Annotated in this window: 57 protein-coding genes and 2 pseudogenes (2 of these 59 cut by a window edge); 35 read left to right on the forward strand and 24 right to left on the reverse strand. The window is 61.2% G+C overall.

Annotated features, from left to right (window positions below; translation table 11 throughout):
- From B723_RS02920 to B723_RS02940, 5 genes are all read left to right on the forward strand, one after another.
- Positions 1-115, forward strand: partial view of a YqgE/AlgH family protein gene (locus tag B723_RS02920; protein ID WP_017341268.1) — the 3' end only. 458 nt of this gene lie to the left of the window's left edge; 115 of the gene's 573 nt are visible here — the last part of the coding sequence; its start codon lies off the left edge, out of view; the stop codon is at positions 113-115.
- Positions 115-552: a Holliday junction resolvase RuvX gene (gene ruvX, locus B723_RS02925; RefSeq protein ID WP_003195067.1), complete on the forward strand. Its 438-nt coding sequence runs from the start codon at positions 115-117 to the stop codon at positions 550-552. Before B723_RS02920 ends, ruvX begins: the two co-directional genes overlap by 1 nt.
- 83 nt (positions 553-635) lie before the next feature.
- Positions 636-1,139, forward strand: coding sequence for a bifunctional pyr operon transcriptional regulator/uracil phosphoribosyltransferase PyrR (gene pyrR / locus B723_RS02930; protein WP_008026190.1), 504 nt, complete (start codon positions 636-638; stop codon positions 1,137-1,139).
- Positions 1,140-1,166: 27 nt separating this feature from the next.
- Positions 1,167-2,171: an aspartate carbamoyltransferase catalytic subunit gene (locus B723_RS02935; RefSeq protein ID WP_017341269.1), complete on the forward strand. Its 1,005-nt coding sequence runs from the start codon at positions 1,167-1,169 to the stop codon at positions 2,169-2,171.
- A complete protein-coding gene (locus tag B723_RS02940; protein WP_017341270.1) occupies positions 2,168-3,439 on the forward strand; it encodes a dihydroorotase in 1,272 nt (423 codons plus the stop codon). Before B723_RS02935 ends, B723_RS02940 begins: the two co-directional genes overlap by 4 nt.
- A gap of 94 nt (positions 3,440-3,533) precedes the next feature.
- Here B723_RS02940 and B723_RS02945 read toward each other — a convergent pair whose 3' ends face one another.
- A complete protein-coding gene (locus B723_RS02945; RefSeq protein WP_017341271.1) occupies positions 3,534-3,965 on the reverse strand; it encodes an NINE protein in 432 nt (143 codons plus the stop codon).
- Between the two features lie 249 nt (positions 3,966-4,214).
- Here B723_RS02945 and B723_RS02950 point away from each other — a divergent pair, with 249 nt between their 5' ends.
- The gene (locus B723_RS02950; protein WP_017341272.1) at positions 4,215-4,832 is read left to right on the forward strand and encodes a C40 family peptidase; all 618 of its coding nucleotides are present in this window, start codon (positions 4,215-4,217) and stop codon (positions 4,830-4,832) included.
- Between the two features lie 50 nt (positions 4,833-4,882).
- Here the strand turns inward: B723_RS02950 and B723_RS02955 are convergent, their stop codons facing one another.
- Positions 4,883-5,917, reverse strand: coding sequence for a type IV pilus twitching motility protein PilT (locus B723_RS02955; protein WP_017341273.1), 1,035 nt, complete (start codon positions 5,915-5,917; stop codon positions 4,883-4,885).
- 56 nt (positions 5,918-5,973) lie between these two features.
- On the opposite strand from B723_RS02955, the gene B723_RS02960 reads away from it, so the two are divergent.
- The 10 genes from B723_RS02960 to B723_RS03005 all read left to right on the forward strand — a co-directional run bounded on the left by B723_RS02960 (position 5,974) and on the right by B723_RS03005 (position 12,913).
- Complete coding sequence (locus B723_RS02960) at positions 5,974-6,660, forward strand: YggS family pyridoxal phosphate-dependent enzyme (protein WP_017341274.1); 687 nt, start codon at positions 5,974-5,976, stop codon at positions 6,658-6,660.
- A 35-nt stretch (positions 6,661-6,695) separates the two neighbouring features.
- Positions 6,696-7,514 (forward strand): pyrroline-5-carboxylate reductase, encoded by an 819-nt coding sequence (gene proC / locus B723_RS02965; protein ID WP_017341275.1) that lies wholly within the window; start codon positions 6,696-6,698, stop codon positions 7,512-7,514.
- Positions 7,515-7,524: 10 nt separating this feature from the next.
- On the forward strand, positions 7,525-8,115 hold the full coding sequence (locus B723_RS02970) for a YggT family protein (RefSeq protein ID WP_017341276.1): 591 nt from the start codon (positions 7,525-7,527) through the stop codon (positions 8,113-8,115).
- A 4-nt stretch (positions 8,116-8,119) separates the two neighbouring features.
- Positions 8,120-8,416, forward strand: a complete 297-nt coding sequence (locus B723_RS02975; RefSeq protein WP_017341277.1) for a DUF167 domain-containing protein — start codon at positions 8,120-8,122, stop codon at positions 8,414-8,416.
- A 127-nt stretch (positions 8,417-8,543) separates the two neighbouring features.
- Positions 8,544-9,683, forward strand: coding sequence for a homoserine O-succinyltransferase MetX (gene metX, locus B723_RS02980; protein WP_017341278.1), 1,140 nt, complete (start codon positions 8,544-8,546; stop codon positions 9,681-9,683).
- Between the two features lie 7 nt (positions 9,684-9,690).
- Positions 9,691-10,311 (forward strand): methionine biosynthesis protein MetW, encoded by a 621-nt coding sequence (gene metW, locus B723_RS02985; protein WP_017341279.1) that lies wholly within the window; start codon positions 9,691-9,693, stop codon positions 10,309-10,311.
- A gap of 26 nt (positions 10,312-10,337) precedes the next feature.
- Positions 10,338-10,772, forward strand: coding sequence for a DUF4426 domain-containing protein (locus tag B723_RS02990; RefSeq protein WP_017341280.1), 435 nt, complete (start codon positions 10,338-10,340; stop codon positions 10,770-10,772).
- Positions 10,769-11,365 (forward strand): RdgB/HAM1 family non-canonical purine NTP pyrophosphatase, encoded by a 597-nt coding sequence (gene rdgB / locus B723_RS02995; protein WP_017341281.1) that lies wholly within the window; start codon positions 10,769-10,771, stop codon positions 11,363-11,365. Before B723_RS02990 ends, rdgB begins: the two co-directional genes overlap by 4 nt.
- A complete protein-coding gene (gene hemW / locus B723_RS03000) occupies positions 11,362-12,567 on the forward strand; it encodes a radical SAM family heme chaperone HemW (RefSeq protein WP_017341282.1) in 1,206 nt (401 codons plus the stop codon). Before rdgB ends, hemW begins: the two co-directional genes overlap by 4 nt.
- 22 nt (positions 12,568-12,589) lie before the next feature.
- Entirely contained in the window at positions 12,590-12,913 is a 324-nt protein-coding gene (locus tag B723_RS03005) for a DUF3392 domain-containing protein (RefSeq protein ID WP_017341283.1), read from the forward strand.
- Positions 12,914-12,992: 79 nt separating this feature from the next.
- Here B723_RS03005 and trmB read toward each other — a convergent pair whose 3' ends face one another.
- The 4 genes from trmB to B723_RS03025 form a co-directional block, all read right to left on the reverse strand.
- Positions 12,993-13,718 (reverse strand): tRNA (guanosine(46)-N7)-methyltransferase TrmB, encoded by a 726-nt coding sequence (trmB, locus tag B723_RS03010; RefSeq protein ID WP_017341284.1) that lies wholly within the window; start codon positions 13,716-13,718, stop codon positions 12,993-12,995.
- A gap of 9 nt (positions 13,719-13,727) precedes the next feature.
- Positions 13,728-14,522: a thiazole synthase gene (locus tag B723_RS03015; protein ID WP_017341285.1), complete on the reverse strand. Its 795-nt coding sequence runs from the start codon at positions 14,520-14,522 to the stop codon at positions 13,728-13,730.
- A 60-nt stretch (positions 14,523-14,582) separates the two neighbouring features.
- On the reverse strand, positions 14,583-14,783 hold the full coding sequence (gene thiS, locus B723_RS03020) for a sulfur carrier protein ThiS (RefSeq protein ID WP_162491065.1): 201 nt from the start codon (positions 14,781-14,783) through the stop codon (positions 14,583-14,585).
- Between the two features lie 90 nt (positions 14,784-14,873).
- A complete protein-coding gene (locus B723_RS03025) occupies positions 14,874-15,245 on the reverse strand; it encodes a DUF423 domain-containing protein (protein ID WP_017341287.1) in 372 nt (123 codons plus the stop codon).
- 74 nt (positions 15,246-15,319) lie between these two features.
- Between B723_RS03025 and mtgA the strand changes: the two genes are divergently transcribed.
- Positions 15,320-16,042, forward strand: coding sequence for a monofunctional biosynthetic peptidoglycan transglycosylase (gene mtgA, locus B723_RS03030; RefSeq protein ID WP_017341288.1), 723 nt, complete (start codon positions 15,320-15,322; stop codon positions 16,040-16,042).
- 186 nt (positions 16,043-16,228) lie between these two features.
- Here mtgA and rpoH read toward each other — a convergent pair whose 3' ends face one another.
- The 4 genes from rpoH to ftsY all read right to left on the reverse strand — a co-directional run bounded on the left by rpoH (position 16,229) and on the right by ftsY (position 20,434).
- Positions 16,229-17,083 (reverse strand): RNA polymerase sigma factor RpoH, encoded by an 855-nt coding sequence (gene rpoH / locus B723_RS03035; protein ID WP_007897890.1) that lies wholly within the window; start codon positions 17,081-17,083, stop codon positions 16,229-16,231.
- Positions 17,084-17,202: 119 nt separating this feature from the next.
- Entirely contained in the window at positions 17,203-18,225 is a 1,023-nt protein-coding gene (gene ftsX, locus B723_RS03040) for a permease-like cell division protein FtsX (RefSeq protein ID WP_017341289.1), read from the reverse strand.
- Positions 18,222-18,893 (reverse strand): cell division ATP-binding protein FtsE, encoded by a 672-nt coding sequence (ftsE, locus tag B723_RS03045; protein WP_017341290.1) that lies wholly within the window; start codon positions 18,891-18,893, stop codon positions 18,222-18,224. Before ftsE ends, ftsX begins: the two co-directional genes overlap by 4 nt.
- A complete protein-coding gene (gene ftsY, locus B723_RS03050) occupies positions 18,890-20,434 on the reverse strand; it encodes a signal recognition particle-docking protein FtsY (protein WP_017341291.1) in 1,545 nt (514 codons plus the stop codon). The genes ftsE and ftsY overlap by 4 nt, the downstream gene beginning before the upstream one ends.
- A gap of 344 nt (positions 20,435-20,778) precedes the next feature.
- Here ftsY and B723_RS03055 point away from each other — a divergent pair, with 344 nt between their 5' ends.
- The 5 genes and pseudogenes from B723_RS03055 to B723_RS33570 form a co-directional block, all read left to right on the forward strand.
- Positions 20,779-22,134 carry a M16 family metallopeptidase gene (locus tag B723_RS03055; RefSeq protein WP_017341292.1) on the forward strand — a complete coding sequence of 452 codons (1,356 nt, stop codon included), beginning with the start codon at positions 20,779-20,781 and terminating at the stop codon, positions 22,132-22,134.
- Positions 22,127-23,617: a M16 family metallopeptidase gene (locus B723_RS03060; protein ID WP_017341293.1), complete on the forward strand. Its 1,491-nt coding sequence runs from the start codon at positions 22,127-22,129 to the stop codon at positions 23,615-23,617. The genes B723_RS03055 and B723_RS03060 overlap by 8 nt, the downstream gene beginning before the upstream one ends.
- Positions 23,617-24,228 (forward strand): 16S rRNA (guanine(966)-N(2))-methyltransferase RsmD, encoded by a 612-nt coding sequence (rsmD, locus tag B723_RS03065; protein WP_017341294.1) that lies wholly within the window; start codon positions 23,617-23,619, stop codon positions 24,226-24,228. The genes B723_RS03060 and rsmD overlap by 1 nt, the downstream gene beginning before the upstream one ends.
- A 182-nt stretch (positions 24,229-24,410) precedes the next feature.
- Positions 24,411-25,676 (forward strand): annotated as a pseudogene (locus B723_RS33565) (M16 family metallopeptidase); the annotation flags it as partial.
- Positions 25,677-25,700: 24 nt separating this feature from the next.
- Positions 25,701-27,056 (forward strand): annotated as a pseudogene (locus B723_RS33570) (M16 family metallopeptidase); the annotation flags it as partial.
- Between the two features lie 12 nt (positions 27,057-27,068).
- On the opposite strand, the gene B723_RS33330 reads toward B723_RS33570, so the two are convergent.
- A complete protein-coding gene (locus B723_RS33330; RefSeq protein ID WP_158488425.1) occupies positions 27,069-27,209 on the reverse strand; it encodes a hypothetical protein in 141 nt (46 codons plus the stop codon).
- A 1-nt stretch (position 27,210) separates the two neighbouring features.
- Here B723_RS33330 and B723_RS03080 point away from each other — a divergent pair, with 1 nt between their 5' ends.
- Both B723_RS03080 and B723_RS03085 read left to right on the forward strand, forming a co-directional pair.
- The gene (locus B723_RS03080) at positions 27,211-28,209 is read left to right on the forward strand and encodes a hydrolase (RefSeq protein ID WP_017341295.1); all 999 of its coding nucleotides are present in this window, start codon (positions 27,211-27,213) and stop codon (positions 28,207-28,209) included.
- A 4-nt stretch (positions 28,210-28,213) separates the two neighbouring features.
- Positions 28,214-29,041 (forward strand): AraC family transcriptional regulator, encoded by an 828-nt coding sequence (locus B723_RS03085; protein WP_017341296.1) that lies wholly within the window; start codon positions 28,214-28,216, stop codon positions 29,039-29,041.
- Positions 29,042-29,120: 79 nt separating this feature from the next.
- Here B723_RS03085 and B723_RS03090 read toward each other — a convergent pair whose 3' ends face one another.
- Both B723_RS03090 and B723_RS03095 read right to left on the reverse strand, forming a co-directional pair.
- Entirely contained in the window at positions 29,121-29,975 is an 855-nt protein-coding gene (locus B723_RS03090) for a sulfurtransferase (RefSeq protein WP_017341297.1), read from the reverse strand.
- Positions 29,976-30,007: 32 nt separating this feature from the next.
- Positions 30,008-30,679 (reverse strand): TetR/AcrR family transcriptional regulator, encoded by a 672-nt coding sequence (locus tag B723_RS03095; RefSeq protein ID WP_017341298.1) that lies wholly within the window; start codon positions 30,677-30,679, stop codon positions 30,008-30,010.
- Positions 30,680-30,807: 128 nt separating this feature from the next.
- On the opposite strand from B723_RS03095, the gene B723_RS03100 reads away from it, so the two are divergent.
- The 5 genes from B723_RS03100 (at position 30,808) to B723_RS03120 (ending at position 35,466) form a co-directional block, all read left to right on the forward strand.
- Positions 30,808-32,256 carry a coniferyl aldehyde dehydrogenase gene (locus tag B723_RS03100; RefSeq protein WP_425311816.1) on the forward strand — a complete coding sequence of 483 codons (1,449 nt, stop codon included), beginning with the start codon at positions 30,808-30,810 and terminating at the stop codon, positions 32,254-32,256.
- Between the two features lie 28 nt (positions 32,257-32,284).
- Complete coding sequence (locus tag B723_RS03105) at positions 32,285-32,830, forward strand: hypothetical protein (RefSeq protein WP_017341300.1); 546 nt, start codon at positions 32,285-32,287, stop codon at positions 32,828-32,830.
- Positions 32,831-32,900: 70 nt separating this feature from the next.
- Positions 32,901-34,496 (forward strand): GMC family oxidoreductase, encoded by a 1,596-nt coding sequence (locus tag B723_RS03110; protein WP_017341301.1) that lies wholly within the window; start codon positions 32,901-32,903, stop codon positions 34,494-34,496.
- A 115-nt stretch (positions 34,497-34,611) separates the two neighbouring features.
- Entirely contained in the window at positions 34,612-35,091 is a 480-nt protein-coding gene (coaD, locus tag B723_RS03115; protein ID WP_007945531.1) for a pantetheine-phosphate adenylyltransferase, read from the forward strand.
- A 123-nt stretch (positions 35,092-35,214) separates the two neighbouring features.
- A complete protein-coding gene (locus B723_RS03120; protein ID WP_003195146.1) occupies positions 35,215-35,466 on the forward strand; it encodes a YfhL family 4Fe-4S dicluster ferredoxin in 252 nt (83 codons plus the stop codon).
- A gap of 97 nt (positions 35,467-35,563) precedes the next feature.
- Here the strand turns inward: B723_RS03120 and B723_RS03125 are convergent, their stop codons facing one another.
- From B723_RS03125 to B723_RS03135, 3 genes are read right to left on the reverse strand one after another with little or no spacing between them, the layout of a single operon-like run.
- Positions 35,564-35,887: a hypothetical protein gene (locus B723_RS03125; protein ID WP_017341302.1), complete on the reverse strand. Its 324-nt coding sequence runs from the start codon at positions 35,885-35,887 to the stop codon at positions 35,564-35,566.
- A 49-nt stretch (positions 35,888-35,936) separates the two neighbouring features.
- Positions 35,937-36,749, reverse strand: a complete 813-nt coding sequence (gene mutM / locus B723_RS03130) for a bifunctional DNA-formamidopyrimidine glycosylase/DNA-(apurinic or apyrimidinic site) lyase (RefSeq protein WP_017341303.1) — start codon at positions 36,747-36,749, stop codon at positions 35,937-35,939.
- A 29-nt stretch (positions 36,750-36,778) separates the two neighbouring features.
- Positions 36,779-37,594 (reverse strand): HDOD domain-containing protein, encoded by an 816-nt coding sequence (locus tag B723_RS03135; RefSeq protein ID WP_162491074.1) that lies wholly within the window; start codon positions 37,592-37,594, stop codon positions 36,779-36,781.
- Between the two features lie 378 nt (positions 37,595-37,972).
- Here B723_RS03135 and B723_RS03145 point away from each other — a divergent pair, with 378 nt between their 5' ends.
- The 3 genes from B723_RS03145 to ilvD all read left to right on the forward strand — a co-directional run bounded on the left by B723_RS03145 (position 37,973) and on the right by ilvD (position 42,602).
- Positions 37,973-39,169: a class I SAM-dependent rRNA methyltransferase gene (locus B723_RS03145; RefSeq protein WP_017341306.1), complete on the forward strand. Its 1,197-nt coding sequence runs from the start codon at positions 37,973-37,975 to the stop codon at positions 39,167-39,169.
- A gap of 133 nt (positions 39,170-39,302) precedes the next feature.
- Positions 39,303-40,502 carry an MFS transporter gene (locus B723_RS03150; RefSeq protein ID WP_017341307.1) on the forward strand — a complete coding sequence of 400 codons (1,200 nt, stop codon included), beginning with the start codon at positions 39,303-39,305 and terminating at the stop codon, positions 40,500-40,502.
- A 258-nt stretch (positions 40,503-40,760) separates the two neighbouring features.
- Positions 40,761-42,602, forward strand: a complete 1,842-nt coding sequence (gene ilvD, locus B723_RS03155; protein ID WP_017341308.1) for a dihydroxy-acid dehydratase — start codon at positions 40,761-40,763, stop codon at positions 42,600-42,602.
- A 135-nt stretch (positions 42,603-42,737) separates the two neighbouring features.
- Here the strand turns inward: ilvD and B723_RS03160 are convergent, their stop codons facing one another.
- Positions 42,738-43,793, reverse strand: a complete 1,056-nt coding sequence (locus tag B723_RS03160) for a phosphorylcholine phosphatase (protein ID WP_017341309.1) — start codon at positions 43,791-43,793, stop codon at positions 42,738-42,740.
- A 240-nt stretch (positions 43,794-44,033) separates the two neighbouring features.
- Here B723_RS03160 and B723_RS03165 point away from each other — a divergent pair, with 240 nt between their 5' ends.
- Entirely contained in the window at positions 44,034-45,425 is a 1,392-nt protein-coding gene (locus tag B723_RS03165; RefSeq protein WP_017341310.1) for an L-cystine transporter, read from the forward strand.
- Between the two features lie 122 nt (positions 45,426-45,547).
- Here the strand turns inward: B723_RS03165 and B723_RS03170 are convergent, their stop codons facing one another.
- Positions 45,548-46,060 carry a dihydrofolate reductase gene (locus tag B723_RS03170; RefSeq protein WP_017341311.1) on the reverse strand — a complete coding sequence of 171 codons (513 nt, stop codon included), beginning with the start codon at positions 46,058-46,060 and terminating at the stop codon, positions 45,548-45,550.
- 85 nt (positions 46,061-46,145) lie between these two features.
- On the opposite strand from B723_RS03170, the gene B723_RS03175 reads away from it, so the two are divergent.
- Positions 46,146-47,516, forward strand: a complete 1,371-nt coding sequence (locus B723_RS03175) for a DUF2868 domain-containing protein (RefSeq protein WP_017341312.1) — start codon at positions 46,146-46,148, stop codon at positions 47,514-47,516.
- A complete protein-coding gene (locus B723_RS03180; protein WP_017341313.1) occupies positions 47,509-48,885 on the forward strand; it encodes a GTPase/DUF3482 domain-containing protein in 1,377 nt (458 codons plus the stop codon). The genes B723_RS03175 and B723_RS03180 overlap by 8 nt, the downstream gene beginning before the upstream one ends.
- Before the next feature lie 67 nt (positions 48,886-48,952).
- Here B723_RS03180 and B723_RS03185 read toward each other — a convergent pair whose 3' ends face one another.
- The 6 genes from B723_RS03185 to B723_RS03210 all read right to left on the reverse strand — a co-directional run.
- A complete protein-coding gene (locus B723_RS03185) occupies positions 48,953-49,510 on the reverse strand; it encodes a phosphonate degradation HD-domain oxygenase (protein ID WP_017341314.1) in 558 nt (185 codons plus the stop codon).
- Positions 49,510-50,643, reverse strand: coding sequence for a TIGR03364 family FAD-dependent oxidoreductase (locus B723_RS03190; protein ID WP_017341315.1), 1,134 nt, complete (start codon positions 50,641-50,643; stop codon positions 49,510-49,512). Before B723_RS03190 ends, B723_RS03185 begins: the two co-directional genes overlap by 1 nt.
- Positions 50,644-50,765: 122 nt before the next feature.
- Positions 50,766-51,791 carry a putative 2-aminoethylphosphonate ABC transporter substrate-binding protein gene (locus B723_RS03195; RefSeq protein WP_017341316.1) on the reverse strand — a complete coding sequence of 342 codons (1,026 nt, stop codon included), beginning with the start codon at positions 51,789-51,791 and terminating at the stop codon, positions 50,766-50,768.
- A 40-nt stretch (positions 51,792-51,831) separates the two neighbouring features.
- Positions 51,832-53,556: a putative 2-aminoethylphosphonate ABC transporter permease subunit gene (locus tag B723_RS03200; RefSeq protein WP_017341317.1), complete on the reverse strand. Its 1,725-nt coding sequence runs from the start codon at positions 53,554-53,556 to the stop codon at positions 51,832-51,834.
- Positions 53,556-54,632, reverse strand: a complete 1,077-nt coding sequence (locus B723_RS03205; RefSeq protein ID WP_017341318.1) for a putative 2-aminoethylphosphonate ABC transporter ATP-binding protein — start codon at positions 54,630-54,632, stop codon at positions 53,556-53,558. The genes B723_RS03200 and B723_RS03205 overlap by 1 nt, the downstream gene beginning before the upstream one ends.
- Before the next feature lie 238 nt (positions 54,633-54,870).
- Positions 54,871-55,306, reverse strand: the 3' portion of a protein-coding gene (locus B723_RS03210; RefSeq protein ID WP_017341319.1) for a LysR family transcriptional regulator. The gene runs 428 nt beyond the window's last position; the window shows 436 of its 864 coding nt (coding positions 429-864); its start codon lies off the right edge, out of view — the gene reads right to left on this strand; its stop codon occupies positions 54,871-54,873.

Raw genomic sequence — 55,306 nt, forward strand, 5'->3', positions numbered from 1 at the left:
CCCGTTCGACGCCGACATCCTGTTCAACACCAGCAGCGAACTGCGCCTCGAAGCGGCGGCCAAACACCTCGGCGTCAACCTTAGCCTGCTCACCAGCCAGGCGGGGCACGCCTGATGGCCCTGCGCCTGATCCTGGGGTTCGACTACGGCACCAAACAGATCGGCGTGGCGGTCGGCCAGGTGATTACCGGCCAGGCCCGCGAACTGTGCACCTTGAAGGCGCAAAACGGTGTTCCCGACTGGAACCAGGTCGAAGCCCTCATTAAAGAGTGGAAGCCCGATGCAGTCGTCGTCGGCCTGCCACTGAACATGGACGGCACGCCGAGCGACATGTGCCTGCGCGCCGAGAAGTTCGCCCGCCGCCTCAACGGCCGCTACAACCTGCCCTTCTATACCCACGATGAACGCCTGACCACGTTTGAAGCCAAGGGCGAACGACGTGATCGTGGCGGGCAAAAAGGCAGTTACCGCGACAACCCGGTCGACGCCATCGCCGCCGCCCTGCTGCTGCAAGGCTGGCTCGACGAAAACACTGCACTGTTCGAATCCTGAAGAGCCGTAACAAGCGACTCTCTATAGCGACAACCCGGAGCCACCTCCAGCACCGCCCGGCCCGGGCCCAAGAAGGAGCAACCATGAGCCTGCCCAATCCCGCCGAACTGATCAGCCAGATGGCGATCCGTCTCAAGGCCCATCTGGAACACCGTGGCATCAGCGAACCGCGCTACATCGGTATTCGTACCGGTGGCGTCTGGGTCGCCCAGGCGTTGCTCGAGGAACTGGGCAGCGATGCGCCGCTCGGCACGCTGGACGTGTCCTTCTACCGCGACGATTTCAGCCAGAACGGCCTGCACCCGCAGGTGCGCCCCTCGGCCCTGCCGTTCGAGATCGAAGGCCAGGACCTGGTGCTGATCGACGACGTGCTGATGAGCGGCCGCACCATCCGCGCCGCAATGAACGAACTCTTCGACTATGGCCGCCCGGCCAGCGTGACGCTGGTGTGTCTGCTGGACCTGGACGCTGGCGAGCTGCCGATCCGCCCGAACGTCGTGGGCGCGACCCTGTCGCTGGCGGCCCACGAGCGCGTGAAGCTGTCCGGCCCGGAACTCAAGCTTGAACTGCAAGACCTCGCCCTTTAATTCGCCCTATTGAGAGTCCCCCTCGCGATGACGCCTCTAGAAACCAAGCGCCCGCTGCAGCTCAATGATCAGGGCCAGCTGCGCCACTTCCTCTCGCTCGACGGTTTGCGCCGCGAACTGCTGACGGAGATCCTCGACACCGCGGACTCGTTCCTCGAAGTCGGCGCCCGGGCCGTGAAGAAGGTCCCGCTGCTGCGCGGCAAGACCGTGTGCAACGTGTTCTTCGAGAACTCCACACGCACCCGCACGACCTTCGAACTGGCGGCCCAACGGTTGTCGGCAGACGTGATCACGTTGAACGTGTCGACATCGTCGGCGAGCAAGGGCGAAACCCTGCTCGACACCCTGCGCAACCTGGAAGCCATGGCCGCCGACATGTTCGTCGTGCGTCACGGTGATTCCGGTGCCGCGCACTTCATCGCCGAACACGTGTGCCCGCAAGTGGCGATCATCAACGGCGGCGACGGCCGTCACGCCCACCCGACCCAGGGCATGCTCGACATGCTGACGATCCGTCGCCACAAGGGCGGTTTCGAAAACCTTTCGGTGGCCATCGTCGGCGACATCCTGCACTCCCGGGTCGCGCGCTCGAACATGCTGGCGCTGAAAACCCTCGGTTGCCCGGACATTCGCGTGATCGCGCCGAAAACCCTGCTGCCGATCGGCATCGAGCAGTACGGCGTGAAGGTCTACACCGACATGGCCGAAGGCCTGAAAGACGTCGATGTGGTGATCATGTTGCGCCTGCAACGCGAGCGCATGGCCGGCGGCCTGCTGCCGAGCGAAGGCGAGTTCTACCGCCTGTTCGGCCTGACCACTGCGCGCCTGGCCGGCGCCAAGCCGGACTGCATCGTCATGCACCCGGGGCCGATCAACCGCGGCGTGGAAATCGAATCGGCGGTGGCCGACGGCCCGCATTCGGTGATTCTCAACCAGGTGACCTACGGCATCGCCATACGTATGGCTGTGTTGTCCATGGCCATGAGCGGGCAGACTGCCCAGCGCCAATTCGAGCAGGAGAACGCCCAGTGAAGCTCAGCATTCTCGGCGCCCGCGTGATCGATCCAGTCAGCGGGCTGGATCAAGTGACTGATATCCACATCGAAGCCTGCAAGATCGTCGCCATTGGCGCCGCACCGGCCGGTTTCGTCGCCGTCGACACCCTTGATGCCCAAGGCCTGGTGGCCGCTCCTGGCCTGGTTGACCTCAACGTCGCCCTGCGCGAGCCGGGTTACAGCCGCAAAGGTTCGATCGTCAGTGAAACCCGCGCGGCCGCGGCCGGTGGTGTGACCAGCCTGTGCTGCCCGCCGAAAACCAAACCGGTACTGGACACCTCGGCCGTGGCCGAACTGATCCTCGACCGCGCCCGCGAGGCCGGCAACACCAAAGTCTTCCCGATCGGCGCGCTGAGCAAGGGTCTGGACGGTGAGCAACTGGCAGAGCTGGTTGCGTTGCGCGATGCCGGATGCGTGGCGTTCGGCAACGGCCTGGAAAGCTTCCGCAACACCCGCACGCTGTGCCGTGCGCTGGAGTACGCGGCGACCTTCGACCTGACGGTGATATTCAACTCCCAGGACCATGATCTGGCCGAAGGCGGCTTGGCGCATGAAGGCCCGACCGCCAGTTTCCTCGGTTTGCCGGGCATTCCGGAAACCGCCGAAACCGTGGCATTGGCCCGGGATCTGCTGCTGGTCGAGCAAAGCGGCGTGCGTGCGCACTTCAGCCAGCTGACCAGTGCTCGCGGCGTGGCCCTGATCGCTCAGGCTCAGGCCCGAGGGTTGCCGGTGACGGCCGATGTCGCGCTGTATCAGCTGATACTGACCGATGAAGCGCTGATCGATTTCAGCAGTCTCTATCACGTCCAGCCGCCGCTGCGCACCCGCGCCGACCGCGACGGCCTGCGTGAAGCGGTGAAGTCAGGGGTGGTCTCGGCCATTTCCAGCCATCACCAGCCACATGAGCGGGACGCCAAACTGGCGCCGTTCGGTGCGACCGAACCGGGGATCAGCAGTGTTGAACTGTTGCTGCCGCTGGCGATGACGCTGGTGGAGGATGGTTTGCTGGATCTGCCGACATTACTGGCACGTCTGAGCGCCGGTCCTGCAGAAGCCTTGCGCCTGCCGGCAGGCAAGCTGGCAGTGGGTGGCGCGGCGGATATCGTGCTGTTTGACCCGACGGCTTCGACCGTGGCCGGTGAAACCTGGTTGTCCAAGGGTGAGAATTGCCCGTTCATTGGGCATAGCCTGCCTGGCGTGGTGCGTTACACCCTGGTGGACGGGCGGATCAGCCACCAGGCTTGATACCCGGTTGTCCCAATCGCTAGCAGGACTAGCTCCCACACAGGATCTGTGAACAACACAAATCCGCCGTGGGAGCCAGCCTGCTGGCGATGACTTACTGGAAAGTGCCGCGATTCTGAGCGTTGCGAACCGACACCTGATCATTCAGCGTCCAGAAGTCATACAAGACCCCCAGAAAGAACAACCCGCCCGTCACCAGGTACAGCAACCCGCTGATCCACTTCCCCTGATACATCCGGTGCACGCCGAACACCCCGAGAAACGTCAGCAGAATCCACGCTACGTTGTATTCGATCGGCCCGGCGGTAAAACGCAGGTCGGCTTCACGGTCCATCGCCGGGATCAGGAAGATGTCGATCAGCCAGCCAATGCCCAGCAAACCGAAGGTGAAAAACCAGATCGTCCCGGTCACCGGCTTGCCGTAATAGAAGCGGTGCGCCCCGGTAAAACCGAAAATCCACAGCAGGTATCCGATCACTTTGCTGTGGGTGTCCTGATGCGGAACGGGGTGTTGATAGGTGTTCATGGATGACCTCAATTCACACGATAGATAAATATTCTTTAAATCTTTGTGACTTTTTTACGAGTAGCCGACGTATGGCAGGTGCTACCTTGTCTGCCGTCAAACCCCTGTAGCAACTGAGTTCTGTCCGACAATTGCGTCCATTTAACGCTTATTTGGTTCCGTTGCACGCCGTTTGAATCGACCAACGGCCTCGGAAGGCCCAAAAAAGCTGTTATAAAGTTGCGCGCTAACCAATATGAGCCTTGCCTAATGCGTCCATTTTTCAAGACATGGCTAACCATTTGCCTTTTGATGCCACTGGCCGCCCACGCCACCAATCGTGAGCAACGTCTTCCTAACGTTAATGGTTACACCCCCAAATCCCATGCTTCTGCTCCTTCGAGCAAAAACAAACAAGCCGTAAAACGCGCCCCGCAGCTGGCCAGCAAAAGCAGCCTTGTCCCGCCAATGGCGACCAAGGAAAGCAGCAATGTGCTGAGCCGCGCCGTGAACGTCCTCGGTACACCTTACCGTTGGGGCGGCAGCAGCCCAAGCAAAGGGTTCGATTGCAGCGGCCTGGTGAAATACGCGTTCAACGACGCCACGTTCGACCTGCCGCGCACTTCGAACGCCATGGCCAGCGGTCATGGCGAGAAAGTCGATCGCAAGGATCTGAAGCCGGGCGACCTGATTTTCTTCAACATCAAGAGCCGTCGGGTCAACCATGTTGCCATCTACCTGGGCAACGACCGCTTCATCCATGCGCCACGCCGCGGCAAGTCGGTGACCATCGACACCTTGAAGAAACCGTACTGGGAAAGCCACTACGTGGTTGCCAAGCGGGTTCTGCCGAAAGAGAAGAACACTCTGCAGGTTGTTCAGCGCTGATTTGAAACAAGAGCAAAAGATCGCAGCCTGCGATCTTTTGCTTTTGAGCCTCAGAAATTATCCGGCGACCGCGCCTTCTCCCGAGCGTGCTCGCGACTGATAAAGCCTTTGGTCACCAGATCCTTCAAGCACATATCCAGCGTCTGCATCCCCAGATTCCCGCCGGTCTGAATCGACGAGTACATCTGCGCCACTTTGTCCTCGCGGATCAGGTTACGGATCGCCGATGTCCCCAGCATGATCTCGTGCGCCGCGATGCGGCCCCCGCCGATCTTCTTCACCAGCGTTTGCGACACCACCGCCAGCAATGATTCGGACAGCATCGAACGCACCATCGACTTCTCGTCCCCCGGAAACACATCCACTACCCGGTCGATGGTTTTCGCCGCCGACGTGGTGTGCAGCGTGCCGAACACCAGGTGACCGGTCTCGGCAGCGGTCAGCGCCAGACGAATGGTCTCCAGATCCCGCATCTCCCCCACCAGAATCACATCCGGGTCTTCCCGCAGCGCCGAACGCAACGCCGTGGCGAAACTGCGGGTATCGCGATGGACTTCACGCTGATTGATCAGGCATTTGCGCGACTCGTGGACAAATTCGATCGGGTCTTCGATGGTCAGAATGTGGTGATGGCGATGGTTGTTCAGGTGATCGATCATCGCCGCCAAAGTGGTGGACTTGCCGGAACCGGTCGGTCCGGTCACCAGCACCAGGCCTCGGGGCGCTTCGGTAATCTTGCGAAACACTTCCCCCATGCCCAGGTCCTCCATGCTCAGGACCTTGGACGGAATGGTCCGGAATACGGCGCCTGCACCACGGTTCTGGTTGAAGGCATTGACCCGAAAACGCGCCACGCCGGGGACTTCGAATGAGAAGTCGGTTTCCAGATGCTTCTCGAAGTCCACCCGCTGCAGGTCGTTCATGATGTCGTAGATCAGCTCGTGCACCTCCTTGTGGTCCAGAGCCGGCAGGTTGATGCGCCGCACATCGCCGTCGACGCGAATCATCGGGGGCAAGCCTGCCGACAGGTGCAAGTCGGACGCGCCTTGTTTGGCGCTGAACGCCAGCAGTTCAGTGATATCCATAGCACTCCTCAATTCCAGTAGAATGCCGCCAACCTCAGACCGCTGGCGCCTCTTGAATGTCCACGATAGCAGACAACATTGCACTGGTTAGTTCACGCATCCGGGCTGCCGCCCTTGCCGCCCACCGTGACGAGCACAGCGTCCAGCTATTGGCCGTGAGCAAGACCAAGCCCGCTGACGCCGTGCGTGAAGCCCACGCCGCCGGCCTGCGCGACTTTGGCGAGAACTACTTGCAGGAAGCCTTGGGCAAACAGCTCGAATTGACCGACCTGCCCTTGATCTGGCACTTCATCGGCCCCATTCAATCGAACAAGACTCGCGCTATCGCCGAGCATTTCGACTGGGTGCATTCCGTGGATCGTTTGAAAATTGCACAACGCCTGTCCGAACAACGTCCTGCCGATCTGCCACCATTGAACATCTGCATCCAGGTCAACGTCAGCGGTGAAGCCAGCAAATCCGGCTGCACCCCGGTCGACCTGCCCGCCCTGGCCCACGCCATCAGTGAACTGCCGCGCCTCAAGTTGCGCGGCTTGATGGCGATTCCCGAGCCGACCGAAGATCGCGCCGCCCAGGACGCTGCTTTTGCTGCCGTGCAAAGCCTGCAAGCCAGCCTGAACCTGCCGCTCGACACACTTTCCATGGGCATGAGCCACGACCTCGAGTCGGCCATCGCCCAAGGCGCCACCTGGGTCCGCATCGGAACGGCCCTGTTTGGTGCCCGCGACTACAGCCAGCCTTGAACAATGGCTGACACCACTCTTTATAGGGACCTGACATGAGCAAGACTCGTATTGCCTTTATCGGTGCCGGCAACATGGCCGCCAGCCTGATTGGCGGCCTGCGCGCCAAAGGTCTGGACGCCGCGCAGATCCGCGCCAGCGATCCGGGCGCTGAAACCCGCGCCAAAGTGAACGCCGAACAAGGCATTGAAGTATTCGCTGACAACGCCGAGGCCATTCAAGGCGCGGACGTGGTCGTGCTGGCGGTCAAACCCCAGGCGATGAAAGCCGTGTGCGAAGCGATTCGCCCAAGCTTGAAACCGAATCAACTGGTGGTGTCCATCGCCGCCGGCATCACCTGCGCCAGCATGAACAACTGGCTCGGCGCCCAACCGATCGTGCGCTGTATGCCCAACACTCCGGCGCTGCTGCGCCAGGGCGTGAGCGGTTTGTTCGCCACTGCCGAAGTGACCGCAGAGCAACGTCAGCAGGCGCAAGAGCTGCTGTCGGCCGTCGGTATCGCCTTGTGGTTGAACGAAGAACAGCAACTGGACGCCGTCACTGCCGTGTCCGGCTCGGGCCCCGCGTACTTCTTCCTGCTGATCGAAGCCATGACCGCTGCCGGCGTGAAGCTGGGTCTGCCGGCGGACATCGCCGCGCAACTGACCCTGCAAACCGCGCTGGGCGCCGCGCACATGGCGGTTGCCAGCGATGTCGACGCTGCGGAACTGCGCCGTCGCGTGACTTCGCCCGCCGGCACCACAGAAGCTGCAATCAAATCGTTCCAGGCTGGTGGCTTCGAAGCCCTGGTAGAAAAAGCACTCGGCGCCGCTGCGCACCGCTCGGCCGAGATGGCCGAACAATTGGGTCAATAAGGAGCCTTACATGATTGGATTGAACACTGCAGCGGTCTACGTGCTGCAAACCCTCGGCAGCCTGTACCTGCTGATCGTGCTGCTGCGCTTTGTGCTGCAACTGGTGCGGGCGAACTTCTACAACCCGCTGTGCCAGTTCGCCGTCAAGGCCACTCAGCCATTGCTCAAGCCGCTGCGCCGGATTATCCCGAGCATGTTCGGCCTGGACATGTCCTCGCTGGTGCTGGCGATCCTCGTGCAACTGGCGCTGATGGCCCTCACCCTGCTGCTGACCTACGGCACCACCGGCAACCCGCTGCAGCTACTGATCTGGTCGCTGATTGGCGTGACCGCGCTGTTCCTGAAAATTTTCTTCTTCGCGCTGATCATCAGCGTGATCCTGTCGTGGGTCGCACCGGGCAGCCACAACCCTGGTGCCGAGTTGGTGAACCAGATCTGCGAACCGGCCCTGGCGCCGTTCCGCAAGATCCTGCCCAACCTTGGCGGCCTGGATATCTCGCCGATCCTGGCGTTCATGGTGCTGAAGCTGATCGACATGCTGGTGATCAACAACCTCGCCGCGATGACGATGATGCCGGAAATCCTGCGTCTGCTGATCTGACCCGGTGAGCTACTTTCGCTGGGACGGTGACGACCTGATTCTGGAGTGTCATCTGCAACCGGCAGCCCGCAGCGATGATTTCTGCGGGTTGCACGGGGATCGATTGAAGATTCGCCTGACGGCGCCGCCGGTTGAAGGCAAGGCCAACGCGTACCTGATAGCGTTTCTGGCCAAGGCGTTCGGAGTGTCCAAGAGCCAGGTGAGCTTGATCAGCGGCGAGTTGAACCGGCAGAAACGGGTGCGGATCTGTTCGCCGAAGAAGCTGCCGGAGTTGCCGGATCTGGCGCGCCCGACAGGTTGACCGAGGCGTGGCTTGCCCGCGATGGCCGCGCCTCGGTCTTACGGGGGAAAAATCAGGCCCGGCCTTTGCTTGCCGCTAACCCCACCGGTCTTTAGACTTACGCCTCATTTCAACGAGAGCAGGGTCGATGCCAACTGCCTTTCCCCCCGATTCTGTTGGTCTGGTGACGCCGCAAGTGGCGCACTTCAGCGAACCCCTGGCCCTGGCCTGCGGCCGTTCGCTTCCGGCGTATGACCTGATCTACGAAACCTACGGCACGCTGAACGCCACGGCGAGCAACGCCGTGCTGATCTGCCACGCATTGTCGGGCCACCATCACGCGGCGGGTTTCCACAGCGCCGACGACCGCAAGCCCGGTTGGTGGGACAGCTGCATCGGTCCCGGCAAGCCGATCGACACCAACAAGTTCTTCGTGGTCAGCCTGAACAACCTCGGCGGCTGCAACGGCTCCACCGGCCCGAGCAGCGTCAACCCGGAAACCGGCAAGCCGTTCGGCGCCGATTTCCCGGTGCTGACCGTGGAAGACTGGGTGCACAGCCAGGCGCGCCTGGCAGACCGACTCGGCATCAGCCAATGGGCCGCCGTGATCGGCGGCAGCCTCGGCGGCATGCAGGCCATGCAGTGGAGCATCACGTACCCCGATCGCATTCGTCACTGCCTGGCCATCGCCTCGGCACCGAAGCTGTCGGCGCAGAACATCGCCTTCAACGAAGTCGCACGCCAGGCGATCCTCACCGACCCTGACTTCCACGGCGGCTCGTTCCAGGAAGCGGGCGTGATCCCCAAGCGCGGCTTGATGCTGGCGCGGATGGTCGGGCACATCACCTACCTGTCCGACGATTCAATGGGCGAGAAATTCGGCCGTGGCCTCAAGAGCGAAAAGCTCAACTACGACTTCCACAGCGTCGAGTTCCAGGTTGAAAGCTACCTGCGTTATCAGGGCGAGGAGTTCTCCGGGCGTTTCGATGCCAACACTTACCTGCTGATGACCAAGGCGCTGGATTACTTCGACCCGGCGGCGAACTTCGACGATGACCTGGCGAAAACCTTCGCCGGCGCCTCGGCCAAGTTCTGCGTGATGTCCTTCACCACCGACTGGCGCTTCTCCCCTGCCCGCTCGCGGGAACTGGTGGACGCATTGATGGCGGCCAAGAAAGACGTTTGCTACCTCGAGATCGACGCTCCGCAAGGCCACGACGCCTTCCTGATTCCGATCCCGCGCTACTTGCAGGCGTTCAGCAATTACATGAACCGCATTACGTTGTGAGAAAGCCATGAGAGCTGATCTGGAAATCATCCAGGAATGGATCCCCGCCGGCAGCCGCGTGCTCGACCTCGGTTGCGGTGACGGCGAGCTGCTGACGTGGCTGCGGGACAACAAGCAAGTCACCGGCTACGGCCTGGAAAATGACCCGGACAACATCGCCGAGTGCGTGGCCAAGGGCATCAACGTGATCGAGCAGGACCTGGACAAGGGCCTGGGCAACTTTGCCAGCAACAGTTTCGACATCGTGGTCATGACCCAGGCGCTGCAAGCCGTGCACTACCCGGACAAGATCCTCGACGAAATGCTGCGCGTCGGTCGCCAGTGCATCATCACCTTCCCCAACTTCGGTCACTGGCGCTGCCGCTGGTACCTGGCGAGCAAGGGCCGGATGCCGGTGTCCGAGTTTCTGCCGTACACCTGGTACAACACGCCGAACATCCACTTCTGCACCTTCGAAGACTTTGAAGCATTGTGTCGCGAACGTGACGCAAAGGTCATTGATCGGCTTGCCGTGGATCAACAGCATCGGCACGGGTGGGCCAGTAAGCTATGGCCTAATCTGTTAGGTGAGATCGGTATCTACCGCGTCAGCAGCCCCGGGCTGCAAGACCACAAGGTCGCGGTCTGAACCACGACATTCCAAGGAGAACGATAATGGGTCGTCTAGCGCTGTTTGTACTCACTGCCTGCCTGAGCGTCACCGCCATGGCTGCCGATGCCATCAAAGGTGACCGTCAGGAAAAGTTCGGTGATTTGACGGTGCATTACAACACCTTCAACTCCACCTTCCTGACACCGGACATCGCCAAGGCCGCGGAGCTCACCCGCAGCAAGAATCAAGGCGTGATCAACGTTTCGGTGCTCAAGGATGGCAAGCCGCAGATGGCTCAAGTGAGCGGCACGGTCAAAGACCTGACCAGCCAGTCCGTGCCACTGAAATTCAAACAGATCACCGAACAAGGCGCGATCTACTACATCGCCCAGTTCCCGGTCGATCAGCAGGAAGTCCGCACCTTCGAGATCAAGGTGCAGAACGGTGACAAAATCAACACCATCAATTTCAACCAAGAGCTTTTCCCCGGCGAATGATCAACTTCACGCAACTCGTACTGGCCAGCCACAACGCCGGCAAACTCAAGGAACTCCAGGCCATGCTTGGCGGCTCGGTGCAACTGCGCTCGATCGGCGAGTTCAGCAGCGTCGAGCCTGAAGAAACCGGCCTGTCGTTCGTCGAGAACGCCATCCTCAAGGCCCGTAATGCCGCGCGCATTTCCGGCCTGCCGGCACTGGCCGACGACTCGGGACTGGCGGTGGATTTCCTCGGCGGTGCGCCGGGGATCTACTCGGCCCGTTATGCCGACGGCCAGGGCGATGCGGCGAACAACGCCAAACTGCTCGATGCCCTGAAAGACGTGCCGGAAGCCGAGCGCGGCGCGCAGTTCGTCTGCGTCCTGGCGCTGGTGCGTCACGCCGACGATCCATTGCCGATCCTTTGCGAAGGTCTGTGGCATGGCCGCATCCTGACCCAAGCCAGCGGTGATCACGGATTTGGCTACGACCCGCTGTTCTGGGTGCCGTCGCGCGATTGCTCCAGCGCCGAGCTAAGCCCGAACGAAAAGAACCTCATCAGCCACCGCGCCCGTGCAATGGATCTGCTGCGCCAGCGTCTAGGCCTGATATGACCCATGAATCATCCGCGTCGCCGCTGATTTTCGGCGGCGCCGCACAATCGCCTCGGGCGGCCTTGCCTGTGTTGCCTCCCCTGGCGTTGTACATCCACATCCCGTGGTGTGTGCGCAAATGCCCTTATTGCGACTTCAACTCCCACACCGCCAGCCCGGTGCTGCCGGAAGATGAGTACGTCGACGCGCTACTCGCTGACCTCGATCAGGATCTGCACGCCGTTTACGGCCGTGAATTGAGCTCGATCTTCTTTGGTGGCGGCACGCCGAGCCTGTTCAGCGCCGAAGCCTTGGGCCGATTGCTCAAGGGCGTCGAGCAGCGCATCCCGTTTGCCAGCGACATCGAAATCACCCTGGAGGCCAATCCGGGGACGTTCGAGCAAGAAAAGTTCGTCGCCTACCGCGCATTGGGCATCAATCGCTTGTCGATCGGCATCCAGAGCTTTCAGGAAGAGAAACTCAAGGCACTGGGGCGGATTCACAATGGCGATGAAGCGGTACGTGCCGCCGGCATGGCCCGCGAGGCCGGGTTCGATAACTTCAACCTGGACCTGATGCACGGTTTGCCGGATCAGTCGCTGGACGACGCCCTGAGCGACCTTCGTCAGGCCATCGCCCTGAAACCGACCCACTTGTCCTGGTATCAACTGACGCTGGAGCCGAACACGGTGTTCTGGAACCAGCCGCCGACGCTGCCGGAAGACGACATGCTGTGGGATATTCAGGAAGCCGGTCAGGCGCTGCTCGCCGAACACGGTTACGTGCAATACGAAGTCTCCGCCTATGCCCAGCCCGGTCGTCCGGCGCGGCACAACCTCAACTACTGGAGTTTTGGCGACTTCATCGGCATCGGCGCCGGCGCTCACGGCAAGCTCAGTCACCCGGACGGGCGCATTGTGCGCACCTGGAAGACGCGCCTGCCGAAGGACTACCTGAACCCGGCGAAAAGCTTCAAGGCTGGCGAGAAGGCACTGACCAATGATGAAATGCCGTTCGAGTTCCTGATGAACGCCTTGCGCCTGACCGAGGGCGTCGAATCGCGACTGTACCCGGAGCGTACCGGGCTGAGTCTGGAAAGCTTCGCCGAAGGCCGCCTCGAGGCCGAACAAAGCGGCTTGTTGCAGGTCGAACCGTCACGTCTGGCGGCCACCGAGCGCGGGCAACTGTTCCTCAATGACTTGCTGCAGAAATTTCTGAGCTGATTTCAGCCTTAAGGGAAAACGAATGGATTTGATACTCGACCTGCTCGCCACCGTCTCCCGCTGGAGCCGCAGCAACCTGTCGGAAATCTCGCTGGCGCTGGTGGGCTGTTTGCTCGTGCTGTTCGGCGCGGACATCAAAGGCTGGGTCGATCAACGCCTGGGCAGCATCGCCGGCGCCTTGCGCGTCCCGCTGATGGCCTTGGTATGCATGGTCGGCAGCGGTCTCGCGCTGATCTACGCCACGCCGTGGATCATCAAAGGCCTGAGCCAGTTCAACAACTACAGCCTGGCGCCGGTGTTGTTGGTGGTATTGGTGCTCATCGGCGTCGTCGCAGACCGCCGCTGACTTCAGCTACAACCGAAAACAACTGTGGGAGCGAGACCGGCTTGCCGGTCTCGCTCCCACAGTTTGTATTGCGTAGGGCTTAGGACTGCTTCTCGAACTTCAGGTCCCACACGCCATGCCCAAGACGTTCGCCGCGGCGTTCGAACTTGGTGATCGGGCGCTCGGCCGGGCGCGGAACGCACTTGCCGTCCTCCGCCAGGTTGCGATAACCCGGCGCAACGCTCATCACTTCCAGCATGTATTCGGCGTACGGCTCCCAGTCGGTGGCCATGTGCAGAATACCGCCGACCTTCAACTTGCTGCGCACCAGTTCAGCGAACGACGCCTGAACGATACGGCGCTTGTGATGCCGGCTCTTGTGCCACGGGTCGGGGAAAAACAGCATCAGGCGATCGAGGCTGTTGTCGGCGATGCAACGGTTGAGCACTTCGATCGCGTCGCAATCGTAGACCCGCAGGTTGGTCAGGCCCTGAGTCAGCACGCCATTGAGCAGCGCGCCGACACCCGGGCGGTGCACTTCCACGCCAATGAAATCCTGTTCCGGCGAGGCCGCGGCCATTTCCAGCAGCGAATGGCCCATGCCGAAACCGATTTCCAGCGAGCGCGGTGCCGAGCGGCCGAACACCTGGTCGTAATCCACCGGCGCGTCGGCCAATGGCAGCACGAACAGCGGCGTGCCTTGATCCAGGCCTTTTTGCTGGCCTTCGGTCATGCGCCCGGCGCGCATCACGAAACTCTTGATGCGGCGGTGTTGGCGCTCGTCGCCTTCTTCCGTCTGGATTGGCGTGTCGTTTGATTCAGTCATCAATGGCTCTTACTTGATCAGACCATCCAGCGGCGAAGAGGCGCTGGCATAGAGTTTTTTCGGCATGCGGCCGGCGAGGTAGGCCAGGCGGCCCGCAACGATGGCGTGTTTCATGGCTTCAGCCATCATGATCGGCTGCTGGGCATGGGCGATGGCCGAGTTCATCAGCACCGCTTCACACCCCAGTTCCATGGCGATGGTGGCGTCGGAAGCCGTACCGACACCGGCATCCACCAACACCGGAATCTTGGCTTCTTCGAGGATGATCTGCAGGTTGTACGGGTTGCAGATCCCCAGGCCCGTGCCGATCAGACCGGCCAGCGGCATGACCGCGATAACGCCGATTTCCGCCAGTTGACGGGCAATGATCGGGTCATCACTGGTGTACACCATCACGTCGAAACCTTCCTTGACCAGCACTTCGGCGGCCTTGAGGGTTTCGATGACGTTGGGGAACAGGGTTTTCTGGTCCGCCAGCACTTCCAGCTTCACCAGGTTGTGACCGCCGAGCAGCTCACGGGCCAGGCGGCAGGTGCGCACTGCCTCGGTAGCGTCGAAGCAACCGGCGGTGTTCGGCAGGAAGGTGTAACGATCCGGCGACAGGACTTCGAGCAGGTTCGGTTCGCCCGCATTCTGGCCGAGGTTGGTACGGCGCACGGCGAAGGTGACGATCTCGGCACCCGAGGCCTCGATGGCCAGGCGGGTTTCTTCCATGTCGCGGTACTTGCCGGTGCCTACCAGCAAACGCGACTGGTAAGTACGACCGGCCAGGACGAAGGGCTTGTCGCTACGAACGATGCTCATGGGAAATCCTCTGTAGGGGTGAGGTTCTTGCAGAATTCTGTGCCCTTAGGGGCCGGGCGACTAGCCGCCGCCGATGGCGTGCACCACTTCGACGGAATCGCCGTCGTTCAGCGTGGTTTCTGCGTGCTGGCTGCGCGGGACGATATCCAGATTGAGTTCGACCGCCACCCGGCGTCCGGTCAGATCCAGACGGGTCAGCAGGGCCGCAACGGTTTCACCGTCGGGCAGTTCAAGGGATTCGCCGTTCAACTGAATGCGCATGCCGAATGCCGCCATCATTTTTAGGGGCAGGCATTCTAGCCCGATCAGTCTTGGCGACCCAAGCCATTCGTCATGAAATGGACCGCCCGGTCAGCTCAACCGCCAGGCGGCAAGGCCCAGGCAGAGCCAGCCGACCAGAAATGCCAGGCCGCCGAAGGGTGTGATGATCCCGAGCTTGCTGATGCCGGTCAGGGTCAACAGGTACAGGCTGCCGGAAAACAGCAGAATACCGATGGCAAACGAAGCGCCAGCCCATGTGATCAAGCGCCCCTGAACCTGTGTGGCCAGCAACGCTATACCCAACAGAGCCAGGGTGTGCACCAGTTGGTAGGTGACGCCAGTGTGGAAGATCGCCAGGTATTCAGGCGTCAGCCGGTTTTTCAGGCCATGGGCGGCGAACGCGCCAAGGGCAACGCCAGTGAAGCCGAAAAAAGCGGCCAGCATCAGAAAGCCACGCAGCATGAAGAACTCCAGTCAGACTCGATCAACAGGGTCTGTATAATGGCCCGCTCAACGGGTTCGGCCAAGCCATCTCTATGCTGCGTTTATTTTTACGACGATTCACGAAGGCCCTGCTCTGGTTCGCGGGTGGCAGCGTATTGCTGGTTCTGATTTTTCGCGTGGTGCCGCCACCGGGTACGGCGCTGATGGTCGAGCGCAAGATCGAATCCTGGATCGACGGGGAGCCGATTGACCTGCAACGCACCTGGAAACCCTGGGATGAAATATCTGACGACCTTAAAGTCGCAGTGATTGCCGGCGAAGATCAGAAATTCCCGGAGCATTGGGGTTTTGACCTGGGTGCGATCCGGGCCGCACTGGCCCACAACGAGCTGGGCGGTTCGGTGCGCGGCGCCAGTACATTGAGCCAGCAAGTCTCGAAAAACCTGTTTTTGTGGTCCGGGCGCAGTTGGTTGCGCAAAGGGCTGGAAGCCTGGTTTACCGGGTTGATCGAGGTGTTTTGGCCCAAGCAGCGGATTCTTGAGGTTTACTTGAACAGCGTCGAGTGGGATGACGGCGTGTTTGGCGCGGAAGCGGCGGCCAGGCATCACTTTGGTGTTGGCGCTCGTTCTTTGTCGCGCCAGCAAGCGAGTTTGCTGGCTGCCGTTCTACCCAATCCAAGGGTGTGGAGCGCGAGTCATCCGACCAATTATGTTGCGCGGCGGGCTGGGTGGATTCGGCAGCAGATGAGTCAGCTGGGTGGTGATAGCTATCTGCTGGGGCTCAACGATTCACGCCGGGCGCCTTGGTCCCAATAACACCGCAAATCCCCTGTGGGAGCGAGCCTGCTCGCGATAGCGGTAGATTATTCAACATCTGTACCGACTGACCTGACGCCATCGCGAGCAGGCTCACTCCCACAGGGGCCGGCGCCAGCCGGATAAATGGGCAATAAAAAACGCCCCGATCAATGATCGGGGCGTTTTTTATTGCCTTCTCGCAGGTTACGCAGCGATCGACAACTTGAGCTTGTTCATCGCGCTCTTCTCAAGCTGACGAATACGCTCGGCCGACACGTTGTACTTCTGCGCCAGGTCGTGCAGCGTGGCTTTCTCTTCAGCCAACCAGCGCTGATAAAGAATGTCACGGCTGCGGTCGTCCAGCACTTCCAGCGCTTCGTGCAGGTTGTGGTTGGAGTTGTCGCTCCAGTCGGCATCTTCCAGTTGACGGGCCGGGTCGTACCGGTGGTCTTCCAGATAGTTGGCCGGCGACTGGAAAGCACTGTCGTCGTCCGCTTCTGCAGCCGGGTCGAAAGCCATGTCATGGCCGGTCAGGCGACTTTCCATCTCGCGCACTTCCCGCGGCTCTACGCCGAGGCTTTCCGCCACACGGTGGACTTCCTCGTTGTTCAGCCACGCCAGACGTTTCTTCTGGCTGCGCAGGTTGAAGAAGAGCTTGCGCTGGGCCTTGGTGGTCGCGACTTTCACGATGCGCCAGTTGCGCAGGATGAACTCGTGGATTTCCGCCTTGATCCAGTGCACAGCGAACGAAACCAGACGCACACCCATTTCCGGGTTGAAGCGCTTCACGGCCTTCATCAGGCCGACGTTGCCTTCCTGGATCAGGTCAGCCTGAGCCAGGCCGTAGCCGGAATAGCTACGGGCGATATGTACGACAAAACGCAGGTGGGCGAGCACCATCTGCCGAGCCGCCCCCAAATCCTGCTCATAATAGAGACTCTCGGCCAGTTCACGCTCCTGCTCCGGCGTCAGCAATGGAATGCTGTTGACGGTGTGCACGTAGGCCTCCAGGTTCGCACCCGGGACCAGAGCATATGCAGGTTGCAAAGAATTGGTCATACGAAAAAACCTCCGACTTACAAACTCGTGCAGTTCAGCACTGCGAAAATTGACCGGAAACCGAAGAACAAGTTCCCTGAACCCATAAACGCTGAAAGGTCAATACGAGCAAAATGATACTACTTAGGCGCAAGCTCCCTCAGGTGGCGTGCGACTGCAATCCATGCACCGATATACCCTAACAGCACCGCGCCAAGCAAGAGCGACAGACCGTCGGCAACCGGCACTCCGGCCAGCGCGAAATCACTGCCGTACAAACCCGCCAGCCCGACCACCGCGTCGTTCAGCCAGTTCAGGCCGAACGCCAATACACCCCAGGAAAGCAACCCCGCACCGAAGCCATACAGCGCGCCCATATACAGAAAGGGCCGGCGCACATAACTGTCAGTGCCGCCGACGAGTTTAATCACTTCTATCTCTGTGCGGCGGTTTTCAATATGAAGACGAATGGTATTGCCTATCACCAAAAGTAATGCAGAAACCAGAAGCACGGTCAGACCGAAGACAAAACGGTCGCCCAGCTTCAGGATAGCTGCCAGACGCTCGACCCAGACTAGATCAAGTTGTGCCTGTTGTACCTTCGGCAGCTCGGAAAGTTTTTGTCGTAATGCTTCAAGCGCAGGCTTGTCGACTTCGTTCGGCGTCACCAGTACCACGCCTGGCAAGGGGTTTTCCGGCAACTCCTTCAGCGCCTCGCCCAGTCCGGACTGCTGCTGAAACTCTTCCAGCGCTTGATCACGGCCGACATATTCAGCATCGGCGACGCCGGGAATGCCTTTGATCTGGTCGCGCAACGACTCGCCTTCAGCCGGGCTGGCCTCAAGTTGCAGGTACAGGGAAATCTGCGCCGCACGCTGCCAGGAACCGCCGAGACGCTCGACGTTGCTTAGCAAAAGTGACAGGCCCATCGGCAAACTCAGGGCCACCGCCATCACCATGCAGGTGAAGAAACTACCGATGGGCTGCTTGCCCAGGCGACGCAAACTGTCCAGCAGACTGGCGCGATGGCTTTCGACCCAGGCGCGGAACAGCGTGGCAAAGTCCGGGCCGTCGTCATCGTCGCGTTTTTTCTTCTGCGGTTGCGGGTCGGCGGCTTTCGGCGCCACGCGCTCGGAAACCTTAGGGCTGCGTGTCGCACTCATACGCCGGCCTCCCCGTCGCCGATCAGTCGGCCGCGTTGCAGGGTCAACATGCGATGACGCATGCGAGCGATCAAGGCCAGGTCGTGACTGGCGATCAGCACGCTGGTGCCCAAGCGGTTGATGTCTTCGAACACGCCCATGATCTCGGCCGCCAGACGCGGATCGAGGTTACCGGTCGGCTCATCCGCCAACAGCAGCGCCGGCCGGTGAACGATGGCGCGGGCGATGCCGACGCGTTGCTGCTGGCCGGTGGACAGGTCGCCGGGGTACAGATCGGTTTTATCCGACAGCGCCACCCGCTCCAGGGCCGAATCCACACGCTTGGCGATCTCGGCCTTGGAAAGACCGAGGATCTGCAGTGGCAGCGCGACGTTATTGAACACGGTGCGATCGAACAGCAACTGGTGATTCTGGAACACCACGCCAATCTGCCGGCGCAGGAAAGGAATTTGCGCATTGCTGATGGTGCCGAGGTCCTGGCCGGCCAGCAGCAACTTGCCGGTGGTCGGACGCTCCATCGCCAGCAGCAGCCGCAACAAGGTGCTTTTACCAGCGCCGGAGTGGCCGGTCACAAACAAGAACTCGCCCCGACGGACTCGAAAGCTCAGCTCATGCAAGCCGACGTGACCGTTCGGGTAGCGTTTACCGACCTGTTCGAAACGAATCATGAACGCTCCCGCTCGGCAAACAATGCCTGGACAAAGGGTTCTGCTTCAAAAGTGCGCAAGTCATCGATGCCTTCACCGACGCCGATGTAGCGAATCGGCAGGCCAAACTGCTTGGCCAGGGCGAAAATCACCCCGCCCTTGGCGGTGCCGTCGAGCTTGGTCAGCGCCAGGCCGGTCAGTTCGACGGTCTGGTTGAATTGCTTGGCCTGGTTGATCGCGTTCTGACCGGTGCCGGCATCGAGCACCAGCAGCACCTCGTGCGGTGCGTCGGCGTCGAGCTTGCCGATCACCCGGCGAACCTTCTTCAACTCTTCCATCAAATTGTCTTTGGTGTGCAGACGACCGGCGGTGTCGGCGATCAACACGTCAATGCCACGAGCCTTGGCCGCCTGCACGGCGTCGAAGATCACCGAAGCCGAGTCGGCGCCAGTGTGCTGGGCGATCACCGGAATCTTGTTGCGCTCGCCCCAGACCTGCAATTGCTCGACCGCCGCGGCACGGAAGGTATCACCCGCCGCGAGCATGACTTTCTTGCCTTCGAGTTGCAGTTTCTTCGCCAGTTTGCCGATGGTGGTGGTCTTGCCGGCGCCGTTGACACCGACGACCAGAATCACGAACGGTTTGTTTTGCGAAGTGATTTTCAGCGGCTGCTCGACCGGCTTGAGCATTGCCGCCAGTTCAGCCTGCAGGGACTTGTAGAGAGCGTCGGCATCCGCCAGCTCTTTACGCGCAACCTTTTGGGTCAGGCGCTGGATGATGACCGAAGTGGCTTCAACGCCGACGTCGGCCGTCAGCAAACGGGTTTCGATGTCTTCGAGCAGCTCGTCATCGATGATCTTCTTGCCGAGGAACAGGCTGGCCATGCCTTCGCCGATGCTGGCGCTGGTCTTGGACAGGCCTTGCTTGAGGCGAGCGAAGAAACCGGCCTTGGTTTCTTCGGTGCGCGCTGGCTCGGCGGGTGTTTCGACCGGCACGACCGGCGCGGCGGCCACGGGAGCGACGACCGGTGCGGGCTCTGGCGCTGGAACAATAGGAACAATAGGAACAATAGGAACAACAGGAACAACCGGAGCGGCTGGAGCGACGAAGGCTGGAATCACAGGCTCCGGAACAACCGGCGCAGGCGCGGCCACAACAACCGGCTCAAGAGTCGGTTCAACCACCGGAGCCTGAATCGGCTCAGGCGCGAACGCAGTCGGCGCTGGAATCGGCGGCGTAATGTGCGGTGCCAATTCGTCTTCGACCAAAGCCACCGGCTCTTCCGCCACCGGCAATGTCAGCCACGGCTCGGCGGCTGGTGTCAGCGGCTGTTCGGCCACGACCTCAGCTTGCGCCTCAGCCATCGGTTGCAGCACCGGTTCGGCATTCGGCAGGACAATCGGCGCCAGCTCTTCTTCTATTACAGGCGCCGGGGCTGGCTCAGGGAGTGGCTGTGGCTGTTCGACGACGGTTTCCTGCGGCTTTTTGCGCAGCCATCCGAACAGGCTTTTCTTCTCGCCAGCCGCAGCTGGGGCTTTCTTGTCGTCGTTGGAACCAAACATGGAGGACGGCTATCTCACGGTAGCGACGCGCCAAAGGGCGCCTCGGCAAGTAAATATTCGATGCAGAACAGACTGCGATTGACCCCGCTTGTTCACGCGCAACATTTTGTAGAGGTGCAAATGGCGCCTTACAAAAACGATTTCACGAAAGACTGATGCGGCAAAATCGGCGAAAAGGTGGAGTTTAGCTGATAAAACGTAGCCTTCTGCCGCAAACCCATACAACCTGATCAAACGCAATGGCCTGATAGGCGTGGCCGCCAGTAAAACGGATCAGTATCCTAGCACCCTCTCGCCCGCCGACGCTAAGACCAAGCGGGCAGCTCAACAGGTTTAAAAAACGAATGAATGCTCTAGCCCGCCGCGCTGCAGGCCTGCTGCTCAGCACAGTTTGTCTGCCACTTTCAGCCCTCGCTGCCGATCCGCAACCCACCCACGAATTCACCCTCGACAATGGCCTGAAGGTCGTCGTGCGTGAAGACCATCGTGCGCCGGTGGTGGTTTCCCAAGTCTGGTACAAGGTCGGTTCAAGCTACGAGACACCGGGGCAAACCGGCTTGTCCCATGCGCTGGAACACATGATGTTCAAGGGCAGCGAGAAAGTCGGCCCCGGCGAGGCCTCGCTGATCCTGCGCGACCTCGGCGCGGAAGAGAACGCGTTCACCAGCGACGACTTCACTGCCTACTATCAAGTGCTGGCCCGCGACCGTCTGGGCGTGGCCTTCGAACTCGAAGCGGACCGCATGGCCAGCCTGCGCCTGCCGGCTGACGAATTCGCCCGCGAAATCGAAGTCATCAAAGAAGAACGCCGCTTGCGCACTGACGACAAGCCGATGTCCAAGGCCTACGAACGCTTCAAGGCCATGGCTTACCCGGCCAGCGGCTATCACACGCCGACCATCGGCTGGATGGCGGACCTCGACCGCATGAAAGTCGAAGAGCTGCGCCACTGGTACCAATCCTGGTACGTGCCGAACAACGCCACGCTGGTGGTGGTCGGCGACGTGACCCCGGAAGAGGTCAAAACCCTGGCCCAGCGCTATTTCGGTCCGATCGCCAAGCGTGATGTGCCGCCGGCGAAAATCCCGATGGAACTGGCCGAACCCGGCGAGCGGCAGATCACCCTGCATGTGCAGACGCAATTGCCGAGCCTGATGCTGGGCTTCAACGTACCGAGCATCGCCACCGCTCAAGACAAGCGTTCAGTCAACGCCTTGCGCCTGATCTCGGCCCTGCTCGACGGCGGCTACAGCGGACGCATCCCGACACAACTGGAACGCGGCGAAGAGCTGGTGTCCGGCGGCTCGTCGAGCTACGACGCCTACACCCGCGGCGACAGCCTGTTCACGCTTTCGGCAACGCCGAACACCCAGAAGAACAAAACCATGGCCCAGGCCGAAGCCGGGTTGTGGAAGCTGCTCGAACAGCTGAAAACCACCGCGCCATCGGCCGAAGAGCTGGAGCGCGTGCGGGCCCAGGTGATTGCCGGCCTGGTTTACGAGCGTGACTCGATCACCAGCCAGGCGACCGCCATCGGCCAACTGGAAACGGTCGGCCTGTCGTGGAAGCTGATGGACACCGAACTGGCCGAACTGGAAAGCGTCACGCCAGAGGACATCCAGAAAGCCGCCAAGCTGTATTTCACCCGCGAACGTCTCAGCGTCGCCCATGTCCTGCCACTGGAGACGACTCATGAGTGAGCGTAAAAAACCACGTCTGGCCCTGATTGGCCTGATTGCTGTTGCCCTGATCGGCTCCGCGGCCTTCTATTTCTCGAAGACTGACGAATCCATCGCCAGCGAAGCCCTCGACAAGGCCAAGTCCAGCCAGAAGCTGCAATCGCTGGCCGAACTCGACGGCAAGGCGCCGAGTCGCCGCACGCTGGACGTACAGACCTGGAACACGGCCGAAGGCGCCAAGGTGCTGTTCGTCGAGGCCCGCGAGTTGCCGATGTTCGACATGCGCCTGATCTTCGCCGCCGGCAGCAGCCAGGACGGCGATGCGCCGGGCCTGGCCGTGCTGACCAACGCAATGCTCAACGAAGGCGTGGCCGGCAAAGATGTTGGCGCCATTGCCCAGGGCTTTGAAGGCCTGGGTGCCGACTTCGGCAACGGCGCGTTCAAGGACATGGCACTGGCCTCGTTGCGCAGCCTCAGCGCCGCGGACAAACGCGAGCCCGCACTGAAACTGTTCTCCGAAGTCGTCGGCAAACCGACCTTCCCCGCCGATTCGTTTGCGCGCATCAAGAACCAGATGCTCGCCGGCTTCGAATACCAGAAACAGAACCCCGGCAAACTCGCCAGCATCGAGCTGATGAACCGCTTGTACGGCGACCACCCTTACGCGCATTCCAGCGATGGCACGGCGAAAACCGTTCCAGCCATTACCCTGGCTCAGTTGAAGGCGTTCCATGAGAAAGCCTACGCCGCCGGCAACGTGGTGATTGCGCTGGTGGGCGACCTGTCCCGCGCCGAAGCCGAGGCGATGGCTGCGCAAGTCTCCGGCGCGCTGCCGAAAGGCCCTGCCCTGGCGAAATTGCCGCAACCGGACGAGCCAAAAGCCAGCATCGGCCACATCGAGTTCCCGTCCAAGCAGACCAACCTGATGCTCGCGCAACTGGGCATCGACCGTGACGACCCGGATTACGCCGCGCTGTCCATGGGCAACCAGATCCTCGGCGGCGGTGGGTTTGGCACCCGTTTGATGAGCGAAGTGCGCGAGAAGCGCGGCCTGACGTACGGCGTGTATTCGGGCTTTACCCCGATGCAGGCGCGCGGCCCGTTCATGATCAATCTGCAGACCCGTGCCGAGATGAGTGAAGGCACGCTGAAACTGGTGCAGGATGTGCTCGCCGACTACCTTAAAACCGGACCGACCGAGAAAGAACTCGACGACGCCAAGCGTGAACTGGCCGGCAGCTTCCCGCTGTCCACCGCCAGCAACGCGGATATCGTCGGCCAGCTCGGCGCGATGGGGTTCTACAACCTGCCGTTGAGCTATCTGGAGGACTTCATGCAGCAGTCCCAAAGCCTGACCGTCGAGCAAGTCAAAACGGCACTGAACAAACACCTGAGCACGGACAAAATGGTCATCGTCAGCGCTGGCCCGACCGTGCCGCAAAAGCCGTTACCGGCCCCTACTGATAAACCTGCCGAGCAGCCGCTCGGGGTTCCGGAGCATTAATGGCCACTCGTCCTAAAAAACCTGTTCACAACGTGCACAACGGCGTGAATCAACTGCGCATCATCGGCGGTGAATGGGGCAGCCGAAAGCTGAGCTTCCCCGATGCACCCGGCCTGCGCCCCACGCCAGACCGAGTGCGTGAAACCTTGTTCAACTGGCTTGCACCTTATGTGCCCGGGGCCAAGGTCTTTGACCCGTTCGCCGGCAGCGGCGCGCTGTTCCTCGAGGCGCTGTCCCGTGGCGCGGCGATGGGCCAGGCGCTGGACGCCAGCAACATCGCCGTCTCAAGCATCAAGGAACATCTGGGCACCCTGCGCTGCACCACCGGCCAGATCCAGACGGCCGATGCCCTGCGCTACCTGGAAACCCAGCCAGCAGTGGCTTACGACCTGGTGTTCCTCGATCCGCCGTTCAACCAGAACCTGTTGCCCACCGTCTGCACTCTGCTGGAAGAGCGCCAATGGCTGGCGAACGACGCCTGGGTGTACACCGAGAGCGAAACCGCCCCTTCGACGCTTGGTTTGCCGGCGAACTGGCGCCTGCACCGCGAGCAGAAATCCGGGCGCGTCTACTACTCGCTGTGGCAGCGAAGCACTGAAGTGTCTTCTTAAAGTAATCACCTGGACGGCAAACCGTCCGTCCAGGGCGCCCTCCCGCTTTCTCAAACAGCAACATACCCGGTTTGCCTGATTCTTTTCCTTTAGTTCATTGTGAACTTGCGAAACAACTCGCATGGACGCAAAGGACTATTAACGGAATGAAAGTATTAACTAACGAGACAACTTCCAGTTCGACTACCGAGTTCACACTCGATAATGGCCTCAAGGTCATTGTGCGCGAGGATCATCGGGCCCCGGTGGTCGCCTCCCAGGTCTGGTACAAGGTCGGCGCCAGCTACGAACCTCCGGGTCAGACCGGCCTGTCCCACGCGCTGGAACACATGATGTTCAAGGGCAGCAAAAAAGTCGGCCCGGGCAAAATCCTGCCACTGCTGCGCGAGCTCGGTATCCAATTCAACGCCGTCACCGGTAACGACTTCACCGCGTACTACCAAACGCTGGCTCGTGATCGTCTGGGCGTGGCCTTCGAACTGGAAGCGGACCGCATGGCCAATCTGCTTCTGCCGGCCGACGAATTTGCCCGGGAAATCGAAGTCATCAAGGAAGAACGTCGTCAGACCACCGACGACAAACCAATGGCCAAGGCCTACGAACGCTTCAAGGCCATGGCCTACCCGGCCAGCGGTTACCACACGCCGACCATCGGCTGGATGGCTGACCTCGACCGGATGAAGGTCGAAGAACTGCGTCACTGGTATGAGTCCTGGTATGCGCCGAACAACGCCACGCTGGTGGTGGTCGGCGACGTGACCGCGGACGAAGTCAAAGCCCAGGCCCAGCGCTACTTCGGCCCGATCGCCAAACGCGATGTACCGGCCGCGAAAAGACCGCTGGAACTGGCCAGGCCCGGTGAGCGCCAGATGACTCTGCACGTGAAGACGCAATTGCCCAGCCTGATGCTGGCCTTCAACGTGCCGAGTATCGCGACCGCCAAAGACAAGCGTTCAGTGCATGCCTTGCGCCTGATTTCGGCCTTGCTCGGCGATGGCCACAGCGCGCGCATCCCGACGCAACTGCAACGCGATGAAGAGCTGGTGTCCGACGGTACGTCGAGCTATAGCGCCTACACCCGGGGCGACAGCCTGTTTCTCCTGTCGGCAACACCCAACAGCCATAAAAACAAAACCATCGCCCAGGCCGAAGCCGGTTTGTGGAGGCTGCTGGACCAGCTGAAAACCACACCGCCGACCACTGAAGAACTGGGACGCGTACGCGCACAAGTCATCGCCGGGCTGGTTTACGAGCGCGACTCGATCACCCGCCAGGCCAGCGCTATCGGCCGACTGGAAACGTTCGGACTGTCGTGGAAATGGATGGACACCGAACTGGCCGAGCTGGAAAGCGTAACGCCAGAAGACATCCAGAAAGCCGCCACGCTGTATTTCACCCGCGAGCGGCTCAGCGTCGCCCATATCCTGCCAATGGAGACCAATAAAGAGGATGGGGATGAGTCCGGCGACGGCGAAGTGCCAGACAAGGAGAACTCCAGCCAAATGCTGCAATCGCTGGCTGAGCTCGACGGCAAGGCGCCAAGTCATCGCCTGCTCGACATACAGACCTGGAATACCACCGAAGGCGCCAACGTGTTGTTCGCCGAGGCCAGAGGGTTACCGATGTTCGACGTGCGTCTGACCTTCGCTGCCGGCAGCAGCCGGGATGGAGACACTCCAGGCCTGGCCATGCTGACAAACTTGATGCTCAACGAAGGTGTTGCCGGCAGTGATGCCAACGCTATTGCCCAGGGTTTCGAAAGCCTGGGCGCACAGTATGCCCCCGGCACTGATCTGGATACGGCGCAAGTCTCCCTGCGCAGCCTCAGCGCCAAGGACAAACGCGATCCGGCACTGACCCTCTTCGCCGAAGTCGTAGGCAAGCCAACCTTCCCTGACGACGCGCATGCGCGCCTGCGCAATCAGACCCTCGCCGCTTTCGAAGATCAGAAGCATGACCCGGGCAAACGGGCGAGCCTGGAGTTGATGAACCGCTTGTATGGCGATCATCCGTACGCGCATGCCAGCGATGGCACGGCGCAAGCCATTCCGTCCATCACCCCGACCCAGCTGCGCGCGTTCCACGAAAAAGCCTACGCGGCCGGCAACGTGGTGATCTCGTTGGTGGGTGACTTGTCCCGTGCCGAAGCGGAAGCCATTGCCGCGAAGATATCCGCGACCCTGCCCGAAGGCCCGGCCCTGGCGAAAGTCCCGCAACCGATGGAACCCAATGCCAGCAAAAGCCACATCGAATTCCCATCGCAACAGACCATTCTGATGCTCGCACAACTGGGCATCGACCATGACAATCCAGACTACGCGGCACTGTTCATGGGCAACCAGATCCTTGGCGGCGGTTTCGGCACTCGACTGATGAGCGAAGTCCGCGAAAAACGTGGCCTGACGTACGGGGTTGTTTCAGCCTTCACGCCGATGCAGGCGCGCGGTCCGTTCATGATCAAACTGCAGACCCGCGCCGAAACAAGCGAAGGCACGCTGAAACTGGTACAGGACGTGCTCGCCGACTACCTTAAAACCGGACCGACCGAAAAAGAACTGGCTGATGCCAAACGCGCGTTGGCCGGCAGCTTCCCGCAGTCCACTGCGAGCAACGCACACATCGTCGCGAAACTGGCGTCTATCGGCTTTTACAACCTGCCGTTGAATCATCTGGACGACTTCATGCAGCAGTCCCAGCGTCTCACCGTAGCGCAGGTCAAAACCGCATTGAACAAACACCTGAGCATGGACAAATTGGTCATCATCAGCGCAGGACCGACCGTCCCGCAAAAGCCATTGCCGGAGCCTGCAGATAAACCTGCCAGGTAATTGCTCAATCTGTCAGGCGACTTTCGCAGCATCGGCCAGCAGAAAACCGAGCGACTCTACTGTTCGTTGTGGCAACGTATGGTAGAGATCGCCGGTTAACCCACCGGCCTGAAAAGGTGCGCACAGGTTGCGCACCGCTGCATCGAGAGCCATCGTGTCTTTTCCGCCAGAACGCTTCACCCCCGCCTTCGGCCTTGGCAACCCGCACTTGCAAACCTTGTGGGGACCGCTGTGGCGCAAAACCACGCACATCGAACGCGAGCGCGAACGCTTGTGGCTCGAGGACGGTGATTTCCTTGACCTGGACTGGCACGGTCCGCACCGCGCCGATACGCCGCTGGTGCTGGTGTTGCACGGCCTGACCGGTTCCTCCAATTCACCTTACGTGGCCGGCGTGCAGAAAGTACTGGGTGCCCAGGGCTGGGCCAGCGTCGCGCTGAACTGGCGCGGCTGCTCGGGGGAACCGAATCTGTTGCCACGCAGCTACCATTCCGGTGCCAGTGAAGACCTCGCCGAAGCCATCAGACACCTGCGGGCCAAACGACCGCTCGCGCCGCTGTACGCGGTCGGTTATTCCCTCGGCGGCAACGTTTTGCTCAAACACTTGGGCGAGACCGGCAGCGACAGCGGCGTGGTCGGCGCCGTGGCAGTGTCGGTGCCGTTTCGGCTCGATCAGTGCGCCGACCGTATCGGCCAGGGTTTCTCGAAGGTGTATCAGGCGCACTTCATGCGCGAGATGGTCGCCTACATCAAGAACAAGCAGCGGCAGTTCCAGCATGACGGGCGCGAGGATGGCCTGGCGAAGCTGGCCGCCCTGGGCTCGCTGGAAAACATGCGCACCTTCTGGGATTTCGATGGCCGGGTCACCGCGCCGCTGCATGGTTTCACCGATGCACAGGATTACTATCGCCGTGCCTCGAGCCGCTATTTCCTTGGGGAGATTCGCACGCCGACGCTGATCATTCAGGCCGCCGACGACCCGTTCGTCTTCCCTCACAGCCTGCCGTCAGCCGAGGAATTGTCCGCCTGCACCCAGTTCGAGCTGCAAGCCAGGGGCGGGCATGTCGGCTTCGTCGATGGCACGTTCCGGCAACCGGGTTACTACCTGGAACGGCGCATCCCGCAGTGGCTGGCCGCCGTGGGTCGCGGGTAAATCGATGGATACCGATCAGGGCGAGTCGATCCATTTCTGGCAAACGGCACCGTTGGCCGGGGTCGAGTTGTTGTCTGCGCGCTACATCGAACACCGCTTCGCCCCGCATGTGCATGACGGTTACGTGATCGGCATGATCATGGCCGGCGCTCAGCGTTATCGCTATCGCGGCGCCGAACACCTGGCGGGCAGCGGCACGCTGGTGTTGATCAATCCGGATGAATTGCACACTGGGCACAAGGGCACGGAAGACGGTTGGCTGTACCGGGCGTTTTATCCCGACAGCGGGCAGATTCTCTCGCTGCTGACCGAGCTGGAACTACCAACCCACACCTTGCCGGCGTTTGGCGCCACGCTGTATCGCGATCCGGATCTGGTCAAGGGCTTCTGCCAACTGCACCGGCTGCTCGAAACACCGTCAACCGCCCTGCAACAGCAGACCGCCTGGCGGGAGTTGATGCTGTCGTTGCTGCAACGTCACGCCGCTGTCCCGGACGCCGGCAAACCCGGCAAGGAACACCGCGCGGTGACCCTGGCCAAGGAACTCCTGCAGACGCAATTGGCGGCGCCGCCTTCGCTGGAAGAACTCGCGGCAGCGGTGAACCTGTCGCCGTTCCATTTCGCCCGGGTGTTCCGCCGCGCCACTGGCATGCCACCGCACACCTGGCTGATACAGCAGCGCATCGCCCGGGCACGTGGGTTATTGCAGAGTGGCTGTCTGCCGCTGGAAGTGGCCACGCAATTGGGATTTGCCGACCAGAGTCATCTGAATCGGCAGTTCAAGCAGGTTTACGGGGTGGGGCCGGGGGCGTATCGCAGAGCCCGACTTTAGAAACAAAAAGATCGCAGCCTTCGGCAGCGCCTACAGTGGGAATGCGCAGGCGCTGCCGGAGGCTGCGATCTTCTGATCTTTACTCGCCGGTGGCGACGCCCCGCGCAGGTTCGTTGATCCACTCGCTCCACGACCCGGCATACAACGATCCCAACGGATATCCCGCGAGGCACAACGCAAACAGGTTATGACACGCCGTCACGCCAGAGCCGCAGTACGCCACCAGATCATTCGGTGAACGATTGCCCAGTTTCTCGGCAAACCGCTGCTTGAGCTGATCGGCCGGCAGGAAATGCCCGTCGCTGCCCAGGTTGTCGGTGAACGCCGCGCATTGCGCGCTGGGAATGTGCCCGGCAATCGGGTCGATCGGTTCCACTTCGCCCTTGAAACGCGGCAAGGCCCGGGCATCGAGCAGGGTCATCGCGGGTTGGCCGAGACGTTGCTGAAGCTGTTCGGCGCTCAGGATCAGCCCGTTGTCCGGCGTCCCGTTAAAGGTGCCACGTTCAACACCAGAGGCATCGAGACTCAGGGGCAAACCCGCCGCGTGCCAGGCCTTGAGCCCGCCATCGAGAATGAACACGCCGTCGCGCTTGCCCAGCCAGGCCAGCAACCACCAGGCCCGCGCCGCATAGGCGCCGGGACCATCGTCATACAAAACCACTTCGCTGTCGGCGTTGATGCCCCAGGCCTGCAAACGCTCGATCAACTCTCCAGGCTCGGGCAACGGATGGCGCCCGGTCACTCCTTTGACCACTGCCCCGCTCAAGTCGCGCTCAAGATCGGCAAAACTCGACCCGGCGATATGCCCTTCGGCATAGCTGCGCTGGCCGTAATCCGGGTCTTCGAGGGCAAAACGACAATCCAGAATCACCAGCCCTGGCTGCTCCTTTTTCAGGTCCAGTGCTTGCGGGCTGATCAATTGCGCAATGGGCATAACGGGCTCCAGTGATTAGGCGATGTCTGATCCTACTGTACTTCTTCCAGGGCTTGCGCCAACGGCACGTAAAACTCCTCGAACAAGGCGTTGACCGCATCGCGGGACTGATCCGTGACAAACCCGGCTTCCAGCACCAGCACCTGGTACACCCCACGCTTGATTGCCTGTTCGCTCAGGTGATTGGAGTTCTCCCGCGTGGTGCACAGGAAACGCACCCAGGACGTCAGGATGATCCAGGCGTTGAGGGTCAGGGATTCGATCTGTACCCGATCCATCTTCAAGATGCCGGCCTCGACGAACCCTTTGTAGATCGCCGTGCCCTGGATCACGCAGCGCTGGGAAAAACGCCGATAACGGGCGGCCAGTTCCGGATCGCTGTCGAGCAAATGCTCGAGGTCACGGTGCAAAAACCGGTAGCGCCACATGGCTGCCAGCAACTCCTGGAGGTAGTAACGCTTGTCCTCCACCGTCGCGGCGCGCCCTTGGGGCGGGCGCAGGAAGCTGTCCACCAGGCTTTCATACTCACTGAACAATACGGCGATGATCGCCTGCTTGTTGGGGAAGTGGTAGTACAGGTTGCCCGGGGAAATTTCCATGTGGGCAGCAATGTGGTTGGTGCTGACGCTGCGCTCGCCCTGCTGATTGAACAGCTCCAGGCTGTTCTGCACGATGCGCTCGCTGGTTTTGATCCGTGGGGCCATGGCTTGAGCTTTAATTCAGAGGGCGTTGCCGGGCATCTTACGACCTATCCGCCCGTGGATAAAACATCGCTGCGCCAGGATGTCATTTGACTTTCTAGAGCATAGACTCTAAAAAGCTCGTCACAACAATAAATCCGGAGATGACCATGTCTGCTGAAATTGCCTACCTCCAGAATCTGCAGCAGCCACTGGAAGAACTCCAAACCCTGTTCGAGGCCCAGCGTGCAGCCTATGCCGCCAACCCGATGCCCCCCGCGGCGCAGCGCCAGCAATGGCTCAAAGCGTTGCGGGATGTGTTGAGCACTGAACGCCAGGCGCTGATCGATGCCATCAGCCAGGATTTCAGCCACCGCAGCGCCGATGAAACCCTGCTCGCCGAACTGATGCCGAGCCTGCACGGCATTCACTACGCCAGTCAGCACCTCAAGGGCTGGATGAAGCCGTCACGGCGCAAAGTCGGTGTTGCCTTTCAGCCCGCCTCGGCCAAAGTCGTTTATCAGCCGCTGGGCGTGGTCGGAGTGATCGTGCCCTGGAACTACCCGCTGTATCTGGCCATCGGCCCTTTGGTGGGTGCGTTGTCGGCGGGCAATCGGGTGATGCTCAAACTCAGCGAGTCGACCCCCGCCACCGGCCTGCTGCTCAAGGCTTTGCTGGGCCGGATCTTTCCCGAAGACCTGGTGTGCGTGGTGCTCGGCGAGGCCGATATCGGCGTGGCGTTCTCCCGCCTGCGTTTCGACCACCTGCTGTTCACCGGCGCCACCAGCATCGGCAAACATGTGATGCGCGCGGCCGCCGAGAACCTGACGCCAGTGACGCTGGAACTGGGCGGAAAATCCCCGGCCATCGTTTCCCGGGATGTGCCACTGAAAGATGCCGCCGAACGCATCGCCTTCGGCAAGACGCTCAACGCCGGGCAAACCTGCGTGGCCCCGGACTACGTGCTGGTACCGGAAGACCGCGTGGGCTCTTTCATCGAAGCCTATCGCCAGGCAGTTCGCGGATTTTACCCGACCCTGGCTGACAACCCGGACTACACCGCGATCATCAATGACCGACAACTGGCCCGGCTCAATGGCTACATCAGCGATGCCACCAGCAAAGGCGCGCTGCTGATTCCGTTGTTCGACCAGGGTCAGGGGCGCCGCATGAGCCATAGCCTGCTGCTCAACGTCACTGACGAGATGATGGTGATGCAGGACGAAATCTTCGGTCCTCTGCTGCCGATCGTTCCGTACAAGGACCTGGATGAAGCATTTGCCTACATCAGCCAGCGACCTCGTCCGTTGGCGCTGTATTACTTCGGCTACGACAAGCGCGAACAAAACCGCGTCCTGCACGAGACCCATTCCGGTGGCGTGTGCCTGAACGACACGTTGCTGCATGTTGCCCAGGACGACATGCCGTTCGGCGGCATCGGCGCCTCGGGCATGGGCCATTACCACGGCCATGAAGGCTTCCTGACATTCAGCAAGGCCAAAGGTGTGCTGATCAAACAGCGCTTCAACGCGGCGAAGCTGATCTACCCACCGTACGGCAAAACCATCCAGAAACTGATCCAGAAGCTGTTTATCCGCTAACGATCAAATTCTTCGGGTAATAACAATAATGAGCCCAAGCCTGTCCGATACACCCGCGCTGTCACGGCGCGGCCTGCTCAAGTTCAGCCTCGGCGCGAGCGCTTTCCTGGCCACGGCCGGGTTGGGCGCGAGCCTCAGCGGATGTTCGTCGAGCATTCCGGCTGACGGTTTCGCGATGCTGCGCAGCGGCGATCTGCTGTTTTTGCGGGCGTTGACTCCGGTGATGCTCGAGGGGGCCGTGGTCGCCGGGAGTTTGCCGAGGGCGGTAGACCAGACCTTGCACAGCCTGGATAACAGCCTGAATCACCTGTCGCCGGAAATGCTCAAGCTGACCCGGCAGTTGTTCGATGTGCTGGGGATGGCCGTGACTCGTGGGCCACTGACCGGCATCTGGGGCAGTTGGGAAAACGCCAGCGCCGACGAGATCAGGCACTTTCTTGATCGCTGGGAAAACAGCTCGTTGAGCCTGTTGCGCATGGGGTACAGCTCGTTGCTGCAACTGGTGATGATGGCGTGGTACAGCCGGGCGGAATCGTGGGCGCATTGCGGGTATCCCGGCCCCCCCAAGGTTTGAGACCGAGGCTTGCCCGCGAAGGCGTCAGCCGCATCACCACAGCCTCCAAAAACAATAAGAGAACCCGAACATGCCCGTACCCGATCCGTTCCGCGAAGGCATGGCCCGCGGCTGGAAAACCCACGACGGCTCGCAACTGACCGAAGACCTGGCCCTCGAAGCGGACGTCGCGATCATCGGCAGCGGCGCCGGTGGCGGGACGACGGCTGAAATCCTCAGCGCCGCCGGCTACAAGGTGTTGCTGATCGAAGAAGGCCCGCTCAAGACCAGCAGCGATTTCAAGTTGCTCGAGGACCAGGCCTATACCAGCCTCTATCAGGAAGGCATCGGCCGCATGAGCAAGGACGGCGCGATCACCATCCTTCAAGGCCGGGCGGTGGGCGGCACCACGCTGATCAACTGGACGTCGAGCTTTCGCACCCCGGACCCGACGCTCGAACATTGGGCCAGGGAGCACGACGTCAAAGGCCACAGCCCCACGGAGATGGCGCCATGGTTCGAGAAAATGGAACAGCGTCTCGGCGTCGCGCCGTGGATGGTTCCGCCCAACGCCAACAATGACGTGATCCGTAAGGGCTGCGAGAAGCTCGGTTACACCTGGCACGTCATCCCGCGCAACGTGCGTGGTTGCTGGAACCTCGGTTATTGCGGCATGGGCTGCCCGACCAACGCCAAACAATCGATGATGGTGACGACGATTCCAGCGACCCTGGAAAAGGGGGGTGAGCTTATTTATCTGGCTCGCGCGGAAAAACTGGTGATCAAGGACGGCAAGGTCACGAGCCTGCAGTGCGTGGCGATGGACGACCGTTGCGTCACCCCCACGGGCAAGACGATCACGGTGAAGGCGCGGCATTACGTACTGGCCGGCGGCGGGATCAACAGCCCTGCGCTGCTGTTGCGCTCGGATGCGCCAGACCCGCACAAGCGGCTGGGAAAACGGACTTTTCTGCATCTGGTCAACATGTCCGCCGGGCTGTTCGACGAGGTGATCAATCCGTTCTACGGCGCGCCGCAGTCGATCTACTCCGACCACTTCCAATGGCAGGACGGCACGACCGGCAAGATGGCTTACAAACTCGAAGTGCCACCCCTGCACCCGGCGCTGGCGGCCACCCTGCTCGGCGGTTTCGGCAAGGAAAACGCCCGGCACATGGAAAACCTGCCCCATACCCACGCCATGCTGGCGCTGCTGCGCGATGGTTTTCACCCGGACAGCCCCGGCGGCAGTGTCGAGCTGCGCGGTGACAACACGCCGGCGCTCGACTACCAGGTTTCAGCCTACGCCTGGGACGGTTTGCGCCGCGCGTTCCACAGCATGGCCGAGATCCAGTTCGCCGGTGGCGCCAACGCCGTCATGCCGATGCACGCCGACGCGCGCTACGTGAAAACCCTGGCCGAAGCACGCACGCTGATCGACGGTTTGAGCCTTGAGCTGTATCGCACTCGCCTGGGCAGTGCCCATGTGATGGGCGGTTGTGCCATGGGTGAAGACCCGAAAAATGCCGTGACCGACAGCCTTGGCCGGCACCATCAACTGAGCAACCTGTCGATCCACGACGGCTCGCTGTTCCCCACCAGCATTGGCGCGAACCCGCAATTGTCGGTCTACGGGCTGACGGCGCAACTGGCGACTTCGCTCGCCGAACGTTTGAAAAACCCGTGAAAAGAGCGAATATTCCCATCGTCTATAGTGCTTTCTTACCCAACAGGCGACTTGGCCGACCGGGAAGGCTGCGATACCATCCGACTCCCCAACGGACTCCCGCCAGGACGACGCGATGAACCGAGTGTTGTACCCAGGTACCTTCGACCCTATTACCAAGGGCCATGGCGACTTGGTCGAACGCGCCGCGCGCCTGTTCGATCATGTGATCATCGCCGTCGCTGCCAGCCCGAAGAAAAACCCGTTGTTTCCCCTGGAACAGCGTGTGGAGCTGGCCCGCGAGGTCACTAAACATCTGCCGAACGTTGAAGTCGTCGGCTTCTCGACGCTGTTGGCGCATTTCGCCAAAGAGAAGAACGCCAACGTGTTCCTGCGTGGTTTGCGCGCAGTGTCAGACTTCGAATACGAATTCCAGCTGGCCAACATGAACCGTCAGCTGGCGCCGGACGTGGAAAGCCTGTTTCTTACGCCGTCCGAGCGTTATTCGTTCATCTCCTCGACGCTGGTCCGTGAAATCGCGGCCCTGGGCGGCGATATCACCAAGTTCGTCCACCCTGCGGTGGCGGACGCCCTGACCGAACGCTTCAAGAAGTAGGAGCTGCCGCAGGCTGCGATCTTTTCACTTTATCGCGGCCCGCGTGCACTGCGCCCGCCAATGCGGCACAATTGCGCGCATTGGTTTATTGCGCCCGGGCCTTGCGCCCCGGCTGGAGTTAGCATGTCCCTGATCATCACCGACGATTGCATCAATTGCGACGTCTGCGAACCCGAGTGCCCGAACGCCGCCATCTCCCAGGGCGAAGAGATCTACGTGATCGACCCGAACCTGTGCACCCAGTGTGTCGGCCACTATGACGAACCTCAGTGCCAGCAGGTCTGCCCGGTGGATTGCATTCCACTGGACGAGGCGCATCCGGAGACTGAAGAGCAGTTGATGGAGAAGTACCGGAAGATTACCGGCAAGGCTTGAGAGCCTGAAAAGATCGCAGCCCTCGGCAGCGCCTACAGATACTTTGCGATCGCCTGTAGGAGCTGCCGAAGGCTGCGATCTTTTGATTTTTCCTTCCTCACTCCCGCTGCTCAAACCCCTCCCCGATACACCCCAGACACCGCACGAACGCCGCCTTCGCCGGATCAACCACCAGCGCCTGCCCCGCATCGCCGACATTGCCGCCCAGTGCGGTGAACGGCAACGACACCACAAATGCCCCCGCGCCGATCACTGTTGCCGCGACCAGCAAAGGTCGGGCAATCAGCAAATCGCCGAGCATGGCGTAGGCCGGAGGGTTCTGGATGGTGTAGCGGGGATCACCGCTGCCGGTATTTGCCGCCAGCACCGGCGTACCAACGCTCAGCAACACAACGACGGCAGCGGTTCGAAGCAGGTTCATGGCTCGGTCCTATAACAGTGAGAACACTGACTATAGACCGTAGGAAATATCAGCTCTGACAGCGCGGGCAAAAGACGCTGGCACGCTGCCCGAGCTTGACTTCCCGCAGCTCTGTCCCGCACACCTTGCATGGCTGACTGCCACGGCCGTACACGAACAGTTCCTGCTGGAAGTAACCCGGCTGACCGTCGCCGCCGATAAAGTCGCGCAACGTCGTACCGCCGCGCTCGATGGCGGCGGCCAGAATGCGCTTGATCTCGATGGCCAGCTTCAGATAGCGCGCCCGGGAAATGCTCTTGGCCTCGCGGCGCGGGTCGATACCGGCCGCAAACAACGCTTCGGTGGCGTAGATATTACCGACGCCGACCACCACCGCGTTGTCCATGATGAACGGCTTGACCGCCATCGAACGCCCGCGGGACTGCTGGAACAAGCGCTCGCCGTCGAACAGGTCGGTCAACGGCTCCGGCCCCAGGCGAATCAACAGTTCGTGGTTGAGCGGGTCGAGGCTCCAGAGCATCGCGCCGAACCGTCGCGGGTCGGTATAACGCAGGGCCAGGCCCGATTCCAGTTCGATGTCCACATGCTCATGCTTGGCGGCCGGCATGCCGACTTCCACCAAACGCAAATTGCCCGACATCCCCAAATGACTGATCAACGTGCCCACTTCGGCATTGATCAGCAGGTACTTGGCGCGCCGTTCCACCAGCACGATACGCTGGCCGGAGAGGCGCACATCCAGGTCTTCAGGGATCGGCCAGCGCAGGCGACGGTCACGCACGATCACCCGGCTGACGCGCTGGCCTTCCAGGTGCGGCGCAATACCGCGGCGGGTGGTTTCGACTTCCGGCAGTTCAGGCATGGTGCTCTCGAATCAGGCTTTCACCACACTCAGCGGTGAGCGCCGAGGTCGCGAATCGTTTGTTTGAGGGTTTCGAAGTCGTAGTCCGAAAGGCCGACGTAATCGAGCACCAGCGCCGAAATGCTGTTCCATTCGTGGTCATCGTTCTGGTTGCCCAGTACCCGGTAGGACGCACAAATGTGCTCGGCCATCTTCAGGATCGCCAGCAGGTTTTTCAGCTGGCTGTTGCGCGATGACTCATCGCTGAAAATCGCCAGTGCATTGTGGTGATTGGCGATCGCCGTGCTCACGTGCTCAGGCAGACGCCAGGATTTGGCCGTGTAGTAACCGACCACCGCATGGTTGGTATTGAACACCCGGTTTTCGGTGTCGACTATGCGGCATTCAGCACTGGCGTTGGCGTAGGCTTCTTCCAGAACAGTCATGTAGTTGGGGAAGCGCTGCAACATCAGCGGCACGCCGCAATCGTGGAACAGGCCCAAGGCGTACGCTTCATCGCCGGCCTGGACGCCGATGCGCTTGGCCAGGGTCAGGCAAGTCATCGCCACGTCCTGAGCGGTGTCCCAGAATCGGTTCAGGGTGACGATGGTGTCATCGTTCATTTCGCCCTTGATCGACTGCGCGTTGATCAGGTTGATGATCGAACGGCTACCCAGCAGATTCACCGCACGCTGGATCGAGGCGATCTTGTTGCTCAAGCCGTAATACGGCGAGTTGACGATTTTCAGCAGGGAACCAGAGAGGCCCGGGTCCTGGGAGATCAGCTTGGCGATCACCTCCAGATCCGGGTCGGGCATGTACTGCTCCATCTGCAGATCCACCATGATCTGCGGCTGGGCCGGCACGCTGATGCCTTGCAGGGACTGTTGGATCTGTTCGGTGGTCAGCTCTTGGGACATAAGTACACACTCTGGGACAGGTGGCGATTCTAACCTTTATAAAGTTGGATCCGACACCATGGTCGGCTCATCATCTGAAGTTTCATAAAATTCCCAATCCGTCTCCTGAGCGCAATGCATTTCCCTGTGGCGAGGGAGCTTGCTCCCGCTCGGCTGCGAAGCAGACGTAAATCCAGCGAATGCAGCCGCCTGATGTACTGCAACAGCCGTTTTCGGGACGGCTCCGCCGTCCAGCGGGAGCAAGCTCCCTTGCCACATGTCCACCTCCAAACCTGGCAGCGCTGCAACACGCTATACTCCCGCTCTTTTTTCCGGAGCGACGTCATGTCCCTGCCTAGCCTGCGCCTCAAAGCCAACGCCGACCGTCGCCTGCGAAACGGTCACTTGTGGGTCTACAGCAACGAAATCGATGTGGCCGCCACCCCTTTGCACGGTTTCAAGGCCGGCGACCAGGCGATCCTCGAAGCGGCCGGCGGCAAACCGCTGGGCATCGTCGCCATGAGCCCGAACAACCTGATCTGCGCCCGCCTGCTGTCGCGCGACATCAAGTTGCCGCTGGACAAATCGTTGCTGGTGCATCGTCTGAACGTTGCCCTGTCCCTGCGTGATCGCCTGTTCGACAAGCCGTTCTATCGCCTGGTCTACGGCGACTCCGACCTGTTGCCAGGCCTGGTGGTCGACCGTTTCGGCGACATCCTGGTGGTGCAGATCGCTTCGGCGACCATGGAAGCGCATAAAGATGACGTGATCGCGGCGCTGACCCAAGTGCTCAAGCCAAGCGGCATTCTGTTCAAGAACGACTCCGCCGCCCGTGACGCCGAAGGCCTCAACCGCTACGTCGAAACCGTGTTCGGCCTGGTGCCGGAGTGGGTCGCGCTGGAAGAGAACGGCGTGAAATTCGAAGCGCCGGTCATCCAGGGCCAGAAAACCGGCTGGTTCTACGACCACCGCATGAACCGCGCACGCCTGGCCCCTTATGCCAAAGGCAAACGCGTACTCGACCTCTACAGCTACATCGGCGGTTGGGGCGTGCAAGCGGCCGCCTTCGGCGCCAGTGAAGTGTTCTGCGTCGACGCGTCGGCCTTCGCCCTCGATGGCGTGGAACGTAACGCTGCGCTGAACGGTTTTGCCGAGAAAATGACCTGCATCGAAGGCGACGTTTTCGAAGCCCTGAAAGAGCTGAAAGCCAGCGAAGAACGTTTCGACGTGATCGTGGCCGACCCTCCGGCGTTCATCAAACGCAAGAAAGACATGAAAAACGGCGAAGGCGCCTACCGTCGCCTGAACGAGCAAGCCATGCGCCTGCTCAGCAAGGACGGCATCCTGGTCAGCGCTTCGTGCTCGATGCACCTGCCGGAAGACGACCTGCAGAACATCCTGCTGACCAGCGCCCGCCACCTGGACCGCAACATTCAGATGCTGGAGCGTGGTGGCCAGGGTCCGGACCATCCGGTGCACCCGGCGATTGCTGAAACCCGTTACATCAAGAGCATTACTTGCCGGTTGCTGCCAAACAGCTAACAACACGAAACACTGTAGGAGCGAGCTTGCTCGCTCCTACAACTGATTCGGAAGTTTCCTGCGCCCTCATGCATTGACTTCCATATCCATCAGGTCAACTCTCGGCCCCCCTCACGGATCGAGAGCGTTGTTGATGAACCCTTCCACGCATACCGCGAAAAAATCGTCGCTCATCCTGCTTTTGATGACGATGACGCTACTGGGTGTATTCCCGCTGGACGTCGTACTCCCGTCCTTTCCCGCGCTCTCTGACTACTTCCAGACCTCAGCCTCCGACATTGCCCTTTCGGTCAGTCTGTTCGCCATCGGTCTTGCGCTATCGGTGGTGCTGGTCGGACCGTTGTCGGATTTGTGGGGGCGCAGGACCCTGTTGCTGACCGGTATCGCCATCTCGCTGGTCGGTGCAACCGGTTGCCTGCTTTCCAGCGAATACAGCGGGTTCCTGGTGTTTCGAGTCATTCAGGCCGTGGGTTGCGGTTCCTTTGTGCTGTCGCAGGCGCTGATCCAGGATCTGTTCGTCGGCAAGGAACAGGAACGAATCAGGATCTGGATGACCACCGCCGCGGGGGTGTTCATCTCCATCTCGCCGCTGCTCGGAACCTGGCTGCAAATGCATCTGGGCTGGGAGGGCAGTTTCTATGTCTTTATCGCGTTGGCAGCGATTGTCTGGATAAAGGCTGGCGTCTTGCTCAAGGAGAGCCCACGCAGTCGGAATGCGGCGCCCGGTCGTTTTTTCAGTGCCTATTGGCGGCTGTGTTCCGACCTGCGCTTCATGGGTTACTGGCTTATTTCCGGCCTGGCCTTCGCCTGCCATTTTTCATTCATTGTCATGTCACCGATCATTTTCATGGAACGCCTGGCACTCTCGCCCTACGAATTTGCCTGGACATTGTTGCTGTACGGCGTGGCCTATGTGTTCGGCGGGATAGTCGCCAGTGCGCTGCATCGGCGTCTGCCGGCCAATTCGCAGATCGTGATCGGCCTGGGGCTTATCGCACTGTCGGGGTTGGTCATGCTGTGGCTGGCGAATCAGTTCGGGCTCACTGCCGCTGCAGTGCTGATCCCCATGCTCATTTGCACGGCCGGCACCACCATTGCCCGGCCTATCGCCAACTCCAAAGCCATGACCCTTTATCCACAGGATGCCGGTACGTCCTCATCGGTCGGCGGCGTCATGATCTTCCTCTGCGGCGGGGTGATCAGTGTGGTGATCAATCTCGCGTCCGCAGATCTCACCACGGCACTCGCCTTGTGTTTCCTGTTCCTGAGCGCGGCAGGCCTTGGTTTGAACGCGCTGATCATGCAGCGCAATCTGGCGCTGAACGCGAGTTGATAAACGCCGGTCGTCATCCCGCACACGCCACGGTTGCCGGATCAATGCTTCCCGGCATTCCCTCCTGACGCCAGCCGTGTAGAATCGCGACATTCATCGCCAGTCATCCCCCGGCGGGTTTATGAGCTCAAGCTGAAGCGCGCGGCGATCCCGCAAAGTTATCGGCAACTTCCGGACACACGGCCATTTCTGAGTGTTCCAGACGTCAATAGAAGCTCACTTCCCTTTTGATACCTGATTAGCCGCCCGGAGTGCTTCATGCCTGATTACCGCTCGAAAACATCCACCCACGGCCGCAACATGGCCGGTGCCCGCGCACTGTGGCGCGCCACGGGGATGAAAGATGACGACTTCAAAAAGCCGATCATCGCCATTGCCAACTCGTTCACCCAATTCGTACCGGGCCACGTCCACCTCAAGGACCTGGGCCAACTGGTCGCCCGCGAAATCGAACGCGCCGGCGGTGTAGCGAAAGAATTCAACACCATCGCTGTCGATGACGGCATCGCCATGGGCCACGACGGCATGCTGTATTCGCTGCCGAGCCGCGAGATCATCGCCGACTCCGTCGAATACATGGTCAACGCCCACTGCGCCGACGCCATCGTCTGCATCTCCAACTGCGACAAGATCACCCCTGGCATGCTGATGGCTGCCCTGCGCCTGAACATCCCGGTGATCTTCGTCTCCGGCGGCCCGATGGAAGCCGGCAAGACCAAACTGGCCAGCCACGGTCTCGACCTGGTCGACGCCATGGTGATCGCCGCCGACTCCAGCGCTTCTGACGAGAAAGTCGCCGAGTACGAGCGTAGCGCCTGCCCGACCTGCGGTTCGTGCTCCGGCATGTTCACCGCCAACTCGATGAACTGCCTGGTTGAAGCCCTGGGCCTGGCCTTGCCGGGCAACGGTTCGACCCTGGCGACCCACAGCGACCGCGAGCAACTGTTCCTGCAGGCTGGCCGCACCATCGTCGAGCTGTGCAAGCGTTACTACGGTGAGAACGACGAGTCGGTATTGCCGCGCAACATCGCCAACTTCAAGGCGTTCGAAAACGCCATGACCCTGGACATCGCCATGGGCGGTTCCACCAATACCATCCTGCACTTGCTGGCCGCCGCCCAGGAAGCCGAGATCGATTTCGACCTGCGCGATATCGACCGTCTCTCGCGCAACGTGCCGCAACTGTGCAAAGTCGCGCCGAACATCCAGAAGTACCACATGGAAGACGTGCACCGCGCCGGCGGGATCTTCAGCATCCTCGGCTCGCTGGCCCGTGGCGGCCTGCTGCACACCGACCTGCCGACCGTGCACAGCAAGACCCTGGCCGAAGGCATCGCCAAGTGGGACATCACCCAGACCGACGACGAAGCGGTGCATCACTTCTTCAAGGCTGGCCCGGCGGGCATCCCGACACAAACCGCGTTCAGCCAGTCGACCCGTTGGGAAACCCTGGACGACGACCGTGAAAACGGCTGCATCCGCAGTGTCGAACACGCTTACTCGAAAGAAGGCGGCCTGGCCGTTCTCTACGGCAACATCGCGCTGGACGGCTGCGTGGTGAAAACCGCCGGCGTCGACGAGTCGATCCACGTGTTCGAAGGCAACGCGAAGATCTTCGAAAGCCAGGACAGCGCCGTACGCGGCATCCTCGCGGACGAAGTGAAGGCCGGCGACATCGTGATCATCCGTTACGAAGGCCCGAAAGGCGGCCCGGGCATGCAGGAAATGCTGTACCCGACGTCCTACCTGAAATCCAAAGGCCTGGGCAAAGCCTGCGCCCTGCTGACTGACGGTCGTTTCTCCGGCGGTACTTCGGGCCTGTCCATCGGCCACGCTTCGCCGGAAGCGGCTGCCGGTGGCGCGATTGGCCTGGTGCAGGACGGCGACAAAGTGCTGATCGACATTCCGAACCGCTCGATCAACCTGTTGATCAGCGACGAAGAAATGGCCGGGCGCCGTGCCGAACAGGATCAGAAAGGCTGGAAGCCTGTGGAAAAACGTCCACGCAAGGTGACCACCGCGCTGAAGGCCTACGCCCTGCTGGCAACCAGCGCCGACAAGGGTGCTGTGCGTAACAAGGCGATGCTTGACGGGCTGTAAGCGTCAATCGCAGAAATAAAAATGCCCCGCCAAGTGCGGGGCATTTTTTTGCTCTCGAAACCGGTTTGGCAACAGGCACACCAGTGACTGTGATACCGCCATCGCGGGCTTGCCCGCGATTGGAGCGACTCGGTCCTACTGGATTTCAGCCGGCGTCACGATCACCCAGTTCTTGTCCGCCGTCACCGGCAATCCTTCCTTGGCCTGGGCCGCAGCGTTTTTGGCCATCATGCCGTTAATCTGGGTCATGTATTTGTCCTTGCGGTTGACCCACAAGTGGATGCCGCCCTTGGCCACGTCGACGCTGTGGAACAGCATGTAACCGTCGCTGGTTGGGGTATCACCGCCCACCAGTACCGGTTTTTTCCACTCATCGATGTAGGTCAGGATCGCCGCGTGCTTGCCGGCCATCCAGGTTGCCGGAGTCCACAGGTACGGGGTCAGTTCGAGGCCGAGGTTGGCCTTCTCGTCATATTTGCCAGCGGTGATCTGTTTGCGCGCGGTGGTCAGCTCGCCGGACTTTTGATCCTTGAGCAGCAGGCTCACCCCGATCACATTCTGCGGTTTGACGTTGTAGCCGTACTTCGGATCGGCAGCGACCATGCGCACCAGCTCTTCGGAGGCGGCGGTCATCACGTAGACCTCGATGCCGTTCTCCATCAGTTTGTTGTAGAGCTCTTGCTGGCCGGTGAAGATTTTCGGCGGGTTGACGTCGAGGTTCTTGACCACGTCGCCTTCGTAATAAGTCGCGGGCACCGGTTTGCCGGACGCCATCAACTCGTCGACATAGCCTTTGAGTTCTTTAAGTGTGAAACCGGAGAACACCTGGGCGACCCATGGGTAGCAAACCATGTCGTCGACTTCGCAGAGGCGGTAGTAGTAGCTGAACAGGCTTTCCTTGTGGTCGGCAGTGTCCTTGAACGGCATCAGTTTCAGGGAGGGGTCGAGTTTCTCGCGGGTGATCAGGCCCTTGTTTTCCATGTACGGCAGCAACGACTCTTCGAGGTCGTAGCGGTAACTGGTGTTGTCCATGTCGAACACCGCGTAGTTACCCTTGTTGGCGTTGGCCGCGATCATGGCGTCCAGCGCCTTCGCCTGATCGGCGGGCCAATGCTTCAAGTCCGTGGCGAACGCCTGGCCGGCGAGGCCAAGGCAAAGTGCAGCGAGCAGAAATTTCGGCGCGAGCTTCATCGACAGTTCTCCCTGATTCAAAGATATCGACGCTAACAAATACGTGTGACAGTCCTCGTCTGTCAGCGACCGCTCGCGTCCCTTTCGCGTCAGCTGCATCCCTGACAGCGACATCCGCTTATTCCAAAAACGACAGTTATCAGACTTTTTGGGTATTAAATCATTGTAAATCAAGCTGTTAGGCTTGCTGGTTCGCAACTGCCCCGGAAGGCAGTTGGCACATGTCTAATGGGAGTTCCAATGAACCTGCCGCTGATTCTCAACCTGCTGGTGTTCCTCGCCCTGCTCTTCGGTCTCGCGCAAACCCGTCACACGACGTGGAGCCTGGCTAAAAAAGTCCTGCTCGCTTTGGTGTTGGGCGTTGTGTTCGGTGTCGCACTGCACACGATTTACGGTGCCGGCAATCCGGTGCTGAAAGCGTCGATCGGCTGGTTCGATCTGGTGGGCAACGGTTACGTGCAGTTGCTGCAAATGATCGTGATCCCGCTGGTGTTCGCCTCGATCCTCAGCGCCGTGGCACGCCTGCACAATGCTTCGTCGCTGGGCAAGATCAGCTTCCTGACCATCGGCACGCTGCTGTTCACCACTGCCATCGCGGCGCTGATCGGTATCGGCCTGACCAACCTGTTCGGCCTCACGGCTGAAGGCCTGGTGGCCGGCACGCAGGAAATGGCCCGTCTGCAAACCATTCAGAGCGACTACGCGGGCAAGGTCACCGACCTGAATGTGCCGCAGTTGCTGTTGTCGTTCATCCCGCAAAACCCGTTCGCTGACCTGGCGCGGGCCAAGCCGACGTCGATCATCAGCGTGGTGATTTTCGCCGCGTTCCTCGGCGTCGCCGCTCTGCAATTGCTGAGGGATGATGTCGAGAAAGGTCAGAAAGTGATCAACGCCATCGACACCCTGCAAGCCTGGGTGATGCGCCTGGTGCGCCTGGTGATGAAGCTGACTCCGTACGGCGTATTGGCCCTGATGACCAAAGTGGTCGCCGGTTCCAACTTGCAAGACATCATCAAGCTCGGCAGTTTTGTGGTGGTGTCCTACATCGGCCTGGGCCTGATGTTTGTGGTCCACGGCGTGCTGGTGTCGGCGGCCGGGATCAACCCGCTGCGCTTCTTCCGCAAGATCTGGCCGGTGCTGACGTTTGCCTTCACCAGCCGTTCGAGTGCAGCGACGATTCCGTTGAGCATTGAGGCGCAGACCAGCCGCCTGGGCATTCCGCAGTCCATCGCCAGTTTCGCCGCTTCGTTCGGCGCGACTATTGGCCAGAATGGCTGCGCCGGTCTGTACCCGGCAATGTTGGCGGTGATGGTGGCGCCGACCGTGGGCATCAACCCGCTGGACCCGCTGTGGATCGCGACGCTGGTGGCGATTGTGACGCTGAGCTCGGCCGGCGTGGCCGGTGTGGGGGGTGGCGCAACGTTCGCGGCGCTGATCGTGTTGCCGGCGATGGGCTTGCCGGTGTCACTGGTGGCGTTGCTGATTTCGGTTGAGCCGCTGATTGATATGGGGCGTACGGCGTTGAACGTGAGCGGTTCGATCACGGCCGGGGCGATTACCAGCCAGATCATGCAGCAGACGGATAAAGCGCTGCTGGATGCGGATGAGCATTCGGCGTTGGCTCACGCTTAAATTCTTTAGCGTCTGAACTGGCCTCATCGCCAGCAGGCTGGCTCCCACAGGGATTTTGGGTGTTCACACAATCTGTGTTTCACCCCAAACCCACTGTGGGAGCCAGCCTGCTGGCGATGTTTTTAAGCCTTTTCCCAGACTTCGAAGTTGTACGCCGGTTTGTCGCCTTCGGCCGGATTCGGGGTGTTAGACACCAACTTCCACTGCGTCAAATCAAACTCTGGAAACCACGCATCCCCTTCCGGGCTCAACGCCACGCGTGTCAGGTACAACCGATCCGCTTGAGCCATTCCTTGCGCATACAACTGCGCGCCGCCAATCAGCATCAACTCATCGACGCCCTGCTCCTTCGCCCACTCTTCAGCGCGAACCACCGCAGCTTCCAGCGACGGATAAACTTCCGCGCCTTCCAGCACCAGATCCGCCTGACGACTGACCACGATGTTCAACCGCCCCGGCAGCGGACGACCGAGGGAATCCCAGGTCTTGCGCCCCATGATGATCGGCTTGCCCAAGGTGGTGGCCTTGAAGTATTTGAAGTCCCCCGGCAGGTGCCAGGGCATGCTGTTGTCGACGCCGATCACGCGGTTTTCACCGAGGGCTGCGATCAGGCTGAGGGGGAGTGATTTAGTCATGCCGGCGAGGATACCAGAGCCCCCCGTACCCCGATAAGCGTCACAGCGGTTATGCTCACAGCTCGATTGAGCGACGGGATGCCGCGTGACTGAACTGAATAACCTATGGCTGACAGAAACCATCCGCCTGCGTGAAGAACACGCCGGCCCTCTGGATGACCTGGAAGCCAACAGACTGGCGCGCACTGCCGGCGGCGATCTGCCGACGAGGATTGCGCGCCGCGCCGTGTGGCTGGCCGAGCGCGATGGACTGACCGAAGCCCTCAGGCATTGGCTGCAAGGCGCACGACTGGCATTGATCGTCATGGCCGTGCTGGCCGTGGTCAGTGGCGCCGGGCTGGCGTTTGCCGCGATGGGTGACGGTCAGACACCGGTGAATGTGTTTTGGGCCTTGGGCAGTCTGCTCGGGCTGAACCTGATTCTGCTGCTGAGCTGGGCCATGGGCCTGGTGTTTGCCGGCGAACACGGCGCAACGCTGGGACGCTTGTGGTTGTGGCTCAGCGAAAAACTCGCCCGCGACGCCAAAGCCGCGCAACTGGCGCCCGCGCTGCTGTTGCTGCTGCAACGACAAAAACTCAATCGCTGGGCGCTCGGCGTGCTGGTCAACGGCTTGTGGTTGCTGGCGATGCTGAGCGCGCTGGTGATTCTGCTGATGCTGATGGCGACCCGGCGTTATGGCTTCGTCTGGGAAACCACCCTGCTCAGCACCGACACCTTCGTGACCATGACCCAAATGCTGGGTGCACTGCCCGCCGTGCTGGCGTTCAACGTGCCAACGATGGAGATGATCCGCGCCAGTGGCGATGCCGCGCTGAACATCGAAAGCGCCCGCCAGGCCTGGGCCACCTGGCTGGTTGGCGTGCTGGTGATTTACGGCATTGTGCCGCGCCTGCTCTTGGCGTTGTTCTGCCTGTGGCGCTGGAAAAGCGGCCGCGCAAACCTGCATCTGGACCTGAACCTGCCCGGTTACGCCCAACTGCGCGAACGCCTGATGCCCACCAGCGAACGCCTGGGCATCAGCGACGCGGCGCCCGCGCAACTTCATCGGGTGGAAAGCGCTGTCAGCGATCTGCAAAGCGATGGCGCACTGCTGGTGGCCATTGAGCTGGACGAACAACGCCCATGGCCGCCACAACTGCCTGAAAACGTGAGCAACGCGGGCATCCTCGACAGCCGTGAATCGCGTAACAAACTCCTCGAGCAGCTCAGCCGTTTTCCTCCGGCCCGCCTGGCCATCGCCTGCGATCCACGGCGCTCGCCGGATCGCGGCAGCCTCGCCTTGATCGCCGAACTGGCCCGCAGCGCCAGCGCTACCCGCGTCTGGTTGCTGCAAGCGCCGCCCGGCGAAGCGCTGGATGCCGAGCGCCTCGGCGACTGGCACGTGGCGCTGCAACAACTGAATCTGCCCTTCGCCGACTGCGCGCCGCTGAACTGGCTGGAGACCGGTCATGACTAATTCGTGGAAAGCGCCGTTGAAGCTCGCCGTGGTCGGCCACACCAACGTCGGCAAAACCTCGTTGCTGCGCACGTTGACCCGTGACGTCGGTTTCGGTGAAGTCTCCCATCGCCCGAGTACCACGCGACACGTCGAAGGCGCGCGGTTGTCGGTGGACGGCGAGCCCTTGCTCGACCTGTTCGACACGCCGGGACTGGAAGACGCCATCGCCCTGCTCGACTACCTCGAACGCCTGGAACGTCCCGGTGAACGCCTCGACGGCCCGGCGCGGCTGGCGCGCTTTCTTGAAGGAAGTGAAGCCCGGCAGCGTTTCGAGCAAGAAGCCAAAGTGCTGCGGCAACTGCTCACCTGCGACGCCGGCCTCTATGTGATCGACGCCCGCGAACCGGTGTTGGCCAAATACCGCGACGAACTGGAAGTGCTCGCCAGCTGCGGCAAACCGTTACTGCCGGTGTTGAATTTCGTCAGCAGTGCCAACCACCGCGAACCGGACTGGCGCGAAGCGCTGGCACGGCTGGGCTTGCACGCCCTGGTGCGTTTCGACAGCGTGGCGCCGCCGGAGGATGGCGAACGTCGGCTCTATGAAAGCCTCGCGCTGCTGCTGGAAAACTCCCGCGAGCAACTGGAACGACTGATCGCCGATCAGCAAGCCCAGCGCCTGGCCCGCCAACAAAGCGCGGCGCGGCTGATTGCTGAATTGTTGATCGATTGCGCAGCGTGTCGGCGCAGCGTGGTCAGCGATGCGGAACAGGAACAGCAAGCCATCAGCGAACTGCGCAAAGCCGTTCGGCAACGGGAACAGCGCTGTGTCGAAGCGTTGCTCAAGCTCTTCGCCTTCCGCCCTCAGGACGCGGCGGCCAGTGATCTGCCGCTGCTCGACGGTCGTTGGGGCGATGATCTGTTCAATCCGGAAACCCTCAAGCAACTGGGCGTGCGGGTCGGCGGAGGTATCGCGGCGGGGGCGGCGGCCGGGGCCGGGGTGGATTTGCTGGTCGGCGGTTTGACCCTCGGCGCGGCGGCACTGGCCGGCGCGATTGCCGGCGGCGCGCTGCAAACCGCACGCAGCTATGGCAGCCGGTTGCTGGGCAAGATCAAGGGTCAGCGAGAGTTGACGGTCGATGACAGCGTGTTGCGGTTGTTGGCATTGCGTCAGCGGCAATTGCTTCAGGCGCTGAATGCACGTGGGCACGCGGCGATGGACAGCATTCAAGTCGCCACGCCACAGGACAAGAGTTGGCGCGAAGGCAAACTGCCCGAAGCCCTGAACAAGGCTCGGGCGCATCCGCAGTGGTCATCACTGAATCCGCAGGCGAAGTTGAGTCAGGCGGAGCGGCAGGAGCAGGTTGAGGTATTGGCGCAGCAGCTGTAAAACTACAGTGTCTGGGCCGGCCTCATCGTGCCTCGGCGCCTATGTCCTAAGCCCTAAGCCCTAAGCCCTAAGCCGCCATCAGGCGCAAGGCCTTTTCCTTCAAAACGCCAAGATCAATCACCGGCACCCACATCTCCTTGGCCAGCTCATCCCACTGCCGCATGCGCAAACTGACGGCGCACAACGGGTCCTGCTCGAACGCTTCAGCCTCTGCCTCGGTCATCACCCCGCCCTGGTATTCCAGGGTCCGGCGGCTGGCTTCGCTCAAGCGATCGTAGTACCCGGGCTCGTTGAGTGTCAGATAACGCTTGGCTTGCACGTGGAATTCCACCAGCCGCGCCATGCGTTCGCTGAAGCCTGCGCGACGCAAGTAATCGGCGCCCAGACGCTCATGGCTGACCACGCCGAAACCACCCATGTTCTCAGCGCTCTCGGCGCAAATGTGTCCGATGTCGTGAAAGAACGCCGCCAGCACCACTTCGTCATCGAAGCCTTCGGCCATGGCCAGTTGTGCGGCCTGGGACATGTGCTCGATTTGCGACACCGGCTCGCCGATGTAATCACTGTCGCCAAAACGCTCGTACAGCGCGAATACCTCGTCGATCACTTGCTCAGTGCGGTCCATCAACGCTCTCCCAATACAGTCGCGACATTACGTTCTGCCATGGCCGGCCCGACACTCATGCCGACGCCCGTGTGCATCAGCGCCACGCTCACGCCCGGCATCGGCCGCAGGAATGAAAACGGTCCTGGCCCGCGTGAACCATAGACACCCTGCCAGCGCTCGACCACTTGTACCTTGCAGCGCAACGTCTGCTCGGCCAGTTCGATCATCCAGTCGTCCACTTGCTCGGCGTTGAATGGCGAGGGGTCGCGGCCATAGTGATGAGAGTCGCCGATGATCAGTTCGCCGTAAGGCGTCGGGCTGATCAGCAGGTGAATACCGTTTTCGTGCAGGTGCGGTTCTTCACGCAGGATCTGCGCCTGCACCGCCGCCGCTTCCGGCAGATCGGCGAAGGCGCCGTAGTGCACGCAACTCAAACCGGTGAGCAGTGCGTGTTGCAGATTGAGGTTGATCTGCGGGCGGGCGCGGAGCATTTGCAGGCGGCAGATTTGCGGGTTGAGCGCGGCCATCGGCTCGGCGAGCAAGGTCTGATAATCATGGCCGGAGCAGATGATGATCTGCTCGGCGCTGAAGGTGCCGGCGGTGCTGTGCAAGCGGCCCGGTTCGATGTCGCGCACGAGGGTGGAGAAGTGAAACTCGACGTTCATTTCGCGGCGCAGGTAATCGATCAATGCCGGTATCGCTTCGCGGGAATACAGTTGTTGATCGTCCATGCCATGCAACGCGGCGCGATGATGGCTGAACTGGCCGCCGTACAGATCGCGCAATGCAGCACCGCGCAGCAGGTCGACGCGGTAACCGTGTTCCACGGCTCGTCCGGCGCAAAAAGCTTCCAGCAGGTGTTCCTCCGCCTCGGTGCGGGCGAACAGATACGAGCCGTTGCGCTTGAGCTGCAGGCCGGCCAGTGGCGCCCATTGTCCCCAGATCTCGCGGCTGGCCTTGGCCAGTTCCAGCATCGGGCCTGGCGGTTGGCCGGTGACGAGGGCCTGGCCGAAGTTGCGCACCGAGGCGCCGAGCGGGGTTTCGCTGCGTTCGAAAACCGTGACCTTGAGGCCGCGCCTGGCGGCAGCGTAGGCGTGGGACAGGCCGAGGATGCCGGCGCCTACGATCAGCATGTCGTTGGGGTGTGTCATTAAGATAATCCCGATTTTGTGGCGAGGGAGCTTGCTCCCGCTGGTCGCGAAGCGGCCCCAAAATAAGGGCCTGCTGCGCAGTCCAGCGGGAGCAAGCTCCCTCGCCACAGGATGTGAGTCAGTTACTTGGCAGCCACTTTCTCGGACTTGCCGTCATAGCGCTTGCGCCACTCGGTCAGGATCTCGTCGCGATTCTTCGACGCCCAGGCAAAGTCGTTCTTGATCAAACGCTGCTCGTAATCCGCCGGCAATTCAGTCTGCGGCTTGGCAATCCCCGGCTGCGCAAGCACCGCGAAGTTCTCTTTATAGAGCTCCATCGCCGCCGGACTGGCCGAGAAGTCAGCCAGTTTCTTCGCCGCATCTTCATGCGGTGTGCCCTTGATCACAGCCGTCGCTTCAATTTCCCAGCCCAGGCCTTCTTTCGGCAGGATGATGTCCAGCGGCGCGCCCTGGCGCTTCAACTGAACAGCCGGGTATTCAAAGGAAATACCAATCGGGAACTCCCCCGCCGCTGCCAGTTTGCAAGGCTTGGAGCCGGAGTGAACGTACTGGCCGATGTTCTGGTGCAGGTCGTCCATGTACTGCCAGCCCTGCTTCTCACCGAAGGTTTGCAGCCAGGCGCTGACATCGAGGAAACCGGTGCCGGACGAGGCCGGGTTGGGCATGACGATCTTGCCTTTGTACTCAGGCTTGGTCAGGTCCTGCCAGCTCACGGGTTTGGTCAAACCCTGTTTTTCCGCTTCGACGGTGTTGAAGCAAATGGTTGCGGCCCACACGTCCATGCCGACCCAGGCTGGCGGGTTGGCGGCGTCGCGGTAGTTGCCGCCGATCTTGCCCAGGTCTTTCGGCGCGTAGCTTTGCAGCATGCCTTGCTGATCGAGGATCGCCAGGCTCGATGCGGCAAGACCCCAGACGGCGTCAGCCTGTGGCCGGGCTTTTTCGGCCAGCAGCTTGGCGGTGATGATACCGGTGGAGTCGCGTACCCACTTGATCTCGACGTCCGGGTTGGCTTTTTCGAAGGCTTCTTTGTAGGTCTTCAATTGTTCGGCCTCGAGGGCGGTGTACACCGTCAACTCGGTTTTCGCCGCGAAGGCGTTCAGGCTGAAAGCGGTGAGGACAGCAGCGGCCAGGGCCATAGGCTTGAACATGATCTTTTCCTGTTTGAGTTGAGGTTTGCGGGATTGGAAATCAGTGACCGGGTGCGGTCTGGCGCCACGCCTGGGAACGGCGCAGCAAACCGCGCGAGGCCCAGGCCAGCAGCAGGGACACGCCCGCCGAGGTGAACAGAATCAGGGTCGACATCGCCGCCGCGCCGCCGACGTTGCCGGCGTCATCCATGTTCAGCACCGCCACCGCCGCAAGAATGGTGTCGGGGCTGTAGAGGAAGATCGCCGCCGAAACGGTGGTCATGGCCGAGACGAACAGATAGCGCACGATGTCCAGCAGCGCCGGCAGGCAAATCGGTACGGTGACCCGCAAGTAATGCCGATACAGCGGCGCCTTGAGCGACAGCGCGGCGGCTTCGAACTCAGCGTCGAGCTGGCGCAGCGCGGTGGTCGCGGTCATTTGCGCGGTGGTCAAATAGTGAGCAATGGTGCAGACCACCAGCAGGGTCATGGTTCCGTAAAGCACATGCAGCGGGTTGTCGGTGAGGTTGAAAAAGAAGACGTAACCCAGGCCCAGCACCAGCCCTGGCACCGCCATCGGTACGAAACTGAGCATGCGCAATGTCAGATTCAGTCCGCGCTGGCCTTTGGTTTTTTCCATCAGGTACGCGCCGGTGAAGATCAACGCACTGCCGATCAACGCCGTGCACAGGGCCATCTTCACGCTGTTGCCGTAGGCCAGCCAGCCACCGCCCGCCGTGTCGTTGAACTGGTAATGGTTGAGCGACAGCGACAGGTTGTACGGCCAGAATTTCACCAGCGACGAGAACACCGCCATGCCGAACACCAGCAGCAATACCGCGCAGATCAGCAGCACGATGGCGAGATAGAAGCCGTCGCGCAGTTTCGATGGTGCAGGTTGAAAGACCTGCGCCCGACCGCTCATGGAGTCGCCGTGACGCCGACGCAACCAGGCATCGACCGCGAAGCTGAACAGCGCCGGCAGCAACAGGACCATGCCGATCAATGCACCGCGACCGAACTGTTGCTGGCCGACCACGGCTTTGTAGGCTTCCAGTGCCAGCACCTGATAATCGCCGCCGACCACCACGGGCACGCCGAAGTCGGTGATGGTCAGGGTGAAGACCAGGCAGAACGCTGCGAACACCGCCTGACGCGTCGCCGGCCAGGTGATGCTGCGGAAGGCTTTGGCCGGACTGGCGCCCATGCTGGAGGCGGCATCGAAGAGGCGCGCATCCGCCAGGGACAGGGCCGACAGCAAAATCATCAAGGCGTGTGGGAAGGTGTAGATCACCTCACCCAGAACGATGCCCCAGAAGCCGTAGATATTGTCCGAGAGCAAACCACGCAACAGGCCCTGGTTGCCGAACAGATAAACGAGTGCAATGCCCGGCAGCATCGACGGCGCCATCAGCGGCAACAACGACATCCCGCGCCAAATGCCTTTGCCCGGAATCAAGGTGCGTTGCAGGGCGTAGGCAAACAGGTAGGCCAGCGGTACGACAATGGCCGCCACGCTGAGGGAAACTTTCAGGCTGTTGCCGAGCAACCAGTGGAAATTCGCACTGGTGACCAGTTCACGTGCAGCCACCAGACCACCGCCCTGCCCGGCCTCCGGACTGAAGCCACGCCAGAAGATCGCCAGCAATGGCATCAACACGGCGATGCCGAGCAACACCAGCAACAAGACTTTGCCGCCGACCACGAACACCCGGTCGCCGATCTCGGCGCGGGAGGCCTGCCGAACCTGCTTGTGCGGTATCGGCAGCGCGATGTTCGCGCTCATCAGGCAAACACCTGCAGGCTGCGCGGCGGCAAGGCGACCATGATCTGCTGGGCGCCGAGTCGCGGCATGGCTTCCGGCGCCAGTTCCGCGAGCAAGGCGTGGCCCGGCAGTTGATCGAGTTCGAAACTCATTCGGCAGCGGTTGCCGAGGAAGGTGATTTCGCGAACCTTGGCCGGGAACAGGTTTTCCTCATGCACCAGCGGGTTGACGTTGATCGCTTCAGGGCGACAGAACAAACGGCCCGAGGCGGTTTTGGCGCTGCCGTCTGCCAGGCGCAGGCTCATCCCGCCGACCTGGGCGTGACTGTCGCTGCTGCGGCTGAATGGCAACCAATTGCCCTGACCGACAAACTCCGCCACGAACGGCGTGGCCGGACGATCGTAGATTTCCTGTGGCGTGGCGTACTGCTCAACCTTGCCGTTGTTCATCACCGCGATGCGGTCGGCCATCAGCATGGCCTCGTCCTGATTGTGCGTGACCATCAGGGTGGTGATGCCGAGGCTGCGTTGAAGTTGGCGCAGTTCGGTGCACAAGTGCTCGCGGACCCGGGCGTCGAGGGCCGACATTGGTTCGTCCAGCAACAACAACGACGGCGCCGGCGCCAGGGCGCGGGCCAGTGCGACACGTTGCTGCTGACCGCCGGACAATTGGCCGGGGTACTTTTTCTCACTGCCGATCAGGCCGACCAGCTCCAGCATCTGACCGACGCGCTTGCGCACTTCATCGCGACCGCTGCCGGCAAGGCCGTAGGCAATGTTCGCTTCGACAGTGAGATTGGGGAACAGCGCGTAGGACTGGAACAGAATGCCGTAGTCCCGAGCCTGCGGTGCCAGGTGGGAAACGTCGCGATCACCGAGGTACAACTCGCCGCTGTCCTGTTTCTCCAGACCGGCGATGCAACGCAACAGCGTGGTTTTGCCACAACCCGACGGGCCCAGCAGGCACACCAGTTCACCGGCCGCCACGTCGAGGGAAACGTTATCCAGCGCAGTAAAGGCGCCGAAGCGTTTCTGCACGCCACGCACCCTCATCGGGGCGCCGGGATTGGTCAGGGCAGTTGCGATCGAGTGGTTCATGGGCAGGCCTCATCAAGCAGATGAAGGCCATCCTAAGGAGGCAATGCGTCCGTCATGTGGCAGTGAGGCAAAAACGGCTGATAGTGGTATTCGGGGATTTGGGTTGGATAGCACAGGCAATGAATAACCTGTGGCGAGGGAGCTTGCTCCCGTTGGATTGCGCAGCAGGCCCCTTCTTTTCAGGGGAAAGGGGGCCGCTTCGCAGCCCAGCGGGAGCAAGCTCCCTCGCCACAGGGATTTATGCTGGAGCCATTTCCTGCGCCAGGCCGAGAAATGCTGCCGGCAGACGCGCACCCTTTCGCTCCTTGAGGCAGTACAAATACTCCGGAATCTGCGGCGCGTTCTCGAGGGTCAGCACACGCAATTGCGGATCATGCGGCACTTCCTGCCGGGCAATGATGCTGATCCCGATGTTGCGCAGCACCGCCTCGCGGATCGATTCACGGCTACCAATCTCCAGCAACGGCCCGAAACTCACCCCGGCGGTGGCCAGCAACTCCTCGGTCAGACGCCGGGTGGTCGAGCCCGGCTCGCGCATCAACAGCGTATGCCCGGCCAACGCGATGAGCGGCACATGATCGTGCACCGCCAACGGGTGATGGCGATGCACCGCCAACACCAGCGGATCGCTGCCAAGGACCCGGCGAATCAGTCGCGCGTCGTCGAGCAGTTGC

This window comes from Pseudomonas fluorescens NCIMB 11764 (assembly GCF_000293885.2).
GTDB lineage: Bacteria > Pseudomonadota > Gammaproteobacteria > Pseudomonadales > Pseudomonadaceae > Aquipseudomonas > Aquipseudomonas fluorescens_B.

What these genes read in the sequence shown, in the direction of transcription:
- ruvX (WP_003195067.1), top strand. Translation starts at nt 115, where the DNA reads ATGGCCCTGCGCCTGATCCTGGGGTTCGACTACGGCACCAAACAGATC.
- pyrR (WP_008026190.1), top strand. Translation starts at nt 636, where the DNA reads ATGAGCCTGCCCAATCCCGCCGAACTGATCAGCCAGATGGCGATCCGT.
- B723_RS02935 (WP_017341269.1), top strand. Translation starts at nt 1,167, where the DNA reads ATGACGCCTCTAGAAACCAAGCGCCCGCTGCAGCTCAATGATCAGGGC.
- B723_RS02945 (WP_017341271.1), bottom strand. Translation starts at nt 3,965, where the DNA reads ATGAACACCTATCAACACCCCGTTCCGCATCAGGACACCCACAGCAAA.
- B723_RS02950 (WP_017341272.1), top strand. Translation starts at nt 4,215, where the DNA reads ATGCGTCCATTTTTCAAGACATGGCTAACCATTTGCCTTTTGATGCCA.
- B723_RS02955 (WP_017341273.1), bottom strand. Translation starts at nt 5,917, where the DNA reads ATGGATATCACTGAACTGCTGGCGTTCAGCGCCAAACAAGGCGCGTCC.
- B723_RS02960 (WP_017341274.1), top strand. Translation starts at nt 5,974, where the DNA reads ATGTCCACGATAGCAGACAACATTGCACTGGTTAGTTCACGCATCCGG.
- proC (WP_017341275.1), top strand. Translation starts at nt 6,696, where the DNA reads ATGAGCAAGACTCGTATTGCCTTTATCGGTGCCGGCAACATGGCCGCC.
- B723_RS02970 (WP_017341276.1), top strand. Translation starts at nt 7,525, where the DNA reads ATGATTGGATTGAACACTGCAGCGGTCTACGTGCTGCAAACCCTCGGC.
- metX (WP_017341278.1), top strand. Translation starts at nt 8,544, where the DNA reads ATGCCAACTGCCTTTCCCCCCGATTCTGTTGGTCTGGTGACGCCGCAA.
- metW (WP_017341279.1), top strand. Translation starts at nt 9,691, where the DNA reads ATGAGAGCTGATCTGGAAATCATCCAGGAATGGATCCCCGCCGGCAGC.
- B723_RS02990 (WP_017341280.1), top strand. Translation starts at nt 10,338, where the DNA reads ATGGGTCGTCTAGCGCTGTTTGTACTCACTGCCTGCCTGAGCGTCACC.
- rdgB (WP_017341281.1), top strand. Translation starts at nt 10,769, where the DNA reads ATGATCAACTTCACGCAACTCGTACTGGCCAGCCACAACGCCGGCAAA.
- hemW (WP_017341282.1), top strand. Translation starts at nt 11,362, where the DNA reads ATGACCCATGAATCATCCGCGTCGCCGCTGATTTTCGGCGGCGCCGCA.
- B723_RS03005 (WP_017341283.1), top strand. Translation starts at nt 12,590, where the DNA reads ATGGATTTGATACTCGACCTGCTCGCCACCGTCTCCCGCTGGAGCCGC.
- trmB (WP_017341284.1), bottom strand. Translation starts at nt 13,718, where the DNA reads ATGACTGAATCAAACGACACGCCAATCCAGACGGAAGAAGGCGACGAG.
- B723_RS03015 (WP_017341285.1), bottom strand. Translation starts at nt 14,522, where the DNA reads ATGAGCATCGTTCGTAGCGACAAGCCCTTCGTCCTGGCCGGTCGTACT.
- thiS (WP_162491065.1), bottom strand. Translation starts at nt 14,783, where the DNA reads ATGCGCATTCAGTTGAACGGCGAATCCCTTGAACTGCCCGACGGTGAA.
- B723_RS03025 (WP_017341287.1), bottom strand. Translation starts at nt 15,245, where the DNA reads ATGCTGCGTGGCTTTCTGATGCTGGCCGCTTTTTTCGGCTTCACTGGC.
- mtgA (WP_017341288.1), top strand. Translation starts at nt 15,320, where the DNA reads ATGCTGCGTTTATTTTTACGACGATTCACGAAGGCCCTGCTCTGGTTC.
- rpoH (WP_007897890.1), bottom strand. Translation starts at nt 17,083, where the DNA reads ATGACCAATTCTTTGCAACCTGCATATGCTCTGGTCCCGGGTGCGAAC.
- ftsX (WP_017341289.1), bottom strand. Translation starts at nt 18,225, where the DNA reads ATGAGTGCGACACGCAGCCCTAAGGTTTCCGAGCGCGTGGCGCCGAAA.
- ftsE (WP_017341290.1), bottom strand. Translation starts at nt 18,893, where the DNA reads ATGATTCGTTTCGAACAGGTCGGTAAACGCTACCCGAACGGTCACGTC.
- ftsY (WP_017341291.1), bottom strand. Translation starts at nt 20,434, where the DNA reads ATGTTTGGTTCCAACGACGACAAGAAAGCCCCAGCTGCGGCTGGCGAG.
- B723_RS03055 (WP_017341292.1), top strand. Translation starts at nt 20,779, where the DNA reads ATGAATGCTCTAGCCCGCCGCGCTGCAGGCCTGCTGCTCAGCACAGTT.
- B723_RS03060 (WP_017341293.1), top strand. Translation starts at nt 22,127, where the DNA reads ATGAGTGAGCGTAAAAAACCACGTCTGGCCCTGATTGGCCTGATTGCT.
- rsmD (WP_017341294.1), top strand. Translation starts at nt 23,617, where the DNA reads ATGGCCACTCGTCCTAAAAAACCTGTTCACAACGTGCACAACGGCGTG.
- B723_RS33330 (WP_158488425.1), bottom strand. Translation starts at nt 27,209, where the DNA reads ATGGCTCTCGATGCAGCGGTGCGCAACCTGTGCGCACCTTTTCAGGCC.
- B723_RS03085 (WP_017341296.1), top strand. Translation starts at nt 28,214, where the DNA reads ATGGATACCGATCAGGGCGAGTCGATCCATTTCTGGCAAACGGCACCG.
- B723_RS03090 (WP_017341297.1), bottom strand. Translation starts at nt 29,975, where the DNA reads ATGCCCATTGCGCAATTGATCAGCCCGCAAGCACTGGACCTGAAAAAG.
- B723_RS03095 (WP_017341298.1), bottom strand. Translation starts at nt 30,679, where the DNA reads ATGGCCCCACGGATCAAAACCAGCGAGCGCATCGTGCAGAACAGCCTG.
- B723_RS03105 (WP_017341300.1), top strand. Translation starts at nt 32,285, where the DNA reads ATGAGCCCAAGCCTGTCCGATACACCCGCGCTGTCACGGCGCGGCCTG.
- B723_RS03110 (WP_017341301.1), top strand. Translation starts at nt 32,901, where the DNA reads ATGCCCGTACCCGATCCGTTCCGCGAAGGCATGGCCCGCGGCTGGAAA.
- coaD (WP_007945531.1), top strand. Translation starts at nt 34,612, where the DNA reads ATGAACCGAGTGTTGTACCCAGGTACCTTCGACCCTATTACCAAGGGC.
- B723_RS03120 (WP_003195146.1), top strand. Translation starts at nt 35,215, where the DNA reads ATGTCCCTGATCATCACCGACGATTGCATCAATTGCGACGTCTGCGAA.
- B723_RS03125 (WP_017341302.1), bottom strand. Translation starts at nt 35,887, where the DNA reads ATGAACCTGCTTCGAACCGCTGCCGTCGTTGTGTTGCTGAGCGTTGGT.
- mutM (WP_017341303.1), bottom strand. Translation starts at nt 36,749, where the DNA reads ATGCCTGAACTGCCGGAAGTCGAAACCACCCGCCGCGGTATTGCGCCG.
- B723_RS03145 (WP_017341306.1), top strand. Translation starts at nt 37,973, where the DNA reads ATGTCCCTGCCTAGCCTGCGCCTCAAAGCCAACGCCGACCGTCGCCTG.
- B723_RS03150 (WP_017341307.1), top strand. Translation starts at nt 39,303, where the DNA reads ATGAACCCTTCCACGCATACCGCGAAAAAATCGTCGCTCATCCTGCTT.
- ilvD (WP_017341308.1), top strand. Translation starts at nt 40,761, where the DNA reads ATGCCTGATTACCGCTCGAAAACATCCACCCACGGCCGCAACATGGCC.
- B723_RS03160 (WP_017341309.1), bottom strand. Translation starts at nt 43,793, where the DNA reads ATGAAGCTCGCGCCGAAATTTCTGCTCGCTGCACTTTGCCTTGGCCTC.
- B723_RS03165 (WP_017341310.1), top strand. Translation starts at nt 44,034, where the DNA reads ATGAACCTGCCGCTGATTCTCAACCTGCTGGTGTTCCTCGCCCTGCTC.
- B723_RS03170 (WP_017341311.1), bottom strand. Translation starts at nt 46,060, where the DNA reads ATGACTAAATCACTCCCCCTCAGCCTGATCGCAGCCCTCGGTGAAAAC.
- B723_RS03180 (WP_017341313.1), top strand. Translation starts at nt 47,509, where the DNA reads ATGACTAATTCGTGGAAAGCGCCGTTGAAGCTCGCCGTGGTCGGCCAC.
- B723_RS03185 (WP_017341314.1), bottom strand. Translation starts at nt 49,510, where the DNA reads ATGGACCGCACTGAGCAAGTGATCGACGAGGTATTCGCGCTGTACGAG.
- B723_RS03190 (WP_017341315.1), bottom strand. Translation starts at nt 50,643, where the DNA reads ATGACACACCCCAACGACATGCTGATCGTAGGCGCCGGCATCCTCGGC.
- B723_RS03195 (WP_017341316.1), bottom strand. Translation starts at nt 51,791, where the DNA reads ATGTTCAAGCCTATGGCCCTGGCCGCTGCTGTCCTCACCGCTTTCAGC.
- B723_RS03200 (WP_017341317.1), bottom strand. Translation starts at nt 53,556, where the DNA reads ATGAGCGCGAACATCGCGCTGCCGATACCGCACAAGCAGGTTCGGCAG.
- B723_RS03205 (WP_017341318.1), bottom strand. Translation starts at nt 54,632, where the DNA reads ATGAACCACTCGATCGCAACTGCCCTGACCAATCCCGGCGCCCCGATG.